This is a genomic window from Ensifer sp. EB106-03-01-XG145 (assembly GCF_058792075.1).
In genome coordinates, this window is the sequence record NZ_JBYTEC010000002.1 from 397,147 (window position 1) to 443,973 (window position 46,827).

Genomic DNA, 46,827 nt, shown 5'->3' on the forward strand with positions numbered 1-46,827 from the left:
GGATCTACCCGACTACTCCGAAGGGGTTCGCTTCAACATCCACAACAACAAGTGGGGCACCAACTTTCCGATGTGGTGGGGCGGCGATTTCACCACGCGCTTCAGGCTCAGCCTCGGTGGCCGGTAAGCGACGAGGCATGGACTATCCCGTGCGGGCGTCGGTATCGGTTGATTGGAAAACCGGTCTCCTGAGAGCGGTTTGCATGGTGCCGCTCCCATAGGGGGACGTCGACGCGGCGGACATGCCTGCGGCGTGGCGGGGCAGATACCAGACATCGACAGGGAGCCTGCGACCGGGTAGCGAGACGTCGTTCTGCGCCAGCCAGTTGGCGGGCGGAACGGGGGCCCGGAGGCGCGCCATCAGCGCGGCCGATACCACCAGTGGCGCGTCGAGTGATTTGGACAGGCTTTCCAGGCGCTGGGCGACATTGACCGCATCGCCGATGACCGTGAATTCGCTGTGGCAACCGCTGTCCAGCACGCCGCCGACCACCTTGCCGTAATGCAGGCCGATGCCGGCATCGAGGGCGGGCTGGCCGTTTAGCACATTGTGGTTCTTCCAGTCGTTGAGCGCGTCGACGAGATCAAGCGCGCAGGCCATCGCCCGGTCTGCGTCGTCGTCCATGGGCCTCGGCTGGCCGAAGACGGCCATCACACCGTCGCCAATGAATTTGTCCACCGTGCCGCCATGCTCGAAGATCGTCTGCGAGACGAGCTGACGATACTCCGCCAGGACGAAGGCGAGTTCAGGAGCAGGGGCTATCTCGGAAAACAGGGTGAAATCGCGCAGGTCGACGAACATGATCGCAGCGTCTCGGCGTTCGAGGCCAAGCGCATCGCCTTTTTCCTGCAGCGCCGAGACCACCAGCGGCGAGAAAAACCGGGAGAGGTTCTGGCGTCGTTGATCCGCTTTCAGCGCTTCCTTGCGGGTGCGGTCGTGATCGCGCGCCAGAAGATAGATGGCAAAGGCAGTGAAACCGAAGCTGACGGTCAGGCCGAGATCCTGGTTGAAGAACGATCCGAGCAGGGAAAGCGTGCCGGCGGCCTGATGCCTCGCGGCGGTCGTTGCGAGCATCGCCACCCAGGCAACGAGCACGATGCTTGAAAAGATGAGAACGAGCCGACGTTCGAGCTTCAGGCCGACATGGACGAGCAGGATAAAGGCGACGACCAGGCCCGTGGTCGTCAGATTGTGGTTTTCCGTCACCGGCCCGGCAAGAATATGCGCGTAGAGGAGCAGCGCGACCAACACGGCGTCGAGGACCACGAAAAAGGTCTTCAGCCACGAACGGCCAGGCAGGTAGCGGGCCGTCGCCACGGAGGCGATGCTGATCGCGAGATAGCTGACGACGACGATCGCGTGCATCCGTTCTGCGCCTTCGTTGCCGCCGAGCAGGAGGTTTGCGAGCAGGATGGCGAAAGCGACGAAGCGAAGCAGGATCGAACGCATCTCGCGGGCGAAGTCCCAATGGGGATGCAATGAAGACGTCATGCCTGTCGGCCCCGAGATTTGAAACACCCTGCCCTCCGCGCAAGCGCGACCGTTGCTGTCGTTGCCAGCCTTTGCTGACAGTCGATTCGCGTCGATTCCGTGACGCGATCGCGCGGTCCGATGCCGTTGGCTTGTCCGTTTCTAGAGCTTCCAACGGTGGCAAGGTCAAGCATGGACGGGGACGATTGCGCGTGAGCTTCGCCCTTCCCGTCGTCGGCCGTTCCTCTTTGCCCCCGGCGCCTACGTAGAATGACGTATGTGCAGTGCAGCGTGGCTGTCCGATGATCCCCTCAAGCAACGGCTAAAAAGCACCGAAGGCCTTGTTGCTCCAGAACGAGAGGGGTTCCATCAGATGAATATCAAGGCAAGCGTCACCGGCGCATTCCTGGCTGCCGTCCTGTCGACGACGGCGTTCAACGGCGCCTTCGCCGCCGATGACACGATCAAGGTCGGCATCCTGCATTCGCTTTCCGGCACCATGGCGATCTCCGAGACGACGCTGAAAGATGCCATGCTGATGCTGATCGACGAGCAGAACAAGAAGGGCGGCCTGCTCGGCAAGAAGCTCGAAGCCGTCGTCGTCGACCCGGCGTCCGATTGGCCGCTCTTTGCCGAAAAGGCGCGCGAGCTGGTCTCGGTCGACAAGGTTTCGGCGGTCTTCGGCTGCTGGACTTCGGTGTCGCGCAAGTCGGTCCTGCCGGTGTTTGAGGAGCTCAATTCGATCCTCTTCTATCCGGTCCAGTACGAGGGCGAGGAAAGCCAGCGCAACGTCTTCTATACCGGTGCCGCGCCGAACCAGCAGGCGATCCCGGCCGTCGATTATCTGATGGCGAACGAAAGCGTCGAGCGCTGGGTGCTCGCCGGCACCGACTATGTCTATCCACGCACGACCAACAAGATCCTCGAGGCCTATCTCATCTCCAAGGGCGTGAAACCCGAGGATATCATGATCAACTACACGCCCTTCGGCCATTCCGATTGGCAGACGATCGTCTCCGACATCAAGAAGTTCGGTTCGGCCGGCAAGAAGACCGCCGTCGTCTCAACCATCAACGGCGATGCCAACGTACCCTTCTACAAGGAACTGGCGAACCAGGGCGTGAAGGCTGAGGATATCCCGGTCGTCGCCTTCTCGGTTGGCGAAGAGGAACTCGCCGGCCTCGATACCACTCCGCTTGTCGGGCATCTGGCGGCGTGGAACTATTTCCAGTCGGTCGACACACCGGCCAATGCCGAGTTCATCAAGACCTGGAAGGCCTATACCAAGAACGACAAGCGCGTGACCAACGACCCGATGGAAGCGCATTATATAGGCTTCAACATGTGGCTGAAGGCCGTCGAGAAGGCAGGCACCACCGATACCGACGCCGTTCTCGACGCGATGATCGGCGTTTCCGTGCCGAACCTCTCGGGCGGCTATTCGACGATGATGCCGAACCACCACATTACCAAGCCGGTGCTGATCGGCGAGATCCAGGGCGACGGCCAGTTCGAGACCGTCTGGGAAACCCCCGGCCTCGTCGTCGGCGACGAATGGTCCGACTACCTGCCGGACTCCAAGGACCTGATCTCCGATTGGCGCGCGCCGATGTCGTGCGGCAACTTCAACGTCGCCACCGGCAAGTGCGGCGGCAAAGGCTCCTGATTTCATCACCTGGTCATAGACCGGGCGGGCAGTCCGCCCGGCCAATCCTTGCATGACGAAATCCGGGGGCAAGCATCCCTCCGTCCGATGATGCGGCCGGGCGGAGGGATCTTAAACGTGAAATCCTCGACCGAAACGCCAGTCGCCCACGCGACATGGCAAGACCCGAGCGAGAGGGTAATGTACCGAATTCTGCAGATCCTGTTTGTTGCGCTGTGCCTGTTGATATCGACCCACGTGGTCGGTCTGCGCGCGGCGGACGACCTTGGCGCATTGGTCGATCAGCTCGGCGCCGCGAAACTCTCGGATATGGACGAGCGGATATCGGCGCTCGCCAAGACCGGTGACGCCAAGGTCATTCCCGTATTGGAGGCGTTGGGCGAGGGGGAACTCTACCAGCGCAAATCCGATGGCAAGGTGTTCCTCGTCAAGGCGCAAGGCGCGGACCTGCTGCTCGTCGATCCCGCGACAGGCATGGAAGCCGGCGAAGCGCCGAAAGCGGCGATGCAGAAGGTCAAGGTCAACAATGCCGTGCGCCGCGCGGTTCGCAGCGCGCTCGGTGGCCTGACCCTTTTCAGCGATGACGCCGGCGCGCGACTGAAGGCGGCGCAGTCGATGCTGCAGACGCCGAATGCCGATGCGCTCGAGGCGATCGAGACGGCCATTGCGACCGAAAAGGATGCAACTGTCCGCAAGGTTCTCGACGAGGCACGCGCGGTTTCGCTGCTCGTCTCGGATCGCGGCGACGACGAGAAGCGCCGAGCGATCACAATGCTCGCCGAAGGCAGCGGCCGCTCCAGTCTCGCGGTCCTGAACGCGACGCTCGCGAGCGCTGACGCGTCACTCAAACCCGACATCGAGGCGGCGATCGCCCGCATCGAACAGACCCAGGCGCTTTGGAGCGCCGGCCAGAATGTCTGGTACGGCCTGTCGCTCGGCTCAGTTCTGCTGCTGGCGGCGATCGGGCTTGCCATCACCTTCGGCGTCATGGGCATCATCAACATGGCCCATGGCGAGATGGTCATGCTCGGCGCCTACACGACCTTCATGGTGCAGGAGGTCGTGCGCAATTCCTATCCTGCGCTTTTTGACTGGTCGCTGGCGATTGCCCTGCCGCTTGCCTTTCTCGTCACCGGGGCCGTCGGCCTTGCAATCGAACGCGGCGTCATCCGCTTTCTCTATGGCCGCCCGCTGGAAACCTTGCTTGCCACTTGGGGCATATCGCTGATCCTGCAGCAGGCAGTGCGCTCGATCTTCGGGCCGACCAACCGTGAGGTCGGCAACCCCTCGTGGATGTCCGGCGCCTTCGAGCTTGGCGGGCTGACGATCACCTGGAACCGGCTGTGGATTATCGTCTTTGCGTTGACGGTTTTCGCGGCGCTCCTGTTCCTGCTTAAGAGGACCCCGATGGGGCTCCGGATGCGGGCCGTCACCCAGAACCGCCGCATGGCTTCCTCCATGGGCATCCGCACGCCTTGGGTCGATGCGCTGACCTTTGCGCTCGGCTCCGGCATCGCCGGCATGGCCGGCGTGGCGCTCTCGCAGATCGACAATGTCTCGCCCAATCTCGGCCAGGGTTACATCATCGACAGCTTCATGGTCGTGGTCTTCGGCGGGGTCGGCAACCTCTGGGGCACGCTCGTCGGCGCCTTCTCGCTCGGTATCCTCAACAAGTTCCTCGAGCCCTATGCCGGCGCCGTGCTCGGCAAGATCCTCGTGCTCGTGTTGATCATCCTGTTCATCCAGAAGAAACCGCGCGGGCTCTTCGCACTCAAGGGAAGGGCGGTCGAAGCATGATCACCTCGTTTCTCATGAAATCGCTGGACCGCAGCATCCTCGTCGTCGTGGCGATCCTCCTCGGCCTCGCCATCCTCCTACCCGCGCTCAACCTTCTGACCGCGCCCGATCATCCGCTGCACGTGCCGACCTATCTGGTCTCGCTGTTCGGCAAGTATCTCACCTATGCGCTGCTGGCGCTGGCGCTCGATCTTGTCTGGGGCTTCTGCGGCATTCTTTCGCTTGGGCACGCCGCTTTTTTCGCGCTCGGGGGCTATGCCATGGGCATGTATCTCATGCGCCAGATTGGCGCGCGCGGCTCCTATGGCAACCCATTGCTGCCGGATTTCATGGTGTTCCTCAACTGGAAGGAATTACCCTGGTTCTGGTACGGCTTCGACATGTTCTGGTTCGCCGCGCTGATGGTCGTGCTGGTTCCGGGCTTACTTGCCTTCATCTTCGGCTGGTTCGCCTTCCGCTCGCGTGTCAACGGCGTCTACCTGTCGATCATTACCCAGGCGATGACCTATGCCCTGCTGCTCGCCTTTTTCCGCAACGACATGGGCTTCGGCGGCAACAACGGCCTCACCGACTTCAAGGACATCCTCGGCTTCAACATCCAGGCGGACGGCACGCGCGCGGCACTCTTTGCCACATCTGCACTGATGCTGGCGCTCTGCCTCATTCTTACCTCGGCGATAGTGCGTTCCAAATACGGCAAGGTGCTCGTCGCGGTGCGCGATGCCGAAAGCAGGACCCGCTTCCTCGGCTATCGGGTGGAACACATCAAGCTCTTCGCCTTCACCGTCTCGGCGATGATGGCTGGCATCGCCGGCGCGCTTTATGTGCCGCAGGTCGGCATCATCAATCCGGGCGAGTTCGAACCCGGCAATTCGATCGAAGTGGTGATCTGGACGGCGGTTGGCGGGCGCGGAACGCTGATCGGCCCGATCGTTGGCGCCATCCTCGTCAACGGGGGGAAGAGCATCTTCACGGCAGCCTTCCCGGAGTTCTGGCTGTTTGCGCTCGGCGGACTGTTCGTGCTGGTCACCCTGTTCCTGCCGAAGGGCGTCGTCGGAACGGCCGGCGCCTATTTCGCCCGCCGGCGCGCTGAGCGTAGGGCGCGGGCGGACGAAACGCCGGACAATCTGGCGGTTGAACCCATGGCGGCGGAGTAGGCGACATGAACCAGACGATCGGCCAGACCAAACCGACCAGCCTTCTCTATCTCGACGGCGTCTCCGTCTCCTTCGACGGTTTCAAGGCGCTGAACGCGCTCTCCTTCGTCATCGAACCTGGCGAACTGCGGGCGATCATCGGCCCGAACGGGGCCGGCAAGACGACGATGATGGACATCATCACCGGCAAGACGCGGCCCGACGAGGGGCAGGTGTTTTTCAAAGGTGAAATCGACCTGACGAAGAAGGACGAGGCGGAGATCGCCTCGCTCGGCATCGGCCGAAAGTTCCAGAAGCCGACGGTCTTCGAAAGCCAAACGGTGTGGGACAATATTGAACTCGCCTTGAACCGAAGACGAGGCGTCTTCGCGACGCTGTTCTATCGGCTGACGACCGAGGACAAAGCCCGGATCGAGGAAATCCTTGCGACCGTCCGGCTTTCTACGCGTCGCGACGATCTCGCCGCCAACCTTTCGCACGGCCAGAAGCAGTGGCTGGAGATCGGCATGCTGCTTGCCCAGGAGCCGGAACTGCTTCTGGTCGACGAGCCGGTCGCTGGGATGACGGATGCGGAAACGGCCGAGACTGCCGTCCTGCTCAAGGAGATCGCAAAGACCCGATCCGTCGTCGTTGTGGAGCACGACATGGGCTTCATCCGCGAATTGGGGGTCAAGGTCACCTGCCTTGCCGAGGGCGCGGTGCTGGCGGAAGGCTCGATCGACTTCGTCAGCAGCGACCCGAAGGTCATCGAGAACTATCTCGGCCGGTAATGCCCCATCCAGCAAACGTCATAGGAGGGCGCGCCATGCTGAGCGTCGAAAACGTCAATCTTCACTACGGTGCCGCTCAGGCGCTGCGCAACGTGTCGATCACCGCCGAGATGGGCAGGATCACTTGCGTGCTCGGCCGCAACGGCGTCGGCAAGTCGAGCCTGCTCCGGGCCGTTACCGGTCAGCATCCGGTTAGCGCCGGCGCGATCGGCTTCAACGGCGTGGCACTCGCGGGTATGGCGCCCTACCGCCGTGCCAAGGAAGGCATCGGCTATGTACCGCAGGGCCGTGAGATTTTTCCGCTGCTAACGGTGAAGGAGAATCTCGAAACCGGCTACGCCCCGTTGAAGCGGGGCGATCGCTCGATACCGGAGGACGTCTTCAATCTCTTCCCGGTTCTTCGCTCGATGCTTGGGCGCCGCGGAGGCGACCTCTCCGGCGGGCAGCAGCAGCAACTGGCGATCGGCCGGGCGCTGGTGACACGGCCGAAGATCCTGGTGCTTGACGAGCCGACCGAGGGCATTCAGCCTTCGATCATCAAGGATATCGGCCGCGCGATCCGTTACCTCCGGGATTCGACCGGAATGGCGATCCTGCTGGTCGAGCAATATCTGGATTTCTGCCGGGAACTTGCCGATCACGTCTACATCATGGACCGCGGCGCCGTGGTGCACGAGGGGCCGCCAGAGACGTTGGATACGGCCGAGGCCCGACGACATCTCACGGTTTGATCACCCGCTACCGGCATCTCTGGTGTCAGGTGTCACGCGTGCGCAGGTGCTGGCGCCGCGGACCGAACCTCAATCCACCGAAGGCTCATTTATGAGAAATCGCCGTCTCTGCCATGAAAGCGCCGAGAAAGCGCACTAAATCTATGCAGTAACTTACGTAATTTCTTGAGAATGGTGCGGTTTGGGTGTAGGACATTCTAAGCGAAAGAGTGCGGCCGTCACAACCCGTTGCCTCCGGCAATTGCCCGAGGAGCGGATTTGTGGCGGCCTTCTTGTTCACGAAAGCGAAGTGACATGTTGACCAAAAAAGGAAAATACGGGCTCAAGGCCCTTGTCGACCTTGCTCAACTGGAGCCAGGAGAGACCGCCTTCATCACCGAGATCGCCACGCGGAACAATATTCCGAAGAAGTTCCTGGATGCGATCCTTCTCGAACTGCGCAATGCCGGAATCCTGCGCTCGAAGAAGGGCCCGGGCGGCGGCTATTCTCTGTCTCGACCAGCCTCCGACATCCGCATCGGCCAGGTCATCCGGACGCTGGATGGGCCCTTGGCGCCGATCCGCTGTGCCAGCCGCACCGCCTTCGAGGCCTGCGACGACTGCGCCGATCCGGTCAACTGTCATGTGCGCAAGTCGATGAGCAATGTTCGCGACGCGATCGCCTCGATCCTCGACAACATGACGCTGGAGCAGTTCGCCGCCAATGACAACGCCTCCGAGATCGTGGCGTTGCGCGATGCCGAGGCGGGCTGAGGCGGCGCGTCGGGTAGGACATTTCCAACGGCCGTGCAGCTGTGGAACTGTATTGCTGTTATAATCTATATAATATGTGCATTATTTCGCCTCAACCATGGAGAGGCGGATGAGCAACGTACATTTCCTCAAAGAGCCGGTGGCGGCCGACAACAGCGCACATGATCAAAAACGGCGGGAGCTGTTTGCCCGCGCCGAGACGCTGTCTAGGGATCTTGCCCGCCGTGGCGCCGAACTCGACCGCGTCGGAGCGCCGCCGCGGGAAGAGGTCGAGGCGCTCCGTCAGGCCGGTCTTCTGACCGCGCTGCATTCGCCGGAGGTTGGCGGTGCGGGCTTGAGCTGGGTCGACGGGCTGCGGCTGGTGCGCATCATCGCGCGCGGCGAAAGCTCGATCGGCCAATTGCTTGGCTACCACTACGTCAACAGCCAATATGTCTACTGGGCCGCTGCCGATCCGAAGCAGGCCTGGGTGCTTGGGGCGGAGACCGTCGAGCGGCAGCTCTATTGGGGTGCCGCGGTCAACCCGCGCGATCCCGGCCTCATGCTGGAACGGCGTGGTGGCCACTATGTGCTGAACGGCCGCAAGACATTTTCGACCGGCGCGCATGTCTCCGACCGCATTAACGTCAACGCTGCGATCGAGGGTAAAATTGCCAATTTCGTCGTGCCGACCGACCGGCCGGGTTACATCACCAACGACGACTGGGACAATATCGGCCAGCGCCTCTCGGACAGCGGTAGCGTCGAGTTCCGTGATTTCCCGGTCTACGATCGTGATTTCATCCTGCCGCTTGCCGACCCCTCCGATCCGCCAGCGGTGCAGGCGACGTTCAACACGCCGCTGATCCAGCTCGTCTTCGTCAATTTCTACCTCGGCACGGCGGAAGGTGCGCTTGCATCGGCCCTCGACTACGTCCGCACCACGACACGTCCCTGGGTGACATCGGGTGTCGAACGCGCCGGCGATGACCCCTATATCCTCGAACGGATCGGGGAACTCCAGGCGAGCGTGAAGGCGTCGGTCGCGCTGGCCGATGTGGCCGCAGCTTCGGTCGAGGCGGCACTGTCGCAGGGGAGGTCGGTGACGGCCGAGTCGCGCGGCGAAGCGGCGATCGAGGCCTATGCGGCCAAGGTGCACTCGACCCATGTCTCGCTCGACGTGACGACGAAGGTCTTCGAGCTGATGGGCGCACGCGCCACGGCAGGGCACTATCGCTTTGACCGCTACTGGCGCAATGTCCGCACTCACACGCTGCACGATCCGGTCGCTTACAAGGCGCGCGAGGTTGGCGATTTCGCATTGAACGGCCGGATCCCGCCGGTAAGCCTTTATAGCTGAGCCTGCCCCGCAGGCGCGATTGCCTCGGCCTGAAAGAAAAACGCCGCCTGGACCAGGTCCCGGCGGCGTTTCTTGGATGGCCCCGCCCTAAGCGGAAGCCGCGATCGCCGATTTCGTTCCGCCGATGTCCCGATAGCCGGCGCCCGGATGCGGCGCCACGAGCCTTGGCCCGGCGTCGAAGAGTTTTTCCCTGAGCGTGCCTTCGCGATAGTCGGTCTTGTAGGCGCCGCGTTTCTGCAGTTCCGGTATCAGCAGATCGACGGCGTCTTCGAAAGTCTCGGGCGTTACCGCATAGGCCAGATTGAAGCCGTCGACATCGGTCTCCTCGACCCATTCCTGCATGAGGTCGGCAACGGTCGAGGGCGAGCCGACGAAAACCGGTCCGAAGCCGCCGATGCCCACCCAGTCGGCCATCTCTCGCACCGTCCACACCCGATCCGGATCAATCGTCGTGAAGGTCTCGACGGCCGATTGCACCGCATTGGTGTAGCGGTGGCGCAGCGGTTCGTCCGGGGCAAACTGGCCGAAATCGATACCCGTCCAGCCGGAGATCAGCGCCAGAGCGCCTTCGTAGGAGACGTGCTTGCGGTACTCGTCGAACTTCTTCTTCGCCTCGGCATCGGTTTCGCCGAGGATCACCGTCTGCAGATTGAAGGCAAGGATTTCGCGCGGGTTGCGACCGGCGCGCTCTGCCGCCTCCCGGACATTGACGACATAGCGTTTCAATACGGTCTTTGAGGGCGCGGCGACGAAGATGCACTCGGCGTGGGCCCCGGCGAAGTCCTTGCCTCTGCTCGAAGAGCCAGCCTGGTAGAGCACGGGCGTACGCTGCGGCGAAGGCTCGCTCAAGTGGATGCCGGGGACGGTGAAGTGGCGGCCGCGGTGATTGATCGGGTGCACCTTGTCGGGATGGGTGAAGATGCCGGTTGCACGGTCGCGGACGACGGCACCGTCCTCCCAGCTGCCTTCCCAGAGCTTGTAGCAGACCTCCAGATATTCCTCTGCGAGATCATAGCGGTCGTCATGGCGCGTCTGCTGCGCCTGGCCGACATTGAGGGCGCCACTGTTCAGGTAGGAGGTGACGATGTTCCAGCCGATGCGCCCTTTGGTCAGATGATCGAGTGTCGAGATGCGGCGGGCGAAGGTGTAGGGATGCTCGAAGGAAAGCGACGCCGTCAGGCCGAAACCCAGATGTTCCGTTTCATGGGCCATCGTCGGCACCAGTTGTAAGGGGTCGTTGACCGGAACCTGGGCCGAATGGCGAAGAGCCGCGTCTGCGTTGCCGTTCAGCACGTCGTAGACGCCGAGCACATCGGCGATGAAAAGGCCGTCGAACTTGCCGCGCTCGAGCGTTTTTGCCAGATGCACCCAATAGTCGAGGTCCTTGTAGCGCCAGGACTGGTCGCGCGGATGGGTCCAGAGCCCCGGCGACTGATGGCCGACGCAATTCATGTCAAAGGCATTCAGCCGGATTTCACGACTCATGGAGTTCTCCTTCGGGCAAGGTTGGGCGTTGCCCGAAGCGTTGGTCACGCCTCGGGCCGCTTGTGCGCGGTCAATGGGATCAAAGTGCGCCGTTCTTCGGCGGCTTGACGCCGTTCAGGTGGTAGTTGCCGACGACGTGATGCTTCCAGCGCACCGGGTCGTGCAGCGTGTGGGTGCGGGCGTTGCGCCAATGCCGGTCGAGGTTGAGCCCGATCTTCGTCGAGGCGGTTCCGGCGAGTTCGAAGAGCGTGTTGCTCGTTTCCAAAGCGATCTCGGTCGTCAGAACCTTCGCCGCGGCAACGGCAAGCGTTGCCTCGACGACGCTTTCCTCGGTGCCGTTGATCTGGGCGACATCGACCTTCTTGCCGGCGCATTCGACGGTCGCGGTTGCCGCCTCCAGGCGGATGGCGAGCTGGCCGATGCGGGCGATCGTCAGCGGGTCGTTGGCCGCTTTCTCCACGCCGCTGTCCATCCAGGGCCGCGCATGATCGCGTACGAAATTGAGGGTTTCGGCAAAGGCCGCCCGGGCGATGCCGAGGTCGATGCCGGCATGAATGATCTGGCCGACGGAGCCGATCGTCGTCGGGCGCTCGAAGCCGCGGTGATGGCGCACCACCGCATCGGCGGTGACATAGACATTTTGCAGCACGGTCGTGCCGCTGCCGGTCGTGCGCTGGCCGAAGCCGTCCCAGTCGTCGATGATCTGCAATCCTTCGGCGCCGCGCGGCAAGAACGACATGGTCAGCTTGTCGGTTGGATCCAGAGCGAAGACCACGATCCATTCGGCAAACAGCACGCCGGTCGAATAATACTTGCGCCCGTTCAGCCGGAAACCGGGACCATCGGGCGTCAACCGCGTCGCGTAGTCGCCGACGGTCTTCGTGCCGCGCTCGGAAAGGGCGTTGCCGAAACGGTCGCCGGCAAGCGCACGGCCGAAGAAGAACGCCTTCTGCTCTTCGGTGCCATCGGTGCGCAGCGCTTCCAGAATGTAGAAGTGGTTCTGCGGGATTTGGCCGATCGAGCTGTCTGCTTCCGAGAGGATGGCGGTGATCTCCGCCAGAACTGCATTGGAGACGTCGATGCCGTCGTATTCCGGCGGCACGGTGATCGCGAGCAGGCCGGATTGGGCCAGCGCATCGAGCTCGTCGAAGGGCAGGATGCGATCCGTATCCCGCACATTGGCGCTCTTCGCAATTTCCGCCGCCAGTTCGTGGGCGATCGACAGCGCTTCCTCTTCGCTCTCGATCCGGTGCGCCGGGGCTCGTGTTTTCTCGGAAAGCCGCGAGATCGTTCCCATGTGACTGCTCCCTGTCGATTGAGGTGCATATCAGTGAATTATCTGGCAGAGCCGGGTAAGATAGTATATTCTATAGAAATTATCGATTTTAGATTTTCGTTTCTGCCGCGATGGCGGCCCGGTGTTTACCTTTGGGGCGGGATCGTTAATATCGAGTCGGGGGGAGGCCGCGGGGGAAAACCTTGGTCGCGGCATGCGGCGTGCGTGCGTGCCGATTTCCCGCCAAAATTGACTGCGGCTCAGGGACTATCACCCGATTTGCGCATTGCGTCATCGCCTGCAGTTCAACCAGTCGCGTGGCCACAGAGTATCGGCCACCCGGCACGAACACAAACACATGCTGACAGAATTGGCCATTCGCGTTTCCCGGCCTTAACCACTGAAGGAGACACAAATGACGAATTTCCTGCCTGCTCTACATGAAGGGCACGCCTCCATCACGCTGCAGAACCTGTTTCGCGATGCTCTGGAGGCCTATGACGACTGGGGCGCAAACATGCCCGAGCCGTTCGTTGCGTTCGAAGGTAAGCTGCTTCCGATCAGCGAAGTCTTCGATTGGATGAAACCTTGTACCGACATCATGCCGGCGAACCTCCTCGGCATCGTCACGGACCGGCTGAACAAGCCTTGGAGCGGTGAAGGTCCGCTCGATGCGATGACCGTCTCGACGGCGGCACGCGTGATGGCTGTTCTTACGCGACGGCAGTTGCGCAGCTTCGGTCGTGGCTCGATCGAGGTTTTTGCCGAGCGCTTCAACCATCCGGTGCAGGCCAATGCCTGATCGGTGAATCCCTGAGGAGCGCGTTCGCGCGCTCCTCACCAATGGCGAGCCGTTCGGCGATCGATTTCGCTACGCTCGGTGTCGCACCCCTTTCTTGCCGGATCGCCTTCCCGTAAACACGGGAGCTAGCGGATGTTCGAACGAACCGCCTTCCTCGATGCGCTGGCCGGTTTGAGCCAAGTGGCCGGCGTCGCCGAAGCGCAGGCAGAAATCGAGGGTGGTACGGGTCATGGCTGCGGCCACAACCTGCTCGGCACCGGTTCGTGCTCGCTGCCGTCGCGCTTACCCGCTACCTGAAGGACAACGGGCTGCCGGGCACGATACGCTATTATGGTTGCCCCGGCGAGGAGGGCGGTTCCGGCAAGACCTTCATGGCGCGCGCCGGCGTCTTCGCCGATGTCGATACGGCGCTGACCTGGCATCCGGCACCTTTCAACGGCGGTCGCTCGACCAACAATCTCGCCGTGCTCGAAATCTACCGCCGCTTCGAGGGTGTGGCGGCGCATGCGTCCAACGGTGCCCATCTCGGCCGCAGCGCGCTCGATGCGCTGGAACTGATGAATGTCGGCGTCAACTTCCTGCGCGAGCACATGCCGCAGGATTGCCGTGTGCACTATGCGATCACCGATGCCGGCGGCAAGGCGGCAAACGTCGTCCAGGCGCGTGCCGAGGCGCTCTATCTGGTGCGGGCGCCGCAGATGCCGGAAGCACTGGCGCTGGCTGCGCGGATCGACAAGATCGCCAAGGGCGCGGCGATGATGACCGAGACCGAAGTCGAGATCGTCTTCGATCGCGCGGCAACGAACCTTCTGCCCAACATTGCCCTTGAAACGGCGATCCATCAGAACATGGCGGCGCTCGGCCCGGTGCCTTTCGACGAGGCCGACATCGCCTTTGCCAAGGAGATCCAGAAGACGCTGACGCCGGAGGCGATATCGAGCAGCATCCGGCTCTACCAGATCAAGGGCGACGTCTTCGCCAACAGCCGTCTCGACGGTTCGACGGGCCTGCATCTCGGCCTTCGCGATTTCGAGGGGCAGTCACATTTCCGTGCCGGCTCGACCGATGTCGGCGATGTGAGCTGGATCACCCCGACTGCGCAGTGCTGGGCACCCGCCTGGGCGATCGGCACCGCGCCGCACACCCGGCAGGTGGTGGCGCAGGGCAAGAGCCCGGCCGCGCACAAGGCTTTCGCCCATGCGGCGAAATCATTGGCGGCAACGGGGCTCGATCTGATCCTCGATGTCGATCTGCTGGCGCGCGCAAATGTGGAGTGGCGCGAAAAAACAGAGGATAAACCCTATCAGTGCCCGATCCCGGATCACATCGGCCCCAAGCTCTCATTGCCGATTTGACGGTTTTGTCGAACGCCCGCGCCGCCGTCGCGGGCGTTTTCTTTTGCGAGATTGGCACCCCCAGCGTGTTGCTCGCCATTGCCGCCGATCGCGGTCGAAGTCTTGACGCGAATCAGAAGCTCCGGCATCTCTGTTACGGAGTTTTTCGAATAAGTGCTGATTGGCCGTATTTGGATTAAATCTCTGTTAGTGCATCGCCGCAGCGTTGTGCCGCGATGCATGCAAGGAGTAGGGCGAAATGACGATGACGGCAACCCAGGCAAGGCAGGACGCGGATCACTCCAAGGCTCGCCGTCCGGCCGACGAAGCGATCGCGGCCGATGCGCGCGCGCTTTCCGACCAGTTGAAGGCCATGCGCGAGCGGCTCTTCCCGCCGACGGCGATGAAGACGCTTCGCAGTTTCACCTCGGGCGAGGCGGCTAAGCTGATCGGTGTCTCCGACGGGTATCTGCGCCAGCTTTCGCTTGCCGGCGAGGGCCCACAGCCGGATACGGGGCTCGGCGGTCGCCGGTCCTATTCGCTCTCCGACATCAACGCGCTTCGCCGTCATCTCGCCGAACAGGCGCTGGCCAAGGGCAATGCCGTCAAGGCGCGTAGCTACCTCAAGTGGCGTGACCGGGAAGCAGGTGAGCACCTGCAGGTGATCTCTGTCACCAACTTCAAGGGCGGCTCCGGCAAGACGACCTCGTCGGTGCACATCGCGCAGTATCTCGCCATGACAGGCCATCGCGTGCTCGCCGTCGACCTCGATCCGCAAGCCTCGCTTTCCGCCCTCTTCGGGTATCAGCCAGAACTTGATCTCACCGGCAATGACACGCTCTATGGCGCGATCCGCTACGACGCCGAAGCGCGTCCTCTGCGGGACATCATCCGCAAGACCTATTTCGACGGCCTCGATCTCGTGCCCGGCAATCTCGAGCTTCAGGAATTCGAGCACACGACCCCACAGGCGCTGAGCGCCCGCCACAATGGCAGCGATGCCGGCCCGCTGTTCTTTGCCCGCGTGCAGACAGCACTCGCCAGCGTCGCCGATGACTATGATGTCGTCATCATCGACTGCCCGCCGCAGCTCGGGTATCTGACACTCTCGGCCCTTTGCGCTTCGACCTCCGTCATCGTCACCGTGCATCCGCAGATGCTCGACGTCGCCTCGATGAACCAGTTCCTCTACATGACGTCCGATCTCCTAAGCGTCGTGCGCGAGGCGGGCGGCGAACTGAATTTCGACTTCCTGCGCTATCTCGTCACCCGCTTCGAGCCGAACGACGGGCCGCAGGCACAGATTGTCGGCTTCATGCGCTCCCTCTTCGGCGAGAGGGTTCTGACCTCGGCCATGGTGAAATCGACGGCGGTCTCGGACGCCGGGCTGACGAAGCAGACGCTTTACGAGGTCGGGCGCGAGAATTTTACGCGCGCCACCTACGACCGCGCGGTCGAATCGCTGAACTCGGTCAACGGCGAGATCGAAGCACTCATTCATGCGGCATGGGGGCGCTGATCGAATGGCTGGCAATCGCAAGAACGAACTGCGCGCCCTCTTCTCCGGCAACGTCCAGCCGGCAGGTCCGGCCGCGCCGGCTGATGAAACGCAGCCTGCCACTGCAACGAGCGCTCAGCCCGCCGGGCCCGTGGCCGCCAAGGCACCGCTTGCCGAAGTTCCCCGCGCCGCGTCCGGCGCGATCAAGGCCATGGGCCTTTCGCTCGGCAGCATCACCCGCGAGGCGGAAGAGGCGCGCGCGCTGCGCGAAGCCCTGACGCAGGGCGAGCGTGTCGTCGAACTCGATCCGGATCTGATCGATGCATCCTTCGTCGAGGATCGCCTGACCGACGGTGAAACTGACGATCCGGACTTCCTGGCCCTTGCCGACAGCATTCGCGACAGCGGCCAGCAGTCGCCGATCCTGGTGCGCCCGCATCCGGAGAAGCAGGGCCACTACCAGACGGCCTATGGCCATCGGCGCCTCAACGCCGTGCGCAGTCTCGGCATCAAGGTCAAGGCAATCGTCCGGCCGCTGACCGACGACGAGCTGGTGCTCGCCCAGGGCAAGGAAAACGCCGAACGGCGCAACCTCTCTTTCATCGAGCGGGCAATGTTTGCCTCCGCGCTTGCCGACCGCGGCTTCGACCGCAAGGTGATCGGTGAGGCGCTCGCCGTTCAGAAGAGCGAGTTGTCGCGTTTGATGCAGGTGGCCGAAGGCGTGCCGCCGGCAATAGCCCGCGCCATCGGCCCGGCACCGAAGGTCGGCCGCGAACGCTGGATGGCGTTTGGTGCGCTGCTTGAAGACGAGGTCGCGGTCCAGGCCGCGCAGGAAGAATGCCGCTCCCGCCGCTTCCTCGAAGCCGAAAGCGACCACCGGTTCCAGATTCTCTTCACCCGCTTGTCGCGTAAGCCGAAGGTGGAAACGATGAAGCCGGAAACAATGGTCGACGCCGGCGGACGGGCCTTTGCCAAGCTGAAGCGCGACGGCAAGAACGCCCGCATCGAGTTTGCAGCCGACGTCGATCCTGCCTTCATCGACGAGGTTGCCGAGTTGCTTGCCAAGCGCCATGCGGCTTTCACGGCCGGCCGCGAAGGCTGACCAGCAGCGGCTTCACTTGGGGTTATAATCAGACCCCGCAACCACTTCCAGTATAAATTCATCGCATCCCCGGCTGACTAATGGGGATGTTTGCGTTTGATCCTCGTTTTAAGATCCCATAATGTATCGACTGGCACTTGCCCAGCTTACCCGGGGCTGGCCGCTCTTTTTGAATAACTTAGTGTTGGCCGTTTGGCGATCAGTATGCTGGTATGGTGGGCCCGGCAGGACACGAACCTGCAACCAATCGGTTATGAGCCGACGGCTCTGACTATTGAGCTACCCCACCAGAAAGTTTCTAAGCACAGAAAAACCGATGGATCAGTCGCGTAGCGGATGCTTTGAAGACGTGTTTTGAACCTTGACGCACCAGTGCGGTTCACCGATAATCAAAGTGAACCAAGGAAGGTTAGATCCCATGACCGCTGCATTTACCGTGCGTGTAAAAGATGAAACCGCGAGCAAGCTGGATCAGCTCGCTGAGAAGCTGGATCGGTCCCGCTCTTATATGGCTGCAGAGGCCATCGAAGCTTTCGTTGAGCAGCAGGAATGGCAGCTTGCCGAGATTGAAGCCGGGTTGACCGAGGCCGACCGGGGTGAGTTCGCCAGCGATGAAGATGTGGCGAAAGTCGTCAGGAAGTACGTCAAGTCTGCCCGCCAATCATGAGTCGGAAGCGTATTCGTTGGACGCTGCGGGCGTTGCGGCGACTTGGTGAGATCGGCGCGTATATCGAGAAAGACGATCCGGATGCGGCGGCTCGCGTCGTGGCGCGGATTGTCACTGCCGTGGATGCGTTAGCGGAGTACCCTGCCAGTGGGCGGCCTGGTCGTATCAAGAGCACGCGCGAGCTCGTGCTGGCCGACATTCCCTACATCATTCCCTACCGCATAAGTCGAGACGTCGAGATCCTCACCGTCATGCACGCTCACCAGCAATGGCCGCAGGTTCTCTAGTCGCGACCAATAAAACGCGTCGGCGCGATGAGCGATGATCCGCTCATCAGCCTGCCCGTTACGGCAATGTGACCTATTCCCGGCTCCGTCCGAAAAGCACGGCGCTCATGCTACCCCACTCCCCGGGACGTCATCACTGCTAGTCAAAATCAGACGGGAAGTGCAGGTTTTCGACGGAAAACTGGAAGCGATCAGCCAATCTTGGTTTCAGTTGCGAATGGTTCACATGACGATTGTGCCACGTTTGTTCCCGTTCTGTGCGTTCAGGATCGCATAATGTATCGGGCCCTTATCAACCAAAGACAGCGACTGCTGATTTGACGATGATCCCACCATCCTGGCTTCTGCGCATTTGCCGGCCGGTCGCAGCGCGAAAGATCTGCAGCAGTTGCAGCGCCGGCGGTACCCGTGACCACATTGTTTTCATGCGTTCCACGCCATTTCGGCTTTTCCGCACAGCCTGGCCAGTCACAATGCGCTGTGACCAGCGGAAACCGATCTCGTGGAAATACAGGTCGGCGTGCTGCGGGCTGATGTGATGAAAGACACCGGCAATCGTGCGGCGGACGCGGGCATTGAAACCTTCGACCGAATTGACATGAACGGCGTCACGAACGTATTCGCGGCTGGAATGCTTCACAGTGTCATGCCTGGCATAGTTCTCGCCAAGGGCTATGAACGCTGTCGCCTCATCGCTCATCAAATAGGCGTCGGGGTCGATCTGCGCTTCGGCGGCGCGCGCCGCTGCACGTAGCGAAAGACCAGTCACCACCGCAGCACGCGCGTCACCGGCCGGAGTGCCGGGTGTGACGTCATCTGGCCGCTGCACGATCACCATGACCGGCGTCTTCTGGGTATTCGGTAGACCTTTTCGGCCTCGTCCAGGTGGTGGATCGTCCGGATTTAATCTTGCTCGTCCACCGAGATAAAAATGGTCGATCTCCACCGAGCCATCGAGCATGCGCTCGCGCGCCGCCATGAGACGCAGCGCGTGTCCCATCCGCCAGGCCGTGGGTTGGCTTACCCCCAGAGCCTCGGCCAGACGCACCGAGGACAAACCTTTATCCGACTGCAGAATAAGCCACATGCCCTTCAGCCAGACACGCAAAGGAAGCTTTGTGGAATGCAGCGGTGTGTGTGTCGTCACCCGTAAACTGGAACCGACATCCGCCGCTGGAACATTGATAGAGACCCGGACGCGCACGCCGCTTGCTCATATCGCCCGGCGATCGCGATCGAGCGCTTGTAGCCACAGGCAGGGCAAACTCTTCCGGCCGGCCACACCATGCTTTCCAGCAATCGCCGACACTGCTCCTCATCGCGAAAGGCCACGATCATATCTTCCGCGGTCCGAATGTTGGTAAGCGCTGCAAGCATCGTTTCCGACATTCTCATCTCCCTCGGATCATCCCCGAAGAATCGCACGGCAATCCCTAGACAGCAAGGTTGTTGCTGTCTTTCGTTGATAAAGGCCATGTATCGACTGGAATGATGCCCGCGTTATCGCACTTTGGTGGGCGCAGCGACAAGATCACCGAGATTAGGTGGTTGACGCCCGATTCGTCACGGACGAGGCGAAGAGAGGCCGCTAGCGCAGCCTCTCAGCTTGGTAGTCTGTTTACGGCGAAATCCTACCGCCACCCGCTTTCGTTTTGACCATCCACGGCAAAATCGCGGGGGCTTTCACGAGTATGCCCTTCATTTTCGCGAAGGAGCGCAGTGCGTCTCGCGCCACCTGGACCGGCTTGTGCCCGTCATGGGCCAAATAGCACGTCTTCAGGGTCGCGTCGTGAATGATGTCGCGATCTCCCTTGGACCACTCTTCAAGGAAATCGATCGCGTCGTCGAGATTGGTGATTTCGAGGACCAGATCCTTCCTTTCACGCAGGTAAACTGGCCGGTCAAACATCTTCGTGTGCATTTCCACCTCACTGAATTCGTTGGTTTTCAACAAGGAAAGCGCGCGATGCGCCCGTCGAAAATTTAGTTTTGCAGCCTTCTCGGTTCAAGTAGTCTGAATGGATGTGTATCCGCATTGCTCCGTCTCGAAAGGGCGCTAACGGACACCTGAACTTTTTCTTTTCGGCCCCTTGAAACTGAACTTTTGCCTAACGCAACGCCCTCACTTAGCTCGTGGCTTCAGTCGTTTTATATTGCCAAGAGCTCGCATCGGGATCAAATTGCGCGATTGCTAATAATATAGAGGTGGAGCAACCAATGCGAGAAGCTTCGCGGCGGGGGGTGGTGTTATCACATGAATTTTAGCTCTAGGGGGACGTTTTTTCTGGTGATAGTCGCGGTGCTGTTGGCGTGCATGCCGCAACGTGCAACGCCGACGGACTTGGACAGCGAAACGCTAAGACTGTTGTTATGGCAGGCGCCGAGCACACTTAACCCTCATCTGGCCCCCGGCATCAAGGATCAGACCGCTAGCCGAATAGTCTATGAGCCGCTGGCGAGTTTTGACAGGGAAGGCAACCTGGTCCCCTTTTTGGCTGCCGAGATTCCATCCCTCGAGAACGGTCAGGTCGCCGCCGACGGCAGATCGGTTACGTGGAAGCTCAAACCGAACATCAAATGGTCCGACGGCGTTCCCTTCACAGCGAAGGATGTCCTGTTCACTTATGCCTACATCACCAACGGGGACGTAGGTTCGTCGAGCACCGGGTCGTATAAATCGGTCGAGAGAGTTGAGGCACTCGACGACCTGACCGTGAAGGTCGCGTTCAAAAACGTCAATCCTGCGTGGTCGCTGCCCTTTGTCGGCGTGCAGGGGATGATCATTCCGGAACATGTGTTTGCCGGATACAACAACAAGAATGCCACCAATGCTCCGGCCAATTTGGCGGCGATCGGAACCGGCCCCTACCGCCTCAAGGAATTCCGTACCCAAGATGTGCTTCTAATCGGCGAAGACGTCGTCAACACGGTCAAGATCATTTTCGAGCCGAATCCCGAGTATCGCGATCGTCCCATCTTAAAATTCAAGGAGGTGACACTCGAGGGCGGCGGCGATGCCAGTACTGCAGCGAACGCGGTATTGAACGAGGGCATCGTCGATTATGCCTGGAACCTCCAAGTGGGCGAGGCTGAACTCCGCCGGCTCGAGGCCAAGGGAATCGGCAGGGTCGATCTTTACTGGGGCTCCTATGTCGAACGCGTCATGCTTAACTTCAGCGATTCCAGACGCGAGACAGCCGACGGCGAACGCTCAAGCACGCAATTTCCGCATCCGATTTTGACCGACAAGCGCGTTCGACAGGCGCTGGCCGTCGCGATTGACCGAGGGAAGATCGCCGAGCTTTACGGTAGGAGCGGCCGTGCCACGGCCAATCTTCTGGTCGCACCGGCTTCCTTCGCATCGCAAAGTACAAGTTGGGAGTTCAATCTCGACAAGGCTCGCGCGCTGCTCGATGAGGCGGGCTGGCGCGACACCGATGGCGACACCGTTCGGGATAAGGACGGTGTACCACTCACGTTGGTTTTCCAGACTTCGTTCAACTCGATGCGAGAGACAACCCAGGACATCATCGAGGCGGATTTGGCCTCGATCGGAGTCCGGATAGAAAACAAGCTGATCGATTCCAGCATCTTCTTGGGAGCAACTTCAGCCAGCACCAACACGAGACGGCACTTTTATTCGGATTTGGAGGAATTTGCCTATGGAAACAAAGGCCCCGATCCCGGCAGTTACATGATTGGCTGGACCTGCGCCGAAGCCGCGCAGAAGGCGAATAACTGGTCGGGATCGAATTGGGCCCGCTACTGCAGTGATGATTACGACGCGCTGTTCCGAGCCTCGGCAACGGAAATCGATCCGGAGAAACGGCGCAGACTTTTCGTGGCGATGAATGATCTTTTGATCAGCGACGTCGCTGTCATTCCGCTCGTCGAGTGGGGCTACGTCTCGGGTCTTCGCAACGACATTGCCGGCTATGATCCAACGCCCTGGGATTCCGAAACCTGGAACATCGCGAGCTGGCACCGCAAGAAGTGATTTGCTGAGTGGAAACGGAGGCATGGTGTCAGAAGAGCTGAGTATCAAGAAAACCCGCCCGCACCTCACTCTCTGGCCGATGCTCACGCAAGCGGTCGCGCCGGCTTTGCGAAGGCTCAATATCGGCGGCAAGCTGACGATCGGCTTTGGCGTTTTGGTGGCCCTGTTGCTGCTTGTCGTCGGGTTGAATTATCTGGGCAGCATTGAAGCCGTTCGCAATATCAACAGAACCACCAATCTGAGTGCGCCAAGCGCAGTTGTGTCGGCGCAGGCGCAGGCGAATCTGCTGCGTATGCTGGGCGAAGTCAGGGGCTATCTAGCCCTGGGTGATGAAACCTATCGGGACGGCTACCGGCTGGCAAACGAGGCATTCCGAGCGGACATGCGTAGGCTGGAAGCTCTCTTGCGTGCGAGAGGCGAGTCAAGAGTGAGCGCCGAGGGCGGCGATGTAGAGCAGGCGATGCGGGAATTCAGCGATAAGCTTGTGGCGTGGCAACCATTGCCTGATCAACTGTTCGAACTGAGAAACGATCAATTGCGTCGGGAGCCGGCACTTAAAATTCTCATAACCGACGCCAATCCGCTCATTGCAACGATCGTGGGATCGGCCAAGGCCATGATGCTAACCCAGCAAAACCGGGAAGCAACGCCGGCCAACACAGCGCTACTCGTAGAGATTTCGTCGTTTCAAAGCTCGTTTTACGCAATGGTTGCGGGGCTACGCGGTTATGTGACAACCGGGAGGGACAGTTTCAAATACGAGTACCAGACGAACCTGACCATCAACGAAACTGCGTGGTCACATGTAGCCAAGAGCAATGCATTGGCGCCCAATCAGATCACCTTGGTCGAAAAAATTTCGAAAAGCCGCACCGCTTTCCTGGATCTTCCGCCCAAAATGTTCGAGGCGGTGGAAGGCGAGCATGCCCGTGAGGATCTTTTTCTTTTCCGCACGCAGGCCGTTCCGCCTGCGGAACGGATGCTTGAGCTTTTGGACAGCATTGCCAAGCAGGAGCAACAACGCTTGCAAGTCGATCTGGGCAGCGGCAGGGATCAGCTCGTAAGAGCGCAACGGATAATAATCTCGGTTGGAGCATCGGCTATCCTGCTGGGGCTGCTCCTCGGCATGATATTTCGAGAGAACATTGCCGGCCCAGTTCAGCGACTGACCAGCGTAGCCGATCGGGTACGCAGAGGCGACCTTGCGGCGCGTGCCAACGTCGAATCCCGAGACGAGATTGGAAAATTGGCGGCGACCTTTAACAGCATGACCGCGCAGCTCGGCGCAAACCTTGAGGATCTGGAGTGCCGCCGCAAAGAGCAAGAGACCGTGGCAAGACGTTTTCGCCGCCAGAGCGAGTATCTGGGTGCCCTGCACGATACCTCCCTCGGCCTGATTGCCCGCCTGGACCTTACCGAGCTTCTGTCAGATCTTACCGCTCGCTCAGCGCAATTGCTCGGAACCGAACATGGCTATGTCTATCTCGTGGACAAGTCGGGCGAGGCACTCGAGCGCATGGTTGGGGTCGGGGTCTATACCACGCACATTGGCCAGAGGTTGTCCAGAGGCGAGGGCGTGGCCGGGACGGTCTGGGACACCGGCGACCCGCTCGTGATCAACGATTACCAGAACTGGTCGGGGCGCGCTGCGGCCGCAGCTCAGATGGATGTTACCATTCGGGCGATCATGGGGGTGCCGCTCAAATCCGGCGAGATGATCGTTGGTGTGCTCGGCATCGCGTATGACGATGCCTCCGCGCTCGAGTTCGGCGATGAAGAGGTGGAACTGCTGAAGCGCTTTGGTCAGCTCGCCTCGATCGCCCTTGAGAATGCGCGGCTGCATACAGCGACCGAAAGCGCCAGGCATCAAGCCGAGGAAGCGAGCAAACGCGTGGGTGAGCAGAATCGCATGCTCGAATCCTTGTCCAGCAAGTTATCCAAGTACCTTTCCCCGCAGGTCTATGCGTCGATCTTCTCGGGCAAACAAAATGTTGAGATCTCCTCAATTCGAAAAAAGCTCACCGTCTTTTTCTCCGACATCGCTGATTTCACAGCGACGACCGACAAGCTCGAATCCGAGGAATTGACCGAGTTGCTCAATCATTACCTCACTGAGATGGCTAGGATCGCACTGGAACACGGCGCAACGATCGATAAGTATGTTGGCGATGCCATCTTGGCGTTTTTCGGCGACCCGGAATCAAAGGGTATTAAGCAGGATGCGCTCGCATGTGTCAGGATGGCGATAGCAATGCAGAAGCGGATGCAGGGGCTGCAGGCGGAATGGGCCAACGCCGGTTTCAAACTGCCGTTCCATCTGCGCATCGGTATCAATACTGGCTATTGCACCGTCGGCAATTTCGGCAGCGAGGATCGAATGGACTATACGATCATCGGCGGCGAAGTGAATCTTGCCTCGCGCCTTCAGGCGCATGCCGACCTGGAAGGCATCCTGCTGGCGCACGAGACCTATGCGCTCGTCAAGGACGAGATAGAGACTGAAGAGCTGCCCCCGCTGACGATGAAAGGCTTTTCGCACCCTATTCCGTCGTATCGGGTTCTTGGCATTCGGGACGATCAACAAGTTCCCGCCGGAATGGTTTGCCACATCCAGGAGGGATTGCGGCTTGAGATCGACGTCGCGGCACTAAGAGGTGCTGGCCGCGCCGAAGCTATCAAGGTGCTCGAGAAATATATGCGAGAGCTGCGTAGCTAACTTCTGGCCGGTGAAGGGCAGCTTCGGGTCGAAACGCGTCGATCGCAGCTTCCGAGGTAAGGTCTGCAAGTGGCACAAACCTGCAGCACGGCGGCATCTATGCATGTCCGCTTCTGGGATACCACCGTGCTCTGCTCAGTGTCCGACTTGAAGGCGCAGTGCTGCCGTTGACAGACTTAAGCTCGGACGTCGCCTTCGGGTCGGACAGAATAGTGCTCCCACGTGCCCTGCACGGCTAGTTGCTGTGATGTGAGACCGGTAACTTCTCAGGGGTTGAGCACGGATTGTTAGTCCCGAGTGGTTCATGACCATCGCTTTGCTCAAGGAGGAGGCGACGGTGGCGGTGGAATGGACGATCACGATCCAGGGGAAGAACGAAGCGAACTTCGCGATCGTTTGAGAACACGGTTCCGGCAGCCAGAGCCGAACATGCCCTCGATTTTCAAGCCCAAGCCACCACTCCTGCGTGCCGCCTGACCCCAGAGAAGTTATCGGTCTCTGAGAGTCCAAAGCGGCCGGCATGACTCCGATCGACGAAAGCCGAGCCGCAAGTCACGCTTGTTCCTTGTTCTAAGGATGATCACGCTCTGGGCTTCCAGATGGTGTTGTCTTCTCTATTCGGCGTGGTGAGGTCAAGCACCTTCTGACTGTCCGTAGCTATGGTTGATTGATGTCTTCGCAGTATCGCGCTTCTCTCCGGGATCGGCCTGCGTGGCCCTCCCACTATGGGACCAGAAGAATGAGGCGGAACAATCTAATCGGCGACCTGATCGTAATGGACGACCGTACCAAGACAACCACGCGAACGGTGGCGTCGCCTTAACTGTAGGGAACCAGCGTTGAGGATGTGTGCCGTGTTTCAGGCAGCTATCGAGCCAGCGATTTCATGCCAGATCGAGATGGCGTGAGTGCGAAGCTGGCGATGGTCGGTGGCGTTCAAGTGTTTCCGGTGAAGAGGAAAAAGATTGGCGATCTGGCCGTGAGTTGAGACGAAACGCTGGCACTGTCGTGCGGACTTGAACCGCATCATACGTCGCTCTCGCCGCCGTAGCGGCAGATGAGAATTCTCAGCTCGGTTGTTCAATCCCTTATGCGAGCGATGCTCGACGCCTGGCATCAACTCGGCCTTTGCGGCCGAATAGGAACGCAGCTTGTCGGTCACCATCACGCGCGGGGCGATACCTTGGTCCTTGAGCAGCTTACGCATCAGACGCAGGGCGGCTGCCTTGTTCCTTCGGCTTTGCAGCAGGGCATCGAGGATGTAACCGTTTGCATCGACGGCACGCCACAGCCAGGATTTCTTTCCCTTGATCGTCACCACCATCTCATCGAGCTGCCACTTGTCGGCAAAGTGGCCGCGTGAGCGTCGTCTGAGCTGATGAGCGAACTTCAGGCCAAATTTCGTCGCCCATTCCGAGACCGTCTGGAATGAAACGTTGATGCCGCGCTCAGCCAACAGATCTTCGACGTCGCGTAGGCTGAGCGGGAACCGATAATAGAGCCATACGGCGTGGGCAATGATCTCAGCGGGAAAGCGGTGGCGTCTGAAGTGAACATGAGCAGCTTCGGTCATGACAACCCGAATACCAAGTCGATCCCAACCAAGCCGTTAAGGCGACGCCACCTCGACGAGGCGTTGCTGCGTATCGCCGCTCTCTACAAAATCGAGGACAGCATCCGAGGCCGTGATCCCGGACACCGCCAGACTGTGCGCCAGAACCTGTCCCGTCCGCTAGTCGATGAGTTCTTCACCTGGTTGTCTGCGCAGGCCGCGCGCGTCTCGCGCAAGTCCGACCTCGGCGTGGCTATGGCCTATATGCTGAGACGACAAGACGGCTTCCGGCTGTTCCTCGATGACGGCTGCGTCGACATCGATTCAAACCTGGTCGAAAACGCCATACGCAGCCCGGCCATGAACCGCCGCAACGCGCTGTTTGCAGGCCATGACGAGGGTGGCCGAAATTGGGCCCGCTTTGCCAGCCTGATCGGCAGCTGCAAAATGAATGGCGTCGAACCCTACGCCTACCTGCGAGATCTCTTCATCAGCCTGGCCAATGGTCATCTCGCGAAAGATATCGACGCCCTCATGCCATGGGCCTACGCGCAACGGACCAGCGCCTCATAGTGAGCTCGTCAGGGACTCTTCGATGAGCTCACGGGACATCCGCAAGCGATAGACCTGACCGTTGCAACCGCAAAATCAATGGGGTGGAGACGCCGCATACGTTTTAGCAAAAGTCGGTAACGGTAACAGCGCCGTCTCTGGGACGGCATGGAAGCAAACCGCAAACAGGGCGTAAAGTTTCAATCAATGAACATGCCGCCAATTGATGCGTGTTGAAAATTGAAGCTATGGCTGTTGGCGCATTCGGACGATGACGGCTGGCTGTTCTCGGGTCCAAAGCCTGGCACCGCAGCGCTTTCGTTGGTGGCATTTTGGGCTCGACAGGGCAGGTCGTTAATCCGGCACAACGATCCGGCCAGAGTCATTGCCGCTCCTCTCGCGTTCTGCCGGCTTGGTTGCTACGCCCAAGTCCCCCCAATCCCAACGCACACTGCGCATCGTCGGCCTTACCCTTTTTGAGGTCAGGCAAGACATAGCATACACTGGAAGCAGCGGCGCCCGAGTCCCGGTTTAACTGTTACGTACTTCCCCTTTTCTCGTAACGAGCAATGATGTTTCCCGACGTCGCGGAAGATTTAGGGTTCGAGGCGGTGTGTTTGGCGCCATCTGCCCTCATGCGGGCGAGCACTTCCGTCGTTAGCAATGCAATGAGTAATCCTGCGTGCATGGTCATTGGAGGGCGCATGAGCTTGTTGGAACTGGGGCGGGCTCGGCTGGCTATGGTGTTGCCACATCACCGCGAGCAATTGCGGAGTGCTATGGATGATTACAGCCGTGAACTTTTCGAGGCCTACGCCTTGGCGTCGACGACACTCGACAATCTCGAGCGAGAGATGTCGAGGCGTGAGGATTTGATACATGAGTATCATCAAATCTGCCTGGATTTGCAGGCGGAAGTGCTAACGATGCTCACCCAAAAAAAGGATAACACGTAACCGAAGAAGCGGGGGGACCGCTTCCCGCCGTCGTGGCGCGAACGGGCGCGAAGCCCGGCAAGGCAACTGAGAAGATCGAAAGGTGAGTGACTTGAAATCTACGTGCATGTCCACTCGCGCTCTCGCTATGCTCCTGGCGACCGCACTCGCTCCAACAATCGTCGTGGCCTCCACCTCAGAGGCGGAACTGGTCACCAGCCTTCAATCTTGCGCTTCCCGATTGGAAGCAGGCAGTGACTACGGGAGTTATGTCGAAGGGTATAACGATGCTCAGGACATTGTGAGGCGCGCGCTCGAGTTCATGCGAGGCCGAGTTGGTCCGTCCGCAGCTGCAGAACGCGCCCAGGCTGCGAAGCAGGAGTTCGCCGCAGATCTTTTGGACCGCCCGATGGAGGCTCGGTCGCGCGTCGCGGCGCTTGTAGAGGAGTGCTTGGCGCACGCCGAGGCGACTGAAGCCATATTCGATGGAGCGGAGGTAAGTCGCGCCAGCGAGCTTGAAGCTTCGGCGAACGCACAACGTGACGCGGTTGCCCGTGCCGAAAGCGAAGCCGAACGGGCGGACCTGGCGGAACGGCGGGCAATCGCTGCAGAAGCGGCGGCAGAACGAGCAAAGGCCGAGATCGCCATTCTCAAAGAGGAGCGCCGCAGAAGGGCAGAAGCGAAGTCGTCTTCAAACGAAAACAATGGGCCGACCAACGGGAATGAGAACTCCGTTACACTGAACGTGCGGGAAAACGTGCAGCGTGCGCTTCGGGCAAATGGCTACAATATCTTCAAGAGCGCCGAAGAGATGAATTGCAGCTGGACCGGTTCGGCCCACCTATGCAAGCGGCCGAGCGGCGGGACGACAGTCAGCATCGCGTCGGACCCATATCGTATCCGCATTCTCACGGTTGACACTACCATTGATTGTTTGAGGCTCCGAAACGGAAAAATGGTCGCGCAAGGCAGTGGTGACGACTGCCAGTGACCAACTCGCGGCCCTTAAGCTAAGGATAGCTGGCCAAAGTAAATCCTTGCCAATACCGCGCCCTGTCAAGCCTTCAAGATCGAACTAACGCGAGAAGCTCACCGCCACGGCTTCCATATGTTCGTCTCGGCAGCTGTAAGCAAGCGGCCGGCGTGGCTGCCGGCCGCTTCTTTTTGCTAGCTGATCTTCAGGCCCTTGGCCGCCTGGTAGGTCTGCACATAGCCACGCGCCACGGAGCGCACGGCGCGGCCGATCTGCGAATAGGCATCGTCATTGAGGTTGGCGAAGGAAACGCGCGCCGACCAGCTCGGCGCATCGAAGCCGGAGCCGTTGAGGAGCACGATGCCGTGGTCCTCGGCGAGCCGGAACGGAATGTCGAGCGGGTGGATGTTGTCCTTCACCCAAGTGACGACATCTTCTCCGACATACTTGCGCAGCCAGAACTCGAAATCGATGATGCCGTAATAGTGGTCGAAATAGATGCCCGGGTTGGACTCGACGCCCATGCCTTCGATCAGGTTCCAGAACCGCTTCGTGCAGATGGCGATGCAGGCCTTCTGGTAGGCCTTCTCGACATCCATCAGCTCGACGAGGCTGAAGAGCGTCATCATCACTTGCTGGGGAAGCGACAGGCCGGCGGTGTGGTTCAGCGCCACGTCGCGGCTGTCGGCGACGATGCGGTCGATGAACTTCACCTCGCGCGGCTTCGGCGTCATCGCCTTGTAACGCTTTTCCAGAAGCTTCTGGGTAGGCTCGGCATGGGCCTTGATCTTCTCGTCGAAGATGTTGTCCTGGGCAACGGCAACCACGCCGAGGCGCCAGCCGGTGCAGCCGAAGTACTTCGAATAGGAATAGACGCCGATGGTGTTGCGCGGCAGATGTCCGAGCAGGGACTGGAAGCCCGGAACGAAGGTGCCGTAGACGTCGTCCGTTAGGACGATCAGGTCGGGACGCTTGTTGTTGACGAGATCGACAAGGCGCTTTATCGAATCCGGATCCATCGCAACGGCGGACGGGTTGCCGGGATTGACTAGGAACAGCGCCTTCACCTCGGGGTTTTCCAGCGCCTTGATGTCATCGTCGGTGAACTGGAAGCGGTCTTCCTGCTCGGCGCTGACATTGATGGTCTTGAGGTTGTAGTCCTCCAGTTCCGGCATTTCGAGATAGGGCGTGAAGATCGGCGTGCCGAGTGCGATCGTGTCACCGGCGTTGAGCAGACGGGCGTTCTTCAAGGCCTTGAAGATGTAGCACATGGCGGCGGTGCCGCCTTCGACGGGATAAAGGTCGAACTTCGCCTTCGGCCGATGCCCGGCGCACATCGCCCACATCAGATATTCATGGGTGATAATCTCGTTGTGGTGCAGCGCCCGATCGGGAACGGGATAGTTGTCGCCGATGATCGAGTCGGTCAGTTCGTGCAGGAAGCCATCCGGGTCGAAGCCGAAGGTCTTGATGGCGTAATTGACCGCATCGGAGAGCGTCTTTGCGGGGGGGATGCCTTCATCCTCTTCGTCCCAGTCGGCCGTGTTCTGCAGCTGCTTCTTCGTCCACTTCTCAAACCGCGCATGGACGCCGTCCTTTGGCGGCATGCCGGCCACACCTGCCTTCGGGTCGTAATAGGCGCGCTTGGCTTCCGTCAGCGCGAACTGGCCGAGCAGGAAGAAGGCTTCACGGGCCCGTGTCGCCGTCCAGTTGGGGTTGCCGCGGCCGGCATTGAGGAAGGCCTTGGCGGATTGCTGCGAGCTCGTCTTGGCGAGCTTGATCAGTTCGTCCTTGATTTCGAACGGGCTGAGATCGGAAATGCTGTCGTAGAATTTTCTGTCCAACATAGTTCACACTCCCTATGAACGATAGTCTCAGTTAGCCTACCCCCTGGGGCCAGCATGGTCAGTAGCGGGCATGCCGTAGCCGAGGGCGGAGCGCGGCGTTGACGTTTCCGAGTGCTCCTGACGTCAAATCTTCAGTCCGCGACTACGTCCCATTTGTCGTCGGGATCGAAACGATCGATGAAGGGCACGATCTGTTCGGTGCTCGGCCCCAGGTCCCGCTCGTAGACGATGCCCTGCTGGTTGACGACGAAGGTCTTGACGCCGGTCTCGGCATAACTGACCGGCCAGGCGATCAAGGCGAAACCGCCGATCATGTTGCCGTTAATGACATAGTCATATTGGCCGCCGGCAATGTTATCGCCTTGCGATGTCACGATGCGGAAGCGGTAGCCGAAGTAACCTTGGCCAGCCTTCGCCTTTTCCAATGCTGCCTCGCTGATCGAGTCGCCGACCGGACTTTCGCCATCGCCCTGATCGGCCGGCCAGTAGAGCCCGTCCGTCTGGCCAGGTGTGCTGATCAGCTTCTGGGCGTATTCGAGCACGCCATCGGCGTCGCGATCCTGCGAGGCGTATTCCTTCTGCGCATCGACATAGGCCTGTACCGTATCGATCGCCTCGAGCTCGTTCTCGCCGACGCGGCGATTGACGATCTCCTCGAGCCCGACATAGGTGTCGAAAGCCCATTTGCCGTCATCGCCCTTGGTGATCGGGAAGGGCAGGGGCCAGAGCCGATCGCCGAGCTGGATGATCTTGCGCCCTTCGAGGTCGCGCACGACGACATTGCGGGCGGCACCTTCACGAATGAGCGCGAAGGTATCCATCGCCCCTTCACCGGCCTTCAGCTTCTCCGCACTGAGCCCCAGAAGCTTCGCCAGACCGTCGAAGTCATTGGCGGCGAGCTTCGCCTTGAATTCGTCGACCGCCTTGGCGGGATCATCGAAGACCGGCGGATCTTCGTCGGCCGCATAGGCATCGAGACCCGCAGCCATTTGATCCGCTGGCGCCTGTTCCGCCGGCGTCTGTGTCTGCGAGAAAGACGCGTTGAGTGGCACAGCGGCCAGCGTGAGGGCGATCGCCGTTCCGAGGAGAAACGGATGAAAGAGCTTTGTCATGGTCGTTCTCCTATGATCCGTTCAACGTCTGCGTCCACCGCCGCCGCCGCGACCACCGCCGCCACGGTGCATCGGTGGTCTGCCGCCGCCGCGGCTCATCTGTGGCCGCCCGCCGCCGCGGTGGCCACCGCCCATGCTCTGACCGCCACGACGCGACGAGTTGATTTCGCGCCGCCCGGGATTGACGTTGCCGAGGCCCGATGGATTTCTCGACCGGTTCTGTGCCTTGGCGGCCATCTTCTTCTTGCCGCCCTGACGGTTGACCTGAGAGGGCTTTTTGCCCGCTGGACGGTTGAGGCTCGGCTTACCGTCTCCAGCCCGCGCTTTTGCGATCGCCTGCCCGCCACCGGCCCCACCTGGTCGGGCTGCCGGCCTCTGCTGGGCCTTCAGCCCATCGAGCGTGCTCTTGCGCACGTCCCGGATCTGACCACCGCCACCACCGCCGGGCCGCGCGTTCGGCCGATCGCGGTTGATCTCGGCGGCGCGGTTGCGCAGGTTGTTGTTGCCGTTTGCCTTGATGTTGTTCTTGATGCTGTTGCGGTCGAAATGCTGAAGCTGGTCGCGGTCGAAGTTGATCTTGCTGCGATCGACATTCTTCCAGTCGATGTCGTTCCACTTCACCTTGCCGTTGATGTTGTTGAAGCAGTTGTTGCAGTCGATGTCCATGTCGCCGCCGTTCCAGCGGCCGCCCCAGACGCCCCAATCGTCCCAGTCGACGATCGCCGCGAAGGCCGCCCCAGTCACCGCGCCGGCGAAGAAGGCCGCCCCCGGATACCAATAGGCCGGATAGGGTTCTTCATAGTAGCCGATCGGCGCCGGTGCATAATTCGGCTCGTACAGCATCTCCGGCGGATACTGCGGCACGTAGATCGTTTCGGGGTTGGCTGCCTGAATGATGACGTTGTCGCCTTCCTGGACCACCTTCACCTTGTCATCGGTCTTGATGATATTCTTGGCGACGGCCTCGTCACGCAGCTGCTGTATCGCGATCAGCACATCCTTCTGCTGATTGGCGATCGCGTCGCCGAAAGACTGCGTCCACTCGAGATCTTCGCTCATCATCTTGACGATCTGGGGATAGTTGAGCAGCGAAATGACGCTGCCGTCCCAATCGTCCTTTGGTTTCATGTCGGGTTTCTTCTCGCGGGCCTCCAGGAACCGCTCCGCCTCGACGATCTGCAGCGGATAGAGCGCGGCAGCGGAAATAAGCGCCACCAGCTCGTCCGGATAGAGCGCGATGCGCGCGACCAGAACTTCGAGCTCGTCGTCGCTGAGTGGTTCCGGCGCCGTCTGCTGCTCAGCGGCCGGCGCACTGGCCGTCTGCTGGGCCATGACGGCCGTGATGGGCGTTGAAACCAGTATCGTCATTGCGCTGCCGAGCGCAATAATCATCTTCCGGACCATGGATTACCTCCAAGCACAGAGGGGGTACTGATCCCCTTCACGAAATTAAACTGCCCTCTGCTTTCATTACCGGTGGCAGAACGAAGGCGAGTACATCTGCAATATTCAGTTCGGTTCGAATTATGGCCCAAGCGCTGCGCTATGGAAGATACGTAACAGTTACATTGAGGTGATTTGCGTCAATGTTGTTGCTTCCGTCAGGGACGCTGGGCATCATCACGCTTATTATTCGTCCGAGAAGACACCTCGAGGCAGATGGCGTCGGCGAAGTAATGGGGAAGGCATCATGGTTGACTGGTTCGTAAACACGCTTCGTACTTATCCCGAAATTGCAATCTTTCTCTCATTGGCGCTTGGATACTACTTCGGTTCATTCACCTACAAAGGCCTTGGCCTCGGTGCAGTGACTGCGACGCTGATCGCTGCCGTCATCATCGGTCAACTCGGGATCACCATTTCGCCACCGCTCAAGGCCACGTTCTTTCTGATGTTCCTGTTTGCGATCGGTTATGGCGTCGGGCCGCAATTCGTTCGGGGCATCGCGAAGGATGGCCTGCCGCAAGCGTTGTTCGCTGTGGTTGTGTGCGTCTTTTGCCTCGGAGCGCCCTATATCGCTGCCAAGATAGCCGGTTATGATGTGGGTTCCGCGTTGGGGCTCTATGCGGGTTCGCAGACTATCTCAGCGTCGATGGGATTAGGAACGGATGCCATCAATCGTCTTGGGTTGGCGCCGGAAGAAACCAAACGTCTTCTGGACGCCATGCCGGTCGCTTACGCCGTCACCTATATTTTCGGCACGATCGGATCGGCGATCGTACTGGCGCTGATCGGTCCTGCACTCATGCGTATCGACTTGGAGGCCGAATGCAAACGCTACGAGGCGGAGCAAGGTGGCAAGAAGGAAGCGGGGGGCGCTGGAACCGCTTGGCACCACTACGAACTGCGGGCCTACCGCGTCCGCGAGGGCGGCCCGGTCGTCGGCAAGACCGCACGTGAAGCCGAATCGATGATCCCTGAGCAGCGGATTTTCATTGAACGTGTTCGTCGCGGGGGGAAGATCGAGGATGCTACAGCGGACACAGTAATCCAGGCAGGCGACGTCGTTGCCGTGGCCGGGCGGCGCGAAGTGCTGGTCAGTGTGATTGGTCAAGCGGCAGAGGAAGTCGACGACCGCGAATTGCTGGCCGTGCCGGTCGAAGGGGTCGACGTCCTTGTCACGACCAAGGAGGCGAACGGTAAGACGCTGGCGGAACTGGCACAATGGCCAACGTCCCGCGGCGTATTCCTGCGCCGGATCGCCCGCGGTGCCACGGCGACGGAAATTCCGATCCTTCCGAACACGCAGATCCATCGCGGCGATATCCTGACGATCGTCGGGCGAACACAGGACACCGCAGCTGCCGCCAAAGCACTGGGTGTGGCCGACCGACCGAGTGATGTTGCCGATGTCGCCTTCATCGGCGCTGCAATCGCCATCGGCGGCTTGATCGGTGCACTCGTCTACAAGGTCGGAGATGTGCCGTTTACATTGTCCACCTCAGGGGGAGCGTTGATCTCCGGACTCTTCTTCGGTTGGCTGCGCTCCGTGCGGCCGAAATTCGGGCGCATACCGACATCGACAGTCTGGTTCATGAATTCGGTAGGCCTCAACGTCTTCATTGCCGTGGTCGGCATATCATCAGGCCCGGGCTTTGTCGCCGGCTTGCAGCAGCTTGGTTTCAGCCTGTTCCTTTGGGGGATATTCGCAACGACGGTGCCATTGGTGCTGGCAATGTATGTTGGGAAATACGTGTTCCGATTCCATCCCGCCATTCTTCTGGGGTGCTGCTCCGGCGCGCGTACGACGACTGCCTCGTTGGGCATGATCAACGATCGGGCCAAGAGCCAGATTCCCGGGCTCGGCTACACCGTGACTTATGCCGTCGGCAACACCCTGCTGACGATCTGGGGCATGGTTCTTGTGATGATGATGACCTAGGCGGCCGATTTCGCGGCGTCGTGGATCACTCCATGGATGGAATGCCGAGCGCGGTTTCTGCAACCTGAATTATCGCTGCCTCAGAGTCAGAACCGCGGACTGGTGGTAGCGGGCAGCCTTTCGGAACAGCATTGGGAGCGTGTTATGCCGAACAAGACCGCACACGTTGATCAGTTTCTGCTCATCCATTCGGGACGTGCGGACAATTGGCGCGAGATCACGACACTCGCGGACGCCTGGGCCGCCAAACGTAGCGATCGGGCTGCGCTGGAGGCGGCGATTGCAGCGGTAAGGGCTGCTGAGGAGTACCACGCCTACCCGGGGGGGCGGTTGCTTTCGGCGCTGGTAGAGCGCATTGCCACCGATGATGCCGGCGGTGCAGCAAAGCTTGCGCGACGAATCTCCAACGGGTTGCTTACCCATTCCTATCGAGGCCGCCCGAGCGAATGGGACGTCCACGACGAGATGTCTGCGACCGAGGTGACCGACATTATGCCGCCCGGAACCGGTGAGGCGGGCGGGCGCCGGCCCTATTTCGAAGTTCTGTTCGTCAACAGCCAGCCGGCCTCCCGATGGGACGCCTTCGCAGCAGAGATCCGCCGGTTGCGCCGGCCCGAGGATGGTTTCATCTACGAGCCCGTTCTGGTAGGTTCGTTCGAGGATGCATTCTGCGCAGCCGCATTGAACCCCGACATCATAGCTGTCGTTCTCGCCGAAGGATTTCCGTACCGCTCGCGCCATGACGCGCCTGTGCTTCGCTCGGTGCTTGATCCGCTTGGCGAAACCGAGGGGCCGGACATGTCGGCGCTGCGCCTGGCGCGCGGATTGAAGCATATCCGACCAGAGCTCGACGTGTATTTGCTTTCCGACCGCGAGGTCGAGAAAATTGCTGGCGACCCGACGGCCGATGCCATCCGGCGCGTGTTCTACGCGGTTGAGGAGCCGCTGGAACTGCATCTCGCCATCCTTGAAGGCGTGCAGGAGCGCTACGAAACCCCGTTTTTCGATAATCTGAAGAAGTATGCGCGCAGGCCAATCGGCACGTTTCATGCTTTGCCCATCGCCCGCGGTAAATCCGTCTTCAAGTCGGACTGGATCCGTGACATGGGGGAATTCTACGGGCTCAACCTGTTCCTGGCGGAAAGTAGCGCGACCACCGGTGGCCTCGATAGCCTGTTGGAACCAACTGGCACCATCAAGAGGTCGCAGGAATTGGCGGCCCGTGCCTTCGGCGCAGACCACGTCTTCTTCGTAACCAATGGCACGTCCACCTCCAACAAGATGGCTGTGCAGGCGCTTCTGGCACCAGGCGATATCGCGGTGGTCGACCGTAACTGCCATAAGTCGCACCACTACGGCATGGTGCTAACGGGTGCGCAGCCATATTATGTCGAAGCGTTCCCGATGACTGAGTATTCGATGTATGGCGCCGTGCCGCTTGCGACCATCAAGCGCGCGCTGCTGGCGCTGAAGGCCGAAGGTCGCCTCGAACGTCTCAAACTGCTTGACCTCACCAACTGTACGTTCGACGGCCACATGTACAACGTCAGACGGGTGATGGAGGAATGCCTCGCCATCAAGCCCGACCTTATCTTCCTCTGGGATGAGGCTTGGTCCGGATTTGCCCGGTTTTCGCCATTCCTTCGACCGCGCACGGCAATGGGCGCGGCGGCCGATATCGAAGAATGGCTGCGCGATCCGGCCTCTGTCAGCGCCTATGAAAAGCAGCGCGCCGACCTTGGCAAGAATCCGTCCGACGAAGCGCTGCTTGCCGCTCGCCTGATCCCGGATCCGCGCCTTGTCCGCCTGCGGGTCTACCAGACCAACTCCACGCATAAATCCATGTCAGCAATCCGCCAGGGCTCTATGCTGCTGGTCAAGGATGTGGATTTTCACGATGTCGAAGCTCAGTTCCACGAGGCGGTTTTCACCCATGCCTCGACCAGCCCGAACCAGCAGTTGATCGCCAGTCTCGATGTTGCACGCAGGCAGATGGAACTCGACGGCTATGGGCTGGTGATGAACGCGATCGAGATCGCGCTGAAGATCCGCCGGGCGATCAACGAGCACCCTCTGATCTCGAAATACTTCCACGTCCTTGGCGCCGATCAGATGATCCCGGCAGAGTATCGCCAGTCAGGGTTTAAGGATTACCTGGCGCCTGGCTCTACCTGGGCCACGGCCGTCAAGGCGATGAAGGAGGACGAGTTCTATCTCGATCCCACGCGTATGACGCTGGTATGCGGAACGGCTGGTTTCGACGGGACGCAGTTCAAGGGGCTGCTGGCGAACGAGTATGATATCCAGCTGAACAAAACGTCGCGCAACAGTGTGCTGTTGCAATCCAACATCAACAATACCCGCAGCGATATTGCGCACCTCGTTCGCGTTCTGGTGGAAATCTGCCATGGTATCGAAAAGCGGCTCGCCGACGGTGGAGAGGACGAGCGTGCTGCTTTTGCCGCGCGCGTAAAGTCGCTGATGACGGATGTGCCCGACCTTCCCAATTTCAGTCACTTCCATGAGGTTTACCGCGGCGATGCGGGCCGGACGACGCCGGAGGGCGATATGCGTGCCGCCTTCTTCCACGCCTATGATGCTTCGGTTTGCGAATACGTGCCGCTGATTGGAGCCGAGTGCGACAAGAGGCTGAAGGAAGGTCCGGAAATGGTCTCCGCCAATTTCGTCATTCCCTATCCTCCCGGGTTCCCGATCATGGTGCCGGGGCAAGTGCTGACGCAGGAGACGATCGACTTCATGCGCAAACTGGATGTGAAAGAGATCCATGGCTACGAGAAGGCGCGCGGACTGAAGCTGGTCAAGCCCGATGCTGTCGCCGCGAAAGCGAAGCGTCAGTCAAAAGCACGGTAGCGGCTGCGATGTGGAGTCGCTCCGACGTGATTTTATCCGCATGATGGCCTTGCGCTTTCTGGGGAGTAGCGCATGCAGCCGGAGCTTTTCGACGGGGTGACTGACACCCCGTTTGTCGCTGCAGTTCGTTGGAGCGTACCGATTTTGCATGAGGGCTTGGGGCGGCAGTGAACGCGTCAAAGCCTCGGATCTGGGCGAGGGGGAACGAGTCTGGTGATGATTTGGGTCGAGCAATTCCTGATCAAGTATCCCGAGCTTGCGGTGTTCCTTGCGATCAGCATCGGATATCTGATCGGTGGTCTCAAGTTGGGTGGCTTCAGTCTCGGACCGGTTACCGGCTCACTGTTTGCCGGCATCCTGATCGGGCAGTTCGCCGACGTCCCGGTTGCCGGCATGGCAAAATCGTTCCTGTTCCTTTTGTTCCTCTTTGGCATCGGCTACTCGGTCGGGCCACAGTTCCTGCAGGCATTGAAGCGGGACGGAATGAAGCCCGTTCTGCTCGCGGTCGTCGTCTGTGTCACCGGGCTGCTCATGTCCGTCGTCATTGCCAAACTCCTTGGACTGGATCCCGGTTTTGCAGCCGGGCTTTTGTCCGGTTCGCTCACCGAAAGCCCGGCGATGGGCACTGCAACGGAAGCGATCAATGCGCTACCGCTGCCCGAGGCCGACCGCGCGCGGTTCGTGGCGCACATCGCTGTGGCTGACGCGGTCTGCTACGTCTTCGGCGCGGTTGGCGTCATTCTATTCTGCAGCGTCGTCGGCCCCTGGTTGCTTGGCATCGACCTCGTGGCCGAGGCGCTGAAGCTGGAGAAGGAATACGGCATCACCCGCAAGGCGGCTGGGGTCTCCTCCGCCTGGCACAGGTTCGAGATTCGCGCCTACCAGATTGCGGCTGGCGCACCGGCCGCCGGCCTGTCGATAGTCACCGCTGAGGCGGCGTTTCCGGAACACAGACTTTTCATTCAGCGCCTGCGCCGGGCCGGCACAATCATCGAGGCCGCCCCGGATGTCGTGATCGAGCCCGGTGATATCGTTGCTGTTTCCGGGACGAGGGAAGCGTTGGTGAGTGTCCTTGGGCCGCGCGCCGAAGAGATCGAGGACCGCGAACTGCTCGATGTCCCGGTATCGATTTGTGATGTGTTGCTGACAAGCCCTGATCTCAAGGGTCGAAGCATCGCTGATCTAGCCACGGAAAGTTGGACGCGCAGCCTTTATCTGCGCACCATTACGCGTGGGAGTCAGGATATTCCAATCGCTCCAGGGATCACCGTCGAACGCGGCGATATCCTGCGCCTGGTCGGGCCGGAGGCCGTCGTCTCGAGCGCCGCCAAGCGTATTGGCGTCGTGGTCGCCCCGCCGGCGGCGACCGACTTCCTGGTCCTCGGTCTTGCGATTTTCCTTGGTGGGCTTGTCGGCGTTCTCGTCACGTTTCCCATCGGGGACATGCGGATTTCGCTCAGCACCAGCGTGGGCACGCTGCTCGCCGGGTTGGTCGTGGGGCATCTGCGCACGCGCTTCCCGCTTTTCGGCCGAATACCGGATGCTGCGGTATCACTCATGACCTCGCTGGGGCTTGCCGCCTTTGTCGCTATGACGGGTCTTCATGCCGGGCCTGTCTTTGCATCGGCAATCGCCGAGGCAGGGATCGGGCTTCTTTTCGGCGGCATGATCGTCACCACGGTTCCGATGATTGTCGGCCTATACTTCGGGCGCTACGTGCTTGGAATGAACCCCATCCTGCTCCTGGGCGGGCTGGCCGGGGCACAGACGATGACAGCCGGCATGGCAGCCGTCCAGGACAGGTCCGGGAGCACGGTTGCAGTCCTTGGCTACACGCCCGCGGTCCCCATCGGGCACATTCTGCTCACGACCTGGGGGACTGTGATCGTCGGTATCGTTGCAGGATGAAGGACGGCAGATTCCATCAGTTGGCGGCAACACTTCTGCACGGTTACATTTTTGCAACAGACTTACACAGTAAAAAGGAAAATACTGACTGCGAATCGACAATGCCACCTGGCGTTGACCTGAAAGGTGCCTTAGATGCGACAGACACTATACATCGCTCCGCCCGTGCTTCTCATCGCGGCACTGGCAACCGCAGGATCGGCGGCGGCGCAGGAACCGTCAAAACCTGCGGCGCAGCCTGCGGAGGTCAGCAAGGCGCCGGAACATTGGATTCCGAAGCTGCGGCTCGGCGACGACAATGCCTATTTCGAATTCTACGGCCAGATCAACAAGGGCCTGCTGGTCTACGATGACGGCGGGACAACGGAAAATTACTTTCCGGTCGACAACGGTAATTCGTCCTCGCGCGCGGGCTTTCGCATCTACACTCTCATGGAAAAAGGCTGGTCGTTCGGCGCCAATCTCGAATGGGAATGGAACCCCTACTCGACCACCAACGTGAACCAGTTGAACGAGGATCACTTCGATTGGGGGACCGACCTGCTACGCAAGGCGGAAATCTATCTCGACTCGAAGGACTACGGCAAATTCTGGTTCGGCCAGGGCAGCATGGCCTCGGATGCGACGGCTGAGGTCGACCTGTCTGGGACCACCGTAGTCGGCTATTCGCTGATATCCGACATGGCCGGGGGGCCGTTTTTCCGCAACGATGACGGCACGCTGTCGACGGTCCGTGTCAAGGACGCGTTCACCAACTATGACGGCCTCAGCCGCAAGTTCCGCGTCCGGTACGACACTCCTTCGTTCGGCGGTTTCAGTTTTGCGACGTCGGTCGGCACGCAGGTCGTCCCGGAGGAAACCGATGTCACCGTCTGGGATATGGCGGTCCGATATGACGAGACCTACGATGCCTTCAAGGTCGGTGCCGCAGTCGCCTTTTCAAGGCCCGGCGACAGCAATTCGATCTACGACGCGTCCGTTTCCGTGTTGCATCTGGATACCGGCCTCAGCCTCACCCTTGCAGCGGGCTTATCGGATAAGGAAACGGTCGATGGGCACTATGGCTACGTGAAGGTCGGCTATCAGGCCGATATTTTCGAAGTCGGCAAGACAGCGTTTTCGGTCGACGCCTATTTCGGCAAGGACATCGCGGGCAGGGGTAGCAAGAGCGATTCCTTCGGGGCGCAGGTTGTCCAGAATCTCGACTACCTGCAGACGGAACTATACCTCGGGGCTCGGACCTACTCCCTGGATCAGGAGACTGCTGATCTCCAGGATAGCTTCGCTGTTCTTGGAGGCGCCAGAATAAAATTCTGAAGCAGGGCTTTCCCTGATGCCCATTGTCGACCGGACCTGTTCAAAAGAACGGCGTCTCTCATCATCATATGGAGTTTAGCTCCTCGCATTAGAGGTCACGGCAGACTGGCGAATGCCGGCCTTGCCAAGACCGTCGACGAGCAGCGTGATCAGGTCCGGCGCATAACCACGCGCGGCAAGCTCGCTCTCGACCGATCGAGGCATACCACTCTTGTTCCAACGTAGTTCATCGACGGCAGTACTGGTCTCTCGTGTCGGCCCGAGTTGACCAACCGCTGCCATGCGTAAGATGTTGACCACGGTATCGGCGGGATTGGCGAGTTGGCGCGCGCGTGTTAGCGCTTCGCGATACTTGCCGTTTCGGTAGTCTTCCAGCGCCAGGGTTAGTGCCGCGTCGTGGTGCAGATACTTGCAGCCTACTTCTGCCACCCGTGCGAAACGCACGCCCTCCGAGTAGTCGCCACTGACGAAGAGCAGCAGGCCGAGCCGAGCCGGAATGGCATCGTCGAGCGGATTGAGTGCGGCGGCGCGGCGACCGGACAGGAACGCAGCCTCCATGTCGCCGGTGACGAAGCGTGCCTGCATCTGGGCGACATAGCTTTGGCTTGATTGCGGTGCGAGAGCCACGGCCTTATCCGCGAGCTCCATCGCCCGCGCCGCCGCCGTCGGCGAGGCGCTTGCCTCACCGGTCGCCACCAGCACCATGGCCAGGCTCGCAAGCACATGGGCATCGACCGCCTGATAGGTTGCCGACCGTTCCAGGCAGGTATGTGCCGAAGCCAGGCCTTCCGGGTCGATCCGCGCCAGGGAGACATAGGCTAGGAGCACGCAGCCGTATCCGAGCGACGGCGTCACGAGCTGCCCCGCGGCCTCCAGACTGACAATGACACCCTCCTCACCTGCAAGCGAGCGGGCGAGCCGCGCCAGCAGTTTTTCCTGAACGGCGCGTGCGTCATCGCTGTCAACTGCGGCCTTAGCCGTGCCCGCTCTCAGCGCCTCATGGGTCTGTGGATCGACCACCTGCCACGTAACCCGATGCTCGTTCGGGGAAACGCCGTAAGCGATTGAAACGCGGTATTCCTTGCCGCCCTGCGATGATCCGTCAACGCCGGCCGCCGGTATCTGCGTCAGCGTGCGCACCGCGGAGAAATGCGACAGCGCGTGAACCAGGTAGTCGGTCGCGTTCCTCTGCTCCTCGCCGTCGGCTCCGCTTGCGGCCGGAACGGCGATGACGATTGTCGGCTTGGCAGAAAGCACCGGTTGCCATGGGAAACGCTCGATGACGGAGAGATAGATCGCTCCGGCCATTGCTGCGGCTCCTGCGACAGCGCCCGCGACCAAAGTGAAGCGACGGCGCTTCGGCTGGACTAAGGACGGGATCGCTATCTGTTCCTCGGGCTTGCGGCTCATCTCCGCGGGAGTGATTACGATTTTCGAAGGGATCGGAGGGCGGTCGCGGGCCGCGAAATGCGGAACGTAGTTGCCCTTTGGCAGCTCGATGCGGAGCTTCACTTTCTCGCCAACGGTTTCGTGATATTGCGCCAGCGCTGCGCGCAGTCGCGAGACCTCGACACGCACAATTGGATCGGTTGCCGGATCGAAGGAGGTTGGCCGTCCGAAAACATCTATCGCGATGGTATAGGCTTTGACCCGCCCGGAGCGGCCCGCGAAGAATTCATCGATGAGGTACTGCAGGAGTTTCCGGTGACGCTCGGTCGCATGGAAGTCACGATCGGCCAGCATACGGTCAAGTGCAGCACGCGCCTCACATTCAGTGACGGCACTGTGGGCTAGTTGACACGCATTCCTGTCATCCATGCTGCGTCCCCAACTGCGCACCACCCTGAAGCGAGCGCAAGCGCGATACGAACTCTAGACGAGAGCCACAGCGGGGAAAACAGGAAATTGTCTCGTTACAAAATATTCGTTGAGGCGTGTGAGGCTGCGATCAGCAGTTCGTCTTAAAGGCACCCTCGTGCCGATGCCTCTGTTGTGCGGCGATGTCACGACAAGTCGCCAGCGCTTGGGAGGATCAGAAAATGCAACGACGCAGCGTCGGCCGCCTTGCCGTGATCGCGAAGGTTGATGCCGGTTTGCCGGTGCAAATCGGAGCTTTTGATTGCCTAACGAGAGGGCCGCTATAGATCAGAAAGACGCTATCCGACCAACTTGAGGACCGCACATGGAACCTCCAGCAATCGTCAACGATCTTGCCTCTATTGTGCAAACCGCGCTGGCGCCTGTTTTCCTACTTGCTGGCACAGCCGGTTTCGTCGGCGTCTATGAGATCCGGCTTGGCAGGGTGTCGGAGAGGCTCAATGCGATACAGGAGAAAGGCGAAAGGGGCGAGGTGCGACGGACGCAACTGGATTATCTGCGACGGCGAACGTTGGCCTTGGAGATAGCAGTCGCCCTTGGCACATTTGCCGCGATCTGCACCGGTTGGGCTATCCTCAATCTGCTTGCTGGTGCACTCCAGTTCGGGTTCCGTGAAGAGAATCTCTTCTGGTTTTTTGGCGGTGCAATCCTGTCGCTAATCGGATCGCTTGTGGCATTTCTTATCGAGATGTTTGTTGCGGGGCGAAGCATGCTGCGCCAGATGCGAACGGATGACACGGGTGAGCAGCGCGACTGACTTCCGAAGCTTTTCGGCACCTGGCACGACGGATACGCCCAAACAAGGCGTCTCGGCTTAAGTCCTTGGCATGGCCGGCACGGCGCTAGCACACGAAATACGAATCGCTCAACGGCAAGATGATGTCGCGCGACGTTTGTTTCGGAGGTACCAACCTGTTCAAACTACCGCGGAACAATCGCTCAGGGACGAGGGTGAGGGGCTTCTGACCTCGGCGACATAAACCTCGTAACCGAACAGGGGGTCCTGGCTCAAGTCCTTGCCATCAAACCAGGTCATAAAGTCTTCAAGGTCGGTCTGCCGTGAGAAACCCATAGCCACGGCAGACATGCTTTCGATGCCACCATCTTCGTCCTCGTATGTCGCGCTCACCTCGAGGACACCCAACCGTTCGAAGTTCGCTTGCATGTGAAATGAAATCCAAACCAGATATTCCAGCGGGTAACCGGGATTACCTCCGTATGTCACAACGAACGGGTAAGCTAAACGGAATCGTTCGGCCAGCGCTTCACCGTCGGTCACAAAGATCAGGAGATCAGTATCCTTGTCGATGTCGTGAAGTTCGATCGTCAAATCATGCTTGCGCAATGCGACGTAGCCGCCAAGGCGGTCCCACGGCAAGGACGTCAAGATGATGTCGCGCCATCGCTTGATGGCCTCGTCGAGATCGCTGCGGACCAAAAACATGAAGAATTCCTGCAAAGCGTGACAACCAAGAACATACAGCCTCGCATAGCGCGCGATTCAGTCAACAGATATTAGGGGACTCTAAATCTCATCTGCGACTTGTTGGGGGACAAGGTGAAGTTCGCGAGCCGAATGGAGACCGCGGGCGCCGGCGATTTCGCTCGGGTGACGCGCACTGTAGGAGCAATTCCAAGGCCGGTTTTTCCTGGGGGCGCAGGGCGCTACCGAAGTGAAGTCCACGGGGGTCCAAAGCGCACATAGTGACGGAATTATAATCTTGCGGTTGTGGTATTTTAGGATAGCTTGGTGGGGATTAGCCCACATCGGCTATTCCGTTTGGTGGTAAGAAAGATCAATAAATAGAGGTCCCTCGGACAGGCAGTGGGTCGAATTCGAAAATGCTTCGTCCCCGGATTGGTATGCCGATCGGGTTCCCTTGGATGTACCTGCGGGACGTCTTTGGCATACGGCGCACGGCAAGCGTGTGCCCCGCCACAGTGTTCCCATTTGCTTGAAGTGGATCGACACGATGCCTGAGAAAAAAGATCTAGACCCGACCGCAAAACCCTTAAGCGCCCAGGATCTGAGAAAGCAGATGCTCCAGCGCGAAATGGAGGAGATGGACAAGGAGCGGCGGCTGAAAGCCCTCGAAGAACAGAAGCATGCCGACTTTGCCGCTGATTTTCTCAAAGAACATGTGACGGAAGAGGAAATTGGTATCGTCCGCCGCCTTGTCACAAACGCCGTCAAGGCCGGTAAATTCGAGGCGTTGGTCTATAGCTTCCCCTCCGAGCTTTGCACGGATAGCGGACGCGCCATCAACAGTGCTGACCGCGATTGGCCGCAGACCCTGCAGGGCAAGGCGAAGGAATTTTTCGATCGCTATCAGACATACGGCAAGCCGCAGGGCTATAAGCTGAAGGCGATGATCATCAACTTTCCGGGCGGTGTGCCCGGCGATGTCGGGTTCTTCCTGAACTGGGCTCCGGACAAGGCCTAGGCGCGACCATACCCGGTGTCGAATGACGCGCCGGCATCGGTGGTTCCGCATTCCTACTATCAGGGAACGCTCAACCGTTTCTGTAAGCCCGCGCCAGAAGGCGCGGGCTTATCAGCCTTAGAAGACGTCAGGTACGGTTCTGCGAACGTGATCGTCGTCTGCGAAGCCGTCCGGTCGCTTCTGGCGCTTGCCGAGGTCCGGTTCGGAAAACTTCACGCGCTCATAGGGGATCGAGGCGAGAATATGCGAGATGCAATTGATCCGCGCCCGCTTCTTGTCGTCTGACGGTACGATCCACCAAGGCGCATACTCCGTGTCCGTCATGCGGATCATCTCGTTATAGGCCCGGGTGTAGTCCCACCAGCGCTGATAGGATTCGACATCCATGGGGCTGAGCTTCCACTGGCGCAACGGGTCGGCGATGCGCTGGCGGAACCGGCGCTCCTGTTCCTTTTCGCTGACATCGAGGAAGTATTTCAGCAGGACGATGCCGCTTTCGACCATTGCCGCTTCGAAGCGCGGTGCGAGTTCGAGGAAACGCCGCGCGCTGTCATCCGAGCAGAAGCCCATGACGCGTTCCACGCCCGGGCGGTTGTACCAGGACCGGTCGAAGATCACCACTTCGCCGGCCGCCGGCAGGTGTTGAATGTAGCGTTGCATGTAGATCTGCGATTTTTCCCGCTCCGTGGGGGCGGGCAGGGCCGTGACCCGGAAGACACGGGGGCTGACGCGCTCGGTCAGCCGCCTGATCACGCCGCCCTTGCCAGCGGCATCGCGTCCTTCGAAGACGATGACGATGCGGGCGCCGCTCTTTTTCACCCAGGCCTGCAGGTGCGCGATCTCTTCCTGCAGTCGGGCGAGTTCGTTGGCGTAGCCGGAGGATGATTGTTCCTCAGAAACGGCTGCGTCGGCAGCTATTTCGCTATGGCTTTTGTCCTTGCCCTTCTTCTTCTTGCCGTCACGTTTTCCCATTTTTCCCTCCTGTTTCAAAAATGCTTACCTGGCTTGATCTCGACGGCGTTGGGTGGCTGGTTCCGCCCGTACTTGGCCTCGTAGGCGTCGAGCGCGTCCTCCATGCCCTCGAAGATCATGCTTGGCCCGATTCTCTCGATGATGCCGGCCCGGTCGAGCAGGGCGCGGGCGTCGGTGTGCAACTCGGCCAGACCGAGGGCAATGTCGCGCACCCTCAGTTCGTCGGCCAGATCCCC

35 protein-coding genes, 1 tRNA gene and 4 pseudogenes (1 of these 40 only partly in view) are annotated in these 46,827 nt (G+C 60.2%); 25 read left to right on the forward strand and 15 right to left on the reverse strand.

Annotation, left to right across the window (positions count from 1 at the left end; genetic code table 11):
* A protein-coding gene (locus AC3WWH_RS10410) for a DUF5054 domain-containing protein (protein ID WP_113399033.1) crosses the window boundary here: on the forward strand, window positions 1-127 show its 3' portion. The gene continues 1,808 nt to the left of window position 1, outside the view; only the last 127 of its 1,935 coding nucleotides appear in the window; the start codon falls outside the window, past its left edge; its stop codon occupies window positions 125-127.
* 15 nt (window positions 128-142) lie between these two features.
* Here AC3WWH_RS10410 and AC3WWH_RS10415 read toward each other — a convergent pair whose 3' ends face one another.
* A complete protein-coding gene (locus AC3WWH_RS10415) occupies window positions 143-1,492 on the reverse strand; it encodes an adenylate/guanylate cyclase domain-containing protein (RefSeq protein WP_058322943.1) in 1,350 nt (449 codons plus the stop codon).
* Between the two features lie 352 nt (window positions 1,493-1,844).
* On the opposite strand from AC3WWH_RS10415, the gene urtA reads away from it, so the two are divergent.
* The 7 genes from urtA to AC3WWH_RS10450 all read left to right on the forward strand — a co-directional run bounded on the left by urtA (window position 1,845) and on the right by AC3WWH_RS10450 (window position 9,684).
* Window positions 1,845-3,137 (forward strand): urea ABC transporter substrate-binding protein, encoded by a 1,293-nt coding sequence (urtA, locus tag AC3WWH_RS10420; RefSeq protein ID WP_057251750.1) that lies wholly within the window; start codon window positions 1,845-1,847, stop codon window positions 3,135-3,137.
* Window positions 3,138-3,317: 180 nt separating this feature from the next.
* A complete protein-coding gene (gene urtB / locus AC3WWH_RS10425) occupies window positions 3,318-4,934 on the forward strand; it encodes an urea ABC transporter permease subunit UrtB (protein ID WP_058322944.1) in 1,617 nt (538 codons plus the stop codon).
* Window positions 4,931-6,091: an urea ABC transporter permease subunit UrtC gene (gene urtC / locus AC3WWH_RS10430; RefSeq protein ID WP_058322945.1), complete on the forward strand. Its 1,161-nt coding sequence runs from the start codon at window positions 4,931-4,933 to the stop codon at window positions 6,089-6,091. Before urtB ends, urtC begins: the two co-directional genes overlap by 4 nt.
* 5 nt (window positions 6,092-6,096) lie before the next feature.
* Window positions 6,097-6,861 carry an urea ABC transporter ATP-binding protein UrtD gene (gene urtD / locus AC3WWH_RS10435; RefSeq protein WP_058322946.1) on the forward strand — a complete coding sequence of 255 codons (765 nt, stop codon included), beginning with the start codon at window positions 6,097-6,099 and terminating at the stop codon, window positions 6,859-6,861.
* Between the two features lie 35 nt (window positions 6,862-6,896).
* Window positions 6,897-7,592, forward strand: coding sequence for an urea ABC transporter ATP-binding subunit UrtE (urtE, locus tag AC3WWH_RS10440; protein ID WP_057251746.1), 696 nt, complete (start codon window positions 6,897-6,899; stop codon window positions 7,590-7,592).
* A gap of 294 nt (window positions 7,593-7,886) precedes the next feature.
* Complete coding sequence (locus AC3WWH_RS10445; RefSeq protein WP_029742909.1) at window positions 7,887-8,345, forward strand: RrF2 family transcriptional regulator; 459 nt, start codon at window positions 7,887-7,889, stop codon at window positions 8,343-8,345.
* A 109-nt stretch (window positions 8,346-8,454) separates the two neighbouring features.
* Window positions 8,455-9,684: an acyl-CoA dehydrogenase family protein gene (locus AC3WWH_RS10450; protein WP_113399035.1), complete on the forward strand. Its 1,230-nt coding sequence runs from the start codon at window positions 8,455-8,457 to the stop codon at window positions 9,682-9,684.
* Between the two features lie 87 nt (window positions 9,685-9,771).
* On the opposite strand, the gene AC3WWH_RS10455 is transcribed toward AC3WWH_RS10450, so the two are convergent.
* Window positions 9,772-11,169: an LLM class flavin-dependent oxidoreductase gene (locus tag AC3WWH_RS10455; RefSeq protein WP_113399036.1), complete on the reverse strand. Its 1,398-nt coding sequence runs from the start codon at window positions 11,167-11,169 to the stop codon at window positions 9,772-9,774.
* A gap of 79 nt (window positions 11,170-11,248) precedes the next feature.
* The gene (locus tag AC3WWH_RS10460) at window positions 11,249-12,466 is read right to left on the reverse strand and encodes an SfnB family sulfur acquisition oxidoreductase (protein WP_113399037.1); all 1,218 of its coding nucleotides are present in this window, start codon (window positions 12,464-12,466) and stop codon (window positions 11,249-11,251) included.
* Window positions 12,467-12,860: 394 nt separating this feature from the next.
* Between AC3WWH_RS10460 and AC3WWH_RS10465 the strand changes: the two genes are divergently transcribed.
* The 4 genes and pseudogenes from AC3WWH_RS10465 (at window position 12,861) to repB (ending at window position 17,181) form a co-directional block, all read left to right on the forward strand.
* Complete coding sequence (locus tag AC3WWH_RS10465; RefSeq protein ID WP_057251743.1) at window positions 12,861-13,247, forward strand: BRA0787 family protein; 387 nt, start codon at window positions 12,861-12,863, stop codon at window positions 13,245-13,247.
* Between the two features lie 156 nt (window positions 13,248-13,403).
* Window positions 13,404-14,602: pseudogene (locus tag AC3WWH_RS10470) on the forward strand (amidohydrolase); the annotation flags it as partial.
* 244 nt (window positions 14,603-14,846) lie between these two features.
* Window positions 14,847-16,100 carry a plasmid partitioning protein RepA gene (repA, locus tag AC3WWH_RS10475; protein ID WP_113399039.1) on the forward strand — a complete coding sequence of 418 codons (1,254 nt, stop codon included), beginning with the start codon at window positions 14,847-14,849 and terminating at the stop codon, window positions 16,098-16,100.
* Window positions 16,101-16,104: 4 nt separating this feature from the next.
* Window positions 16,105-17,181 carry a plasmid partitioning protein RepB gene (gene repB / locus AC3WWH_RS10480; protein WP_058322950.1) on the forward strand — a complete coding sequence of 359 codons (1,077 nt, stop codon included), beginning with the start codon at window positions 16,105-16,107 and terminating at the stop codon, window positions 17,179-17,181.
* A gap of 213 nt (window positions 17,182-17,394) precedes the next feature.
* Here the strand turns inward: repB and AC3WWH_RS10485 are convergent.
* A tRNA-Ile gene (locus AC3WWH_RS10485) sits at window positions 17,395-17,467 on the reverse strand.
* Window positions 17,468-17,599: 132 nt separating this feature from the next.
* On the opposite strand from AC3WWH_RS10485, the gene AC3WWH_RS10490 reads away from it, so the two are divergent.
* The gene (locus AC3WWH_RS10490) at window positions 17,600-17,848 is read left to right on the forward strand and encodes a CopG family ribbon-helix-helix protein (protein WP_010875306.1); all 249 of its coding nucleotides are present in this window, start codon (window positions 17,600-17,602) and stop codon (window positions 17,846-17,848) included.
* Window positions 17,845-18,135 (forward strand): type II toxin-antitoxin system RelE/ParE family toxin, encoded by a 291-nt coding sequence (locus AC3WWH_RS10495; RefSeq protein ID WP_058322951.1) that lies wholly within the window; start codon window positions 17,845-17,847, stop codon window positions 18,133-18,135. The genes AC3WWH_RS10490 and AC3WWH_RS10495 overlap by 4 nt, the downstream gene beginning before the upstream one ends.
* A gap of 292 nt (window positions 18,136-18,427) precedes the next feature.
* On the opposite strand, the pseudogene AC3WWH_RS10500 reads toward AC3WWH_RS10495, so the two are convergent.
* Window positions 18,428-19,524 (reverse strand): annotated as a pseudogene (locus AC3WWH_RS10500) (IS1595 family transposase).
* A 229-nt stretch (window positions 19,525-19,753) separates the two neighbouring features.
* Entirely contained in the window at window positions 19,754-20,056 is a 303-nt protein-coding gene (locus AC3WWH_RS10505; RefSeq protein WP_058322952.1) for a DUF982 domain-containing protein, read from the reverse strand.
* Between the two features lie 333 nt (window positions 20,057-20,389).
* Between AC3WWH_RS10505 and AC3WWH_RS10510 the strand changes: the two genes are divergently transcribed.
* Together AC3WWH_RS10510 and AC3WWH_RS10515 are read left to right on the forward strand one after the other, a co-directional pair.
* Entirely contained in the window at window positions 20,390-22,132 is a 1,743-nt protein-coding gene (locus AC3WWH_RS10510; protein ID WP_058322953.1) for a peptide ABC transporter substrate-binding protein, read from the forward strand.
* A gap of 22 nt (window positions 22,133-22,154) precedes the next feature.
* Window positions 22,155-24,848 carry an adenylate/guanylate cyclase domain-containing protein gene (locus AC3WWH_RS10515; protein ID WP_058322954.1) on the forward strand — a complete coding sequence of 898 codons (2,694 nt, stop codon included), beginning with the start codon at window positions 22,155-22,157 and terminating at the stop codon, window positions 24,846-24,848.
* A gap of 859 nt (window positions 24,849-25,707) precedes the next feature.
* Here the strand turns inward: AC3WWH_RS10515 and AC3WWH_RS10520 are convergent.
* Window positions 25,708-26,421, reverse strand: coding sequence for an IS6 family transposase (locus AC3WWH_RS10520; protein ID WP_058322955.1), 714 nt, complete (start codon window positions 26,419-26,421; stop codon window positions 25,708-25,710).
* Window positions 26,422-26,472: 51 nt separating this feature from the next.
* Between AC3WWH_RS10520 and AC3WWH_RS10525 the strand changes: the two are divergent.
* Window positions 26,473-26,973: pseudogene (locus AC3WWH_RS10525) on the forward strand (IS66 family transposase); the annotation flags it as partial.
* Between the two features lie 179 nt (window positions 26,974-27,152).
* Here the strand turns inward: AC3WWH_RS10525 and AC3WWH_RS10530 are convergent.
* On the reverse strand, window positions 27,153-27,338 hold the full coding sequence (locus AC3WWH_RS10530; protein WP_156433123.1) for a hypothetical protein: 186 nt from the start codon (window positions 27,336-27,338) through the stop codon (window positions 27,153-27,155).
* A 318-nt stretch (window positions 27,339-27,656) separates the two neighbouring features.
* Between AC3WWH_RS10530 and AC3WWH_RS10535 the strand changes: the two genes are divergently transcribed.
* Window positions 27,657-27,908, forward strand: a complete 252-nt coding sequence (locus AC3WWH_RS10535) for a hypothetical protein (protein ID WP_058322989.1) — start codon at window positions 27,657-27,659, stop codon at window positions 27,906-27,908.
* A 127-nt stretch (window positions 27,909-28,035) separates the two neighbouring features.
* A complete protein-coding gene (locus tag AC3WWH_RS10540) occupies window positions 28,036-28,878 on the forward strand; it encodes a hypothetical protein (RefSeq protein WP_156433124.1) in 843 nt (280 codons plus the stop codon).
* Window positions 28,879-29,054: 176 nt separating this feature from the next.
* On the opposite strand, the gene AC3WWH_RS10545 is transcribed toward AC3WWH_RS10540, so the two are convergent.
* From AC3WWH_RS10545 to AC3WWH_RS10555, 3 genes are all read right to left on the reverse strand, one after another.
* Window positions 29,055-30,707: a bifunctional aspartate transaminase/aspartate 4-decarboxylase gene (locus tag AC3WWH_RS10545; RefSeq protein ID WP_058322958.1), complete on the reverse strand. Its 1,653-nt coding sequence runs from the start codon at window positions 30,705-30,707 to the stop codon at window positions 29,055-29,057.
* Window positions 30,708-30,838: 131 nt separating this feature from the next.
* Window positions 30,839-31,819: a DUF2950 domain-containing protein gene (locus AC3WWH_RS10550; RefSeq protein ID WP_492376977.1), complete on the reverse strand. Its 981-nt coding sequence runs from the start codon at window positions 31,817-31,819 to the stop codon at window positions 30,839-30,841.
* A 21-nt stretch (window positions 31,820-31,840) separates the two neighbouring features.
* Window positions 31,841-33,223, reverse strand: a complete 1,383-nt coding sequence (locus AC3WWH_RS10555; protein WP_492376978.1) for a DUF3300 domain-containing protein — start codon at window positions 33,221-33,223, stop codon at window positions 31,841-31,843.
* 286 nt (window positions 33,224-33,509) lie between these two features.
* On the opposite strand from AC3WWH_RS10555, the gene aspT (AC3WWH_RS10560) reads away from it, so the two are divergent.
* The 4 genes from aspT (AC3WWH_RS10560) to AC3WWH_RS10575 all read left to right on the forward strand — a co-directional run bounded on the left by aspT (AC3WWH_RS10560) (window position 33,510) and on the right by AC3WWH_RS10575 (window position 41,297).
* On the forward strand, window positions 33,510-35,201 hold the full coding sequence (gene aspT, locus AC3WWH_RS10560; protein ID WP_058325378.1) for an aspartate-alanine antiporter: 1,692 nt from the start codon (window positions 33,510-33,512) through the stop codon (window positions 35,199-35,201).
* Window positions 35,202-35,345: 144 nt separating this feature from the next.
* A complete protein-coding gene (locus tag AC3WWH_RS10565) occupies window positions 35,346-38,072 on the forward strand; it encodes an aminotransferase class I/II-fold pyridoxal phosphate-dependent enzyme (RefSeq protein WP_058325379.1) in 2,727 nt (908 codons plus the stop codon).
* 216 nt (window positions 38,073-38,288) lie between these two features.
* Window positions 38,289-39,980: an aspartate-alanine antiporter gene (gene aspT, locus AC3WWH_RS10570; RefSeq protein WP_058325380.1), complete on the forward strand. Its 1,692-nt coding sequence runs from the start codon at window positions 38,289-38,291 to the stop codon at window positions 39,978-39,980.
* Window positions 39,981-40,115: 135 nt separating this feature from the next.
* A complete protein-coding gene (locus tag AC3WWH_RS10575) occupies window positions 40,116-41,297 on the forward strand; it encodes a porin (RefSeq protein WP_058325381.1) in 1,182 nt (393 codons plus the stop codon).
* A gap of 75 nt (window positions 41,298-41,372) precedes the next feature.
* On the opposite strand, the gene AC3WWH_RS10580 is transcribed toward AC3WWH_RS10575, so the two are convergent.
* Complete coding sequence (locus tag AC3WWH_RS10580; RefSeq protein WP_113399396.1) at window positions 41,373-43,040, reverse strand: tetratricopeptide repeat protein; 1,668 nt, start codon at window positions 43,038-43,040, stop codon at window positions 41,373-41,375.
* Window positions 43,041-43,479: 439 nt separating this feature from the next.
* On the opposite strand from AC3WWH_RS10580, the gene AC3WWH_RS10585 reads away from it, so the two are divergent.
* Window positions 43,480-43,932, forward strand: a complete 453-nt coding sequence (locus AC3WWH_RS10585; RefSeq protein WP_058325383.1) for a DUF2721 domain-containing protein — start codon at window positions 43,480-43,482, stop codon at window positions 43,930-43,932.
* Between the two features lie 159 nt (window positions 43,933-44,091).
* Here the strand turns inward: AC3WWH_RS10585 and AC3WWH_RS10590 are convergent, their stop codons facing one another.
* Window positions 44,092-44,619, reverse strand: coding sequence for a hypothetical protein (locus tag AC3WWH_RS10590; protein WP_058325384.1), 528 nt, complete (start codon window positions 44,617-44,619; stop codon window positions 44,092-44,094).
* Window positions 44,620-45,148: 529 nt separating this feature from the next.
* Between AC3WWH_RS10590 and AC3WWH_RS10595 the strand changes: the two genes are divergently transcribed.
* Window positions 45,149-45,619, forward strand: coding sequence for a hypothetical protein (locus tag AC3WWH_RS10595; protein ID WP_057252140.1), 471 nt, complete (start codon window positions 45,149-45,151; stop codon window positions 45,617-45,619).
* Window positions 45,620-45,736: 117 nt separating this feature from the next.
* On the opposite strand, the gene ppk2 is transcribed toward AC3WWH_RS10595, so the two are convergent.
* Together ppk2 and AC3WWH_RS10605 are read right to left on the reverse strand one after the other, a co-directional pair.
* Window positions 45,737-46,591 carry a polyphosphate kinase 2 gene (gene ppk2, locus AC3WWH_RS10600; RefSeq protein ID WP_492376979.1) on the reverse strand — a complete coding sequence of 285 codons (855 nt, stop codon included), beginning with the start codon at window positions 46,589-46,591 and terminating at the stop codon, window positions 45,737-45,739.
* A 14-nt stretch (window positions 46,592-46,605) separates the two neighbouring features.
* Window positions 46,606-46,827: pseudogene (locus AC3WWH_RS10605) on the reverse strand (hypothetical protein); the annotation flags it as partial.

Coding starts and splice junctions, on each gene's coding strand:
- AC3WWH_RS10415 (WP_058322943.1), bottom strand. CDS start 1,492: ATGACGTCTTCATTGCATCCCCATTGGGACTTCGCCCGCGAGATGCGT.
- urtA (WP_057251750.1), top strand. CDS start 1,845: ATGAATATCAAGGCAAGCGTCACCGGCGCATTCCTGGCTGCCGTCCTG.
- urtB (WP_058322944.1), top strand. CDS start 3,318: ATGTACCGAATTCTGCAGATCCTGTTTGTTGCGCTGTGCCTGTTGATA.
- urtC (WP_058322945.1), top strand. CDS start 4,931: ATGATCACCTCGTTTCTCATGAAATCGCTGGACCGCAGCATCCTCGTC.
- urtD (WP_058322946.1), top strand. CDS start 6,097: ATGAACCAGACGATCGGCCAGACCAAACCGACCAGCCTTCTCTATCTC.
- urtE (WP_057251746.1), top strand. CDS start 6,897: ATGCTGAGCGTCGAAAACGTCAATCTTCACTACGGTGCCGCTCAGGCG.
- AC3WWH_RS10445 (WP_029742909.1), top strand. CDS start 7,887: ATGTTGACCAAAAAAGGAAAATACGGGCTCAAGGCCCTTGTCGACCTT.
- AC3WWH_RS10450 (WP_113399035.1), top strand. CDS start 8,455: ATGAGCAACGTACATTTCCTCAAAGAGCCGGTGGCGGCCGACAACAGC.
- AC3WWH_RS10455 (WP_113399036.1), bottom strand. CDS start 11,169: ATGAGTCGTGAAATCCGGCTGAATGCCTTTGACATGAATTGCGTCGGC.
- AC3WWH_RS10460 (WP_113399037.1), bottom strand. CDS start 12,466: ATGGGAACGATCTCGCGGCTTTCCGAGAAAACACGAGCCCCGGCGCAC.
- AC3WWH_RS10465 (WP_057251743.1), top strand. CDS start 12,861: ATGACGAATTTCCTGCCTGCTCTACATGAAGGGCACGCCTCCATCACG.
- repA (WP_113399039.1), top strand. CDS start 14,847: ATGACGGCAACCCAGGCAAGGCAGGACGCGGATCACTCCAAGGCTCGC.
- repB (WP_058322950.1), top strand. CDS start 16,105: ATGGCTGGCAATCGCAAGAACGAACTGCGCGCCCTCTTCTCCGGCAAC.
- AC3WWH_RS10490 (WP_010875306.1), top strand. CDS start 17,600: ATGACCGCTGCATTTACCGTGCGTGTAAAAGATGAAACCGCGAGCAAG.
- AC3WWH_RS10495 (WP_058322951.1), top strand. CDS start 17,845: ATGAGTCGGAAGCGTATTCGTTGGACGCTGCGGGCGTTGCGGCGACTT.
- AC3WWH_RS10505 (WP_058322952.1), bottom strand. CDS start 20,056: ATGCACACGAAGATGTTTGACCGGCCAGTTTACCTGCGTGAAAGGAAG.
- AC3WWH_RS10510 (WP_058322953.1), top strand. CDS start 20,390: ATGAATTTTAGCTCTAGGGGGACGTTTTTTCTGGTGATAGTCGCGGTG.
- AC3WWH_RS10515 (WP_058322954.1), top strand. CDS start 22,155: ATGGTGTCAGAAGAGCTGAGTATCAAGAAAACCCGCCCGCACCTCACT.
- AC3WWH_RS10520 (WP_058322955.1), bottom strand. CDS start 26,421: ATGACCGAAGCTGCTCATGTTCACTTCAGACGCCACCGCTTTCCCGCT.
- AC3WWH_RS10530 (WP_156433123.1), bottom strand. CDS start 27,338: ATGACTCTGGCCGGATCGTTGTGCCGGATTAACGACCTGCCCTGTCGA.
- AC3WWH_RS10535 (WP_058322989.1), top strand. CDS start 27,657: ATGAGCTTGTTGGAACTGGGGCGGGCTCGGCTGGCTATGGTGTTGCCA.
- AC3WWH_RS10540 (WP_156433124.1), top strand. CDS start 28,036: ATGCTCCTGGCGACCGCACTCGCTCCAACAATCGTCGTGGCCTCCACC.
- AC3WWH_RS10545 (WP_058322958.1), bottom strand. CDS start 30,707: ATGTTGGACAGAAAATTCTACGACAGCATTTCCGATCTCAGCCCGTTC.
- AC3WWH_RS10550 (WP_492376977.1), bottom strand. CDS start 31,819: ATGACAAAGCTCTTTCATCCGTTTCTCCTCGGAACGGCGATCGCCCTC.
- AC3WWH_RS10555 (WP_492376978.1), bottom strand. CDS start 33,223: ATGGTCCGGAAGATGATTATTGCGCTCGGCAGCGCAATGACGATACTG.
- aspT (WP_058325378.1), top strand. CDS start 33,510: ATGGTTGACTGGTTCGTAAACACGCTTCGTACTTATCCCGAAATTGCA.
- AC3WWH_RS10565 (WP_058325379.1), top strand. CDS start 35,346: ATGCCGAACAAGACCGCACACGTTGATCAGTTTCTGCTCATCCATTCG.
- aspT (WP_058325380.1), top strand. CDS start 38,289: ATGATTTGGGTCGAGCAATTCCTGATCAAGTATCCCGAGCTTGCGGTG.
- AC3WWH_RS10575 (WP_058325381.1), top strand. CDS start 40,116: ATGCGACAGACACTATACATCGCTCCGCCCGTGCTTCTCATCGCGGCA.
- AC3WWH_RS10580 (WP_113399396.1), bottom strand. CDS start 43,040: ATGCTGGCCGATCGTGACTTCCATGCGACCGAGCGTCACCGGAAACTC.
- AC3WWH_RS10585 (WP_058325383.1), top strand. CDS start 43,480: ATGGAACCTCCAGCAATCGTCAACGATCTTGCCTCTATTGTGCAAACC.
- AC3WWH_RS10590 (WP_058325384.1), bottom strand. CDS start 44,619: ATGTTTTTGGTCCGCAGCGATCTCGACGAGGCCATCAAGCGATGGCGC.
- AC3WWH_RS10595 (WP_057252140.1), top strand. CDS start 45,149: ATGCCTGAGAAAAAAGATCTAGACCCGACCGCAAAACCCTTAAGCGCC.
- ppk2 (WP_492376979.1), bottom strand. CDS start 46,591: ATGGGAAAACGTGACGGCAAGAAGAAGAAGGGCAAGGACAAAAGCCAT.